The sequence below is a fragment of the Burkholderia sp. 3C genome, from assembly GCF_054589155.1.
Map to the genome: position 1 here is coordinate 6,968 of NZ_BAAILN010000030.1, position 57,671 is coordinate 64,638.

Sequence of the window (57,671 nt, forward strand, 5' to 3'; positions counted from 1 at the left end):
CCTCGCCATTTGGCCAGGCTCGAAAAACCGGACGTCACGCTCCAGTGCCGCTGGCGTTTCGGCCTTCAACAGTTCGAGCCATGCACGCGTTTTCGCGTCGATAAAGCGCCTCGACGGAATCAGCGCGAAGACTCCGATTTCAGGCGATCGCCAGCGCGGCAACACCTGCACCAATGCGCCTTTGCGCAGCGCGTCGACCACCGTGTAGCACGGCAGCATCGCGATGCCCAGAGCACTCAAGACGCCATGCACCACCACTTCCGGGTTGTTGCCGACAACCGGGCCACTCGGGTCCAGCGCGTGGACATGCTTGCCGTCGGTCAGCTCCCAATGCGGCGTGATCGACGGATTGACGAGGCGCAGGCACGCGTGATTGACCAATTCGCGTGGATGCTTGGGCGTGCCACACCGCGCGAGGTAGTCGGGCGCGGCGCACAACACCGCGAAGGTCGAGCCGAGCCGGTGCGCCACCAGGCCGGAATCGCGCAATTGCTGGGCAAGGTACACGCTGACGTCGGTGCCTTCTGCGAGCAGATCCGGCACATATTGCGACGTGCTGTATTCCACCTGGACCTGCGGATATCGCGCGCAATATTGCGAGACGAGAGGGACGACGTAACGGCTCCCGAAACTTGCCATGCACATCACGCGCAACCGGCCCGAGGGCTGCACGGCGGCGCCCGCGGCATTGCTTTCCGCTTCTGCGACGAGTTCGAGAATGCTCCTGCATTCGTTTGCGTAGCGCTCCCCCACGCCGGTCAGCGCGAGACGCCGAGTCGTGCGCTGCAGCAGTTGCGTCTGCAGGCGGCTCTCCAGATCCGAGACGAGCCGCGATACCTGGGCGGTGGTCAGCGCCATCTGCAATGCCGCCGCCGTAAAGCTCCCCGCATCGACGACGCGGATGAACGCCGTCATCGCATGGAGCAAACCGTAGTCGAGATTCTTGCGCATCATGTAACAAAGATTCTATTTGCACATCATTTTTGCATCTTACCGCGGTGGATACGATCCGGCATGCGCTCTCGCTCAAGCCCTTGGCGGGGCCAAGCGGATGGCAGCCCGAGATGGATAACTCACCTGAGGTCATGGTCGTGAATGGTGCGGAAAGTTTGTTGCGTTCGTTGATTGCGAACGATGTGAATGTTTGCTTTGCCAACCCCGGTACGTCGGAAATGCACTTCGTGGCGGCGCTGGACAACGTGGAGGGCATGCGGCCCGTTCTGGGGCTGTATGAAGGGGTGGTCACCGGCGCGGCCGATGGCTATGGCCGCATGATGGGCAGACCGGCCTGCACGTTGCTGCATCTCGGCCCGGGGTTGGCGAACGGTCTGGCGAACTTGCACAACGCGCGCAAGGCCGATTCCCCCATCGTCAACATCGTGGGAGAGCATGCAGCCTCACACATGCGTTACGACGCTCCCTTGTCATCGGATCTGGTGGGATTCGCGCGCCCTGTGTCGGCCTGGATACACACGTCGACCAGCGCGCGCACCGTGGGAGCGGATGCCGCACGGGCTGTCCAGGCGTCGCTCGAAGGGCCCGGCCGCATCGCCACGCTCGTCTTGCCCGCCGATACCGCTTGGGAGGAAGCGGATCTTGCGGCCCCGGCCGTGGTAAAACCGACGCGCGCACACGTATCGCAAGACAGTATCGATCACGTGGCGCAGCGCATCCGGAGCAGCAAGCGCGCAGCCATTCTGATTCGCGGAGAGGCGTTGCAGGAGCGCGGGCTGCGCGCTGCGGGCAAGCTCGCTGCGCAGACGGGGGTGCGACTGTTATGCGACACCTTCTTTCCGAGGATGCAACGGGGCATCGGTCGCGTTCAGATCGAGCGTTTGCCGTATTTTGCCGAGCAGGTCGCCGACTTTCTCGCCGGTACCGAGTTGTTGGTGCTGGTGGGCGCCCAGCCTCCCGTCAGCTTTTTCGCCTATCCGGACAAGCCAAGCTGGTTGACACCGAAGGATTGTCGTCTGGCGGTGTTATCCCATCCCCATGAGAATGGCGTGGTCGCGCTGGAATCGCTGGTCGACGCGTTGGGCGCGGGAGATGCGAGGGAGCAACGGGTTGCCGCCAGGCATATCGAAGTGGACACGCATGGGCCGCTCGATGCACGGCCGATCATGCAGGTGATAGCGAAGCATTTGCCGGAACAGGCGATTGTCAGCGATGAGTCGATCTCATGCGGCTTTGCGCACTTTGGCTTGACGGCACACGCGGCGCCGCACGATTTTCTCAATCTCACCGGCGGGGCCATCGGGAGCATGATGGCCGTGTCGACAGGCGCCGGCATTGCCTGCCCGGATCGAAAGGTGGTCACCCTGCAAGGCGACGGCAGCGCGATGTATATCCTGCAATCTCTGTGGACACAAGCGCGCGAAAACGTCGATGTCACTACCGTGATCTACGCGAATCGCGGCTACAAGATTCTCAGCAACGAGTTGAAGCGAGTCGGCGCGTCGAGTGACGGCGCGCTGGCCGCGTCGATGTTCGATCTCGAGAATCCAACGTTGAACTGGGTCGCGCTTGCGAACGGCATGGGTGTCCACGCGGTGAGCGTCAATACGCCATGCGAGTTCGAGGATGCATTCTCCAATGCGATGAAACAACGTGGCCCACGATTGATCGAGTGCGTCATTTGAATTTGCGCGGCCGCGACTTCGTAGGCGTCATTGCCGGCTGGTGCGAGGAACCGGTATGGCATGACGGGAAATACATATTTATCAGTTCAAAGCTGAGGCAAACTACCTGTGTCGATTCGGCATGTTCCGACGACGCTGTTTCTTCGCCATCAAACCGTTCGCGGGGTGGCGGCGGCAAACAGCATTTCAACGATTCGGGGTAGTAACGCGACACCCGGTTGTCACGCAACGGGTAACAGGAGATCCTCATGCTGGCTTCAATTCTTCTCGGTCTTTTCTCCATCACGGCCAAAGAGCTTGGAAAAACGATCGGGACAAGCAGTCTTTCTTACGGCACCGGCAAGGTATGGGCCGCGCTGGCCGGGCAGACCAATGCGGAGGAGTTCAACCAGGTCAACCGGCGGCTCGACGAGGTGCTCGGCGAGTTGAACAGAGTTCGTTCATCCATCTCGGAAGTCAAGACGCAGATCGACGATTTTCACGCGGACATCAAGATGGACGACATCGACCGCTACGTAAATCAGATCGAATCGCTGTACGACCAGTACATGGCTGCGCTCGATTCGCTTGCCGATGCCGCCAGGAGTGCCGCAGCCGGAAATGCCGGTGCCGAAGAGGAGCGCAAGGCGTCGATCCGGCGTTTGACGAAGCTGGGCAAACGCGTTGCCGACGAGATATACGGTGCCGTGAAGCAGATCGACAGCCTGTTGTCCGGTACCAGCAACAAGCCGCTGTTTCTGCTGCTCCACAACAATAATATCGGCCGCGATTTCCTTGCCTATTTCTGCGCCATGAAATCCGTCTTCATCCGGTACTACCTGATACAGATGAAGGCGGTGTTCATCATGGGGCTGGTGTACGAAGACAAGAGCGTTCCCTTTGTCGACGGCAAGAAGCTGATGCACAACGTCGAGGACATGTTGCAGGCGCAAGAGCGATACCTGCTGACCTTGATCCCGGACAGCGTGGTGCAACTGGTGGCAGCCATCGCTGCCGCGCCCGAGGCGACGCCCATCAATTTCCGGTCGGCTGTCTTTGGGCGAAGCGTGAGCTTCGGCAGCCTGCTGTATGGCAACAACTCGACGCACCTGATGCCACATGTCGAAGCCTGGCAACTGGAGCCGATGGCGCCGCTGACCATGAGCCCGAAGGCCGAGTATCGATTTTTGCTGCGCAATCTGCGAACTGGCCGTGTGCTGATCTTGAGCGGCAGCCAGTACGGTGCCGTTGCCGACAGCGATATGCGGGGGCTGATGGGCTGGAGAATACGCTGCGCGCCAGATGGGCGCTTCCTGCTCGAATTCTGCGGAAATTACTACCAGGATGCCTTTGAAGGGAATCGCCTGGTGACCCTCGGCTCCGGGTCCGGCAAGGATCGTCAGCTTCAATACAGCACGCAGAAAAATGACTCCGACAAATATCAGCAGTTCTTTATCGAGCCTTATGTATCGGCATTCCGCGGTACCGACAAACTGTTGTCCCACGAGCGCCTGCTGCCAGGTGGATTCATCGAGTCCGCCAATCGTTCACATCGGCTTCGGTACCGGGAAAACGGCAACGTGGACGTGGTCAGGGTCGCGGACGACACGGTGATCTGGACGGCGAACACCAGTTCGTCGGAGCCGGGCTGGCTGATCAAGCAGATCGACGGCAATTTCGTGGCACATACGAAGGGCGGCAAACCCTACTGGGCGTCGGGTGCATACGGAAGTGACAAAGAGCTGCACATTTATCAGCATTCCGTGCTGCAACTGCATGACGATGGAACCGTGGACATCCGCCTCCCGGATCAGCCCCCGTTCTGGAAAATCTGAACCCTGACACGATGAGGTAGCTCGGGCTGCTGCCGGCGGCTTGCGTCGCCGCCCCGGGAAGTGAACGGCGTGCACTGCGAGCTTCCTTCACCACGCTGACGAACACTTCGGATGTGTCCGTCAGCGTGGTGAAGTCAGATAGATTGGGTGCTGCAGCGCCGGTGCTGGACCGGACAGAGCTTCATGGACACTCGCGAGCCGTTTAGCAGCGATGCCGTGCCGTCTACTGCTTCATCGCGGTCGACCGAAGCGTCTCTAGGCCGTTCAAACTCGCCGCAGAAGACGCACCAAGCGCCACCAATTACCGTAGCCTGCCGGATCTGATTGCCGGCCGCACGCGCGTCACCCCATCGCATTCGGCGATCGCCCGTGTCAGCTCGTCGACAATCCGTTCGATCAGGGCATCGGTCAGCGCGGATGCCTTGCTGCCCTTCTGTCGATCGATGCTGTATTGAATCGACAGCGCCGGCTCGAACTTCCTGATGACCACGCCCTGCGTCGCGTTTGCACTGGCCGACAGGTAATCGACTACCGTCACGCCCGCTCCGGCCTGACAAAACGCAATGGCCGTGGCGGCCAGATTGGTTTCGATCGAAACGGGAATGCGCAGATTGGCGAGCGCGGCGTGGCGCTCGATTTGCGCCACCAGCGGATCGGATGCGAGCAGCGAAATCAGCGGCACGTTTTCAAGATGCTGAAGCGTGACCACCTCCACCTTCGCCAACGCGTGCCCTTCGGGCACCACGCACACCCCCGGCACCGCTGGAAGCGTTCGCCGGACGACCGCGGGATGATCGATGCTGGTGGTCACGCCGATCTTCAGCGTCACCGCCGCCGTGTCGAATTGCATGTCTTCAGGCTTGCCGGTTCTCGCAAGAACCGGCAAGTCCGCCGTCCTCGGAGAACAAGACGCTTGCGCATCCGGCGTCGGTTGATTCGCTACCCACCTCGGCCAATCAGGAAGATCACGTATCGATGGCAACGTTTGCGGCACGCAAGCTCGCCGACATCGCGGACAACACGGCACATATCCTCGGTAACGAGTTGCGCGCGGCGGCACACGGCGTGGAGCTGCGATCACCCCACGCCACCAGCCCCACGTTGCAGAACGTCATGCGGGAAATTCGAACGCATGTTCCGCACTGCGAGCTTGACCGCTATTTCGCGCCCGACATCGAAGCGATCGTGCGTTGCGTGCGGGGCGGAAGCATGGCATCGCACTGCCCCCTGGATTTCGATTCCGAGCCGGCCTGAGCATCGAAACTCCGATCAGGCCGATTGCAAGCGCGCTACACTTCCACGGCTCCCCCCACTTCCCCTTTCCGCCAGGCGACACCATGAACCGATTCGACGTACTCCAGCAACTCGCGAACGATTTCCAGTTTCCCTTGACCGAGGAGATCAAGGTCGGCGGGAATTATCGGCCTGTCGTGGTGGACGAGAATCTCGCCTACGTGTCCGGGCAGATTCCGCGTGTCGGCGACGTGGTGCGCTTCATCGGCGTGGCGGGCGACGACATCTCGCTCGACGACGCCCGCCGCGCGGCAGCCATTTCCGCGCTGCGCGCCTTGACGCTGATACGGAATCATTGCGGATCGCTCGACAGAATCGCGGCGGTGCCGCGCATCACGGTTTTCGTGCGCAGCGCGCCCGATTTTTCGAAGCAAAGTGAAGTCGCCGACGGCGCATCCGACGTGCTTTACGCCGTGTTGGGCGACGTCGGCGTGCATACGCGAACCTCGGTCGGCGTGGCGCAATTGCCAAAAGGCGCGTCGGTCGAAATCGACTTCCTGTTCCGGTTGAAACCGGATCATTGCTGAATCCGCACCCGGCAAACGCACCCGGTCGCGTTCAAGGCGAACGTGGCCCCGCAGCGATCATCCAAGCGATCGCACGATGCCGCCATCGACGCGCAGCGCAGCGCCGGTCGTCGCCGAGGCCTGCACCGAACAGACATACACCACCATGTTCGCCACTTCCTCCGTGGTCGCGAAGCGGCCGATCAGCGAGCTGGGGCGCATGGTGTCGATGAAGTCCTTCTGCACCTGCTCCAACGTCTTGCCTTGCTCGCGAGCCACCGGCTCCAGCCAGTTCGCGAAAATCTCGGAGCGGGTGGGCCCAGGCAGCACCGAATTGACCGTCACGCCGGAGCCGGCGACCGATTCGGCCAGGCCGCGCGCAATCGCAAGCTGCGCCGTCTTCGTCATGCCGTAGTCGATCATGTCCTTCGGGATATGCAGGCCGGACTCGCTGCTGATGAACACCACCCGGCCCCAGCCCCGATCCACCATGCCTGGCAGGTATCGGCGCGTCAGGCGCACGCCGCTCATGACGTTGAAATTGAAGAGACTCAGCCAGTCGTCGTCGGTCAGTTCGCCGAACGGCTTGGGGACAGCGGTGCCGAGGTTGTTGACGAGGATGTCGGCGTCCGCCACGCGTTCGGCGAGCGCCCCCGCGCCCGCTGCCGTGGCGAGATCCGCGGCCACGCCATCGAGCGCTGCCCCGGGCACGGTCGAACGAATGTCGTCGATGGCGTGTCGGACGCGCGCTTCGGTCCGCCCGGTGACGATGACACGCGCACCGACGGCCGCGAGGCCGCGAGCGATCGCGAGGCCGATGCCGGCCGTCGATCCGCTCACGATGGCGCGTTTGCCGCCGAGGTCGATTTTCATGGCGTTTTCCTTCGTTGAAAGATGAGAGGGTGTTTGGCCGGAAAGCGCTGCCCGGCCATGGCGCATACGTGCAATGCGGTGAGCGTCAGGCGCCTGATGGCTGCCAGCGGGTGCCGGTGACGGCGGCCGTGCGGATGGCCTCCATCGTCTCGCGGCGCGCGAGTGCCTCGGTGAAGGATGCCGATAGCCGCGATCCCGTCCGGATATCGCTGGCGAAGGCCTCGTAGGCCGCGGCGACGAAGCGTGCCGGGCTGTCCGATGCGAGCAGGCCGCCGCCCGCTTCGACAGGATCGGGCGGTGCGATCGTTTCCCATCGCTTTTCGCGGGTGTCCCGGCGTTCCAGCCTCAGCGGCCGCCACATCAGTTGTCCCTTCGACGTCACGCGCAGCACGGCATCCTCGCCCTGGATCTCCCAGGCAAACGACGGGTCGCCGCTGCCGGCCCGCATGTGGAAGCTGAACGCGGCGCCGTTCAGTTGTCCGCACATCGCGATCTGGTCGGGCGACGACGACGCGAGGGCCTCGCCCGTCTGCCGGACCACGACCCTAGGCCGACTGATCGCGGTCGTGACCGAGACGCTGTCCAACTCGCCGAGCACGAAACACAGCGAATCGATGTAGTGGCCGCAGTGGATGGTCAGCGGATTCGCTCCGTTCGCGGCGTCGAGCAGGTACGCGTTGCCTTGGTCGATCGACCCCGTCGACAGTTCGTCCCAGGCGAGGAGCGACGTGGAAAGGATTCGACCGAGCCGGCCGGTCGCGACGATCTCGCGCACCTGTCGCAGCCACGGCGAGAAGCGGCCCTGCAGCCCCACCGCAGTCGGAACGCCCCGGTCGCAGGCCAGTTGCGCCAGTTCTCGCGCCTCCTCGAGCGAGCGCCCGAACGGCCACTCGCAAAAGACGGGCTTGCCTGCAAGCAACGCCTGCCGAACCAGCCGGGCGTGGTCCGGCGCCTTCACCGCGACCACGACCGCATCGACCTCCGCGTGCGCGATCATCTCGTGGGCATCGTCGAACCAGAGCGGCGCGCCGAAAGCGGCGGCGGCAAGACGGGCCGATCGTTCGTGCCGGGTGGCCACGGCCTGAAGCGTCATCGAGGGCACCGTGCGAAGCGCCGGAACGTGCGCCATGGCAGCCCAGCCGCGTTCCGGCGAGGCGCCGACGATGCCGATGCGGATGTTGGCGATGGGATGCTGCCGGATCATTGAAACGTCTCGGGGCATGTCAGAACTCCCTCGATGGCGCGCCCTGGCCGGCCGCGGACGCTTCTGACCGTCCCAAGCCCATCGACGCGAGCCAGGCGGCCGCCAGCAAACCCAGCACGGCCCACGGCAGTGCAGCGGCGCCGATCGACGGAAGGAGCGCGGCGCCAAGCAGTCCGCCGCCCGCCATGCCCGCGTTCCAGACCGTGACGAGCATCGACTGCGCCAGGTCGGCCGCGTCGCCGGCGGCCCGCGACGAGGCGGTCTGGAACAGCGTCGCCGTTCCGCCGAAGGCAAGGCCCCAGAACGCGATGCACGCCAGGAGCACGAGCGCCGAATGCCCGAATTGGCTGGCCACCAGGGCCGAAGCGGCGAACGCGACGATGCTCGTGCGGATGAGCGGTGCCAACCACCGGTCGACCCGCATCCCGGTCAGCCAGATGCCGCCCAGCGCCGCCAGGCCGAACACGAGCAGCGCCACGTCGACGCGAACGCCCGATTGCAGGAACGTCAGCCACGGCGCGATGTACGTGTAGAGCATGTTGTGCGCGAGCACGTACAGCACGGTGAGCGCCAGCACGGGGCGCAATCCCGGCAGAACCAGCACGGGGCCGACGCGGTGCGCGGCGTCGCCCGTCTTGCCCGGGAAGTCCGGCACACCCAGCCTCACCCAGGCCCACAAGCCTGCAGCCAGCAGCGACATCACCCCGAAGGACCAGCGCCAGCCGACCAGGCCACCGAGCAGTGTTCCTGCCGGAATGCCGATCGACAGCGCCAAGGGCGTCCCCACCATCGCGACCGCGATGGCCCGCCCCTGCCATGCAGGCGCCACCATGCGGATCGCATGTCCCGCCAGGAGCGCCCAGAGCAGCCCCGAGAACACGCCCGCGCCGAACCGCGCGACGAGCGTCAGCGCGAATGAGGTAGACAGGGCGGTCACCACGTTGACCAGGCAGAAGCCGCCGATGGCCGTCAGCAGCAGCGGCCGGCGACGCCAGGCCTGCGTGGCCTTGACCAGCGGAATCACGGCGACCACCGAGCCCAGGGCATACAGCGTCACCAATTGCCCGGCCGCACCGACGGAAACGCCAAGATCGGTGGCGATGGCGGGCAACAGGCCGGCCGGCAACGCCTCGCTCAGAATGGCCACGAACCCTGCCGCGGCCAGGGCGAGCAGGCCGGCCCAGGGGAAGCGTTTCGCCTCACGCATGATCGCGCCCCTGGATGGGCCGCCGGCGGGCGACGGGATCGCGGTGCCGAAATTTGCAGGATGTGGCTTGCATCGCATTGCCTTCGAGAAGAGAAGGCCTTCACGATAGGGAAGACATCATTCCGGATAAAGGTGGGTACACTTCCCATCTCTCATGACTGGAGTGTCCGGAGTGAAGCCCATGATGCTCGACAGCCTCGACGATTTCGCCGTGTTCGTGCAGGTCGCGGAGACGCGCAGCTTCGCCGAGACCGCCCGATCCACCGGCGTCTCGGCCTCGGCCGTGGCCAAGCGGATGGCCCGTCTGGAGGAACGCCTGAAGGTACGGCTCCTGCACCGCAGTACGCGAAGCGTCACCCTGACGGCCGAGGGCGCGATGTTCCTCGCTCGTTGCCGGCGCGTCCTGGACGAGGTTCAGGGCGCCGAACACGAGCTGTCACGCGCCGCCGGGGCGCCGCAGGGCCGCCTCAAGGTGAGTCTGCCGATGGTCGGTACGCTGTTCCTGCCGTTGCTGGCCGAGTTCATGCGCGCGCATCCCGCCATAGCGCTTCATCTCGATCTCAGCAACCGGATGGTCAACGTCGTCGAGGAGGGATTCGACGCGGTCATCCGCACCGGAGAGCCTGAAAGCTCCGCGCTGAATGCTCGTGCCCTTGGAAGCTGGCGCATGCTGCTGGTCGCGTCGCCGGCTTACCTGTCGCTCAGAGGCCGGCCCGAGCGGCCGGCGGATCTGGCCGGGCACGATTGCCTGCACCACTGCTTCGACGGCACCGGCAAGCTCGAACGCTGGCCGTTGGCCTGGGGCGACGAGGGCGAGATCCCGCTGCCGGTGTCGATGGTCGCGAACCATCTGGAGGGGCGGTTGTGTTTCTCGGAAAACGGGCTGGGGATTGCCTGCCTGCCCGAGTTCACGGTGCGCGAGGCGCTGGCGGCAGAACGGCTCGAAGTCGTCCTTCAGGATTTCACCGAGTTGCACCGAGTCACGTTCCGCATGTTCTGGCCGTCCTCCCGCCACCCTTCGCCGAAAGTGCGGGCGCTGGTCGACTTTCTCGTCGAGAAGATGGCCGCCGAACAGCCCTAGCATTGCGACGCACTCGGTATTTGTCTGATCACTGCCGCCCGCGCTTTCTTCGTCCTGCCGTGCCGCAGACGACACAACGCCCGCAGCATCATGCGCAGATCGGGTGAGCCGCGCCAAGTCGGAGGGACACCCTGGTCAGGTCCGCGAGCTGCGCTCCATCTCGGCAAACTCCGAAACACGCGGTTCAGGTTGCCAACCGTCATTCGTCAGGTCGCCCGCTACCCGAATGCGCGCGCGCAACTGGCCGTCCATGCCAATCGCGGCCCGGTGAAAGCGGGCGGCAGTTGGCTGAGACGGCACGCCGAATTCCAGGGGCCGGCGCCGTAGCGCGATCGATACGCTCGCCTAGCGCGGCGCCTGCTCGTCGCCGCCGCCCGGCTCGGCGGCACATTCCTGCAATAGCAGCGCAGCCAGTTCGTCGGGTTGGTCCAACATCACCGCGTGCCCGCAGGGCAGCGTATGAACGGTCCACCCTGCCTCGTGCCTGAGCTTCTCGTAGGTGGAGGCAAACCAGTTGCCGCCGTTCCGGGTGGCAAACAGGAACGTGCGCCGGGCCACTCGCGTCGCATCCACGCCGGCCCGAACGCCTTGCACGAACGTCGCCAGCGGCTGCGGCACGCTCGTCGCATCGACCCATGCGGCATCGGCCTCGTTGACGTTGAACAGGCGGGCCGGAATCGGCGGCAACATGCCGCCATTCGCGCCGGCCTGCGCCAGAAACGCCTGTGCCATCTCCGGGCCGGTGATGTCGACGAGCGACTGCCCATCGGTGGGCGCATAGGCGTCGATGTAGAACAACGAGCGGATCCGTGCGCCGATCTCGTTCGCGACACCCGTCACGACCATGCCGCCATAGGAATGGCCGCACAGAATGGCGTCGTCGATCTTCTCGAACTTGAAGACGTTGACGATGTCCTGAATGTGCGTGTCGAGATTGATCGCGCGATCGGCCAGATGCGAGCGCTCGCCGAGCCCCGTCAGCGTGGGCGTATGGACCTCGTGCCCGGCCGCTCGAAGCTTGCGCGCCAAACGCGCATACACCCAGCCGCCCTGATAGGCGCCGTGGACCAGAACGAATGTTGCCATCGTGTTTTTCCTTTCCTTTGTTGATCGATGTGATGCGAGCACCGGGCTCGCGACTTAATTTTCCGATCCGGTCTTGCGGCGGGCGCGCAGCAGGATCAGCGCGATGCCCACCGTGACCAGGCACGCCGCCGCCACGTCCCACGGCCGTGGCGTGTCGCCCATGACGAACGTGTCCAGCGCCAGCGTGACGGCGGGAATCAAGGCCGGCAGGCTGGTGCCGACTTCCGCCCCCAGCAATTCCGCCGACCGGCCGAAGGCATACACCGCGACCGTGGTCACCAGTACGCCTTGAAACACGGCTTGCAGCAGCACGTCGGCCGGCTTTGCGTGGAGGATCCCGACCGGCAGCGCCAGCAGGTAGACGGGCAGATACAGCACCGCCGAGCCCACGGCGATGAGCGCGGTGGCGCGAAGCGCCGGCACGCGCCGGGCGCGGACAAAGGCGGCAAAGGCCGCCCACATCAGCCCCGTGGCGAACAGCACGAAATGGCCCGTCGCCAGGCCGCCCGCCGTCCCAACGAACGCCGCGATGCCCGCCAGCGTCAGGCCGATTCCCAGCCAGCGCGCCGGGTTGATGCGCTGCGCATGGCGCACCCGGCCCAGCAGCACGGAGGCGATCGCCATGACGCCGGGGTTCAGTGCGCCGGCCGCGGCGGCGGGCGCCGTCTTCACGGCCAGCGACAGCAACAGCACATAGGGCGCGCCGAACAGCGCAACCATCGCCAGCACGCCGCCCAGGCCCGGGCCGTCGGTCGGGAAACCACCGCGGACCAGCACCGGCAGCAGCAAGGCAGCCGCCACGCCGAAACGCAGTGCGGTCAGGTCATAGGAGGTCAACCCGGTGGTGACGCCGAGACGCAGCAGGATCAACGATCCCGACCAGATCAGGATGGCCGTGGCGGCCCACATCAGGCCGAACGTCAAATTGCGGGAAGGGGACACGAGACATTGCCGGTTTCATTGGATTGACGGCATGGTATGGTCCGAACGACGTTTACAAAAACGAAATTTACTTCTCTTATGAAACAGGAAAACTCAACACTGGCGATACTGCCGTCGATGCGCACGCTGAGTCTGGAAGCGCTGCGCAGCTTCGTGGCGATCCAGGAAACGGGCTCGTTCCGGCGCGCCGCGGCCAGGGTCAACCTCTCGCCATCCGCCGTCAGCTTGCAAATCGCCCGGCTCGAAGCGCTGCTCGGGCATCGTCTGCTCGAACGCGATGCGCGGCGGGTGTCGCTGACCGAACACGGCGAGCTGTTGTTGCGGCAGGCGCGCAACCTGTTGGCGCTCAATGACGAAACCCTTGCGCTGTTCTCCCGGTCGTCGCTCGAAGGACGCGTGGTGCTCGCCGCGCCGCACGATCTCGGCAAGACGTTCGTGCCCGAACTGCTGCTTCAGATGGCCGAGCGCCATCCGCGCATTCGCATCGATGTGCAGTTGGGCGCGTCGTCGAGCGTGATGCACGGTTTCACGAAAGGACGCAGCAATGTCGTGCTGTTCAGCGACGTCGGCCCGCCGACCATACCTTCCCGGAAGGTCTGGTCCGAACCGTTGGTATGGCTCATGGCGCGCGGCGGGCGCGCGATTTCCATCGACCCGTTGCCGCTGGCCGTGGCCGTGGCGGGCTGCGCCTGGCGCGAAGTGGCCCTGAACGCACTGGAGGCGGATGGCCGGGCCTATCGCATCGCCTATAGCAGCGACGCGCCCGCCGGCCAGGCGGCCGCGGTGCGCGCCGATCTGGCCATTGCGGCCTTGCCCGCGTCCATGTCGGACGAGGATCTGCTGCCGGCCCCGCTGGCTGCGGCATTGCCCGAATTGCCCGAGACGCACGTCCGGGTCGCGCACGACGACGGAGAGCTGGCTGCGGCGTTGGCGGCGGTGGCGCACGACGTCGCACTTCGGAGAGCGGCGAAGATCGGCTGAGTCGTGGAGACTGCCCAGCCGGCATCGCGATGGTGTTCACATGGCGATGGACGGCATGCCGGCCGATCGCGTTCCCTGAACCGGAAAGTTACCGGCACCGTGGTACGCAAAATTGAGCGAAAGCTTCACCTGCGCCGATCCGTTTTGGCCGGCGCGATGCAATGTCTTGCAATGAAAGAACACGACATCGCCCGCCCTCATCTCGACTTCCACGCGCGTGTCGATGACATCTCGTGCATCTCGCGCGTCCCGCATCGCCGCCCGCCCGATTTGCGGCCCGGCCTGCCCTTCGATTCCGCCCCAAAAGCGATTTCATTTTCCGCTTGCGCTCACCGCCCGCCCACGTAAAATACTGTATGCATATACAGTATTGGTGATGATGTGGAACTGCAGAAGAAGCTCGAGGTATTGGCCGACGCGGCAAAGTACGACGCTTCCTGCGCCAGCAGCGGCGCACCCAAGCGCGGTTCGCGCGGTGTTGCCGGGCTCGGTGCCAGCACCGGCGCAGGTATCTGTCACAGCTTTACGCCGGACGGGCGCTGTGTGTCGCTCCTCAAGATCCTGCTCACCAACTTTTGCCTGTACGACTGCCAGTACTGCTTGAACCGCCGCTCCAGCAATGTGCCGCGCGCACGATTCACGCCCGAGGAAGTCGTCGATCTCACGCTCGATTTTTACCGGCGCAACTATATCGACGGCCTGTTCCTCAGTTCGGGCATCATCCGGTCGTCCAACTACACGATGGAACAATTGGTGCGCGTGGCGCAGTCGCTGCGGGAGGACCACCAGTTCCGCGGTTATCTGCATCTCAAGACCATTCCGGACGCGGACCCTGAACTCATCGCGAAAGCCGGCCGCTATGCGGATCGTCTGAGCGTGAACATCGAATTGCCGACGGACGGCAGCCTCGCGCGCCTCGCGCCGGAAAAGAACCTGCGCACCATCAAGCTGGCGATGGGATCGATCCGGCTTGCCCAGGAAGAGGCGCAGACCGAGACGAAGGCTCCACCGTTCACACCGGCGGGGCAAAGCACGCAAATGATCGTCGGGGCCGATCAGACAAACGATCGCACCATCCTGCAGACGGCCGAATCGCTCTACGGCTCGTTCAAGCTCAAGCGCGTTTACTACTCGGCCTTCAGTCCGATCCCAGACAGCCCGTCCTCCTTGCCCGCGCAGGCGCCCCCTCTGCTGCGCGAACATCGGCTTTATCAAGCCGACTTTCTGCTGCGCGGATACGGCTTCCGTGCAGACGAACTGTTCGAGCAAAGCGCAGATCTGACGCTTGATATCGATCCGAAGCTCGCGTGGGCGCTCGCTCATCGCGAGCATTTTCCTGTCGACCTCAACCGCGCGCCGCTTCGCATGATCGCGCGCGTGCCCGGCATCGGCATGCGCAACGCAAAACGCATCGTCGAATTGCGGTGCACGCGTCGCGTCCGTTACGAGGATCTGGTGCGTCTGCGCTGTCCGATGGAGAAAATCCGGCCGTTCGTGGTGACGCAGGATTATCGCGCCGCCCTGCATGATGCGTCGTCGGAGACACTGCGCCGCGTACTCGTGCCACCGCCGGTGCAACTCGCGCTGCTGTAAGGACGGCCGATGCGTACCATCGTGATCGAAGATCGCTTTGCCGCGTGGCGCGCGGCCTCGCTTGCGGCCCTCGCCGAAGACCTTCCGCCGGCGTCGATCCACTGGCATCTCGCGGAGGCGATCGAGATGCCGCAGCAGCAAGCCTTGATCGACTACGCGCCGGAATCGCCAGGCACGCCCGCGGCCTCACCCCGCCGTGCCGAAGTTCAGGTGTCGAAGGCGTTCGCGGCGCTGCTGAAAGACGCCGCATCGTTTCGCGATCCTCAGCGCTGGGCGTTTTTATACAAGGTGCTGTGGCGCTGGCATCACGGCGACCGCTCGGCGGCATCGCCCGCCGATTCCGACGGCTCACGCCTTTACCGCATGGCCAAGAGCGTGCGCCGCGCCCAGCACGACATGATTGCCTATGTGCGATTTCGCAAGCAGCCGAACGGCCAGGCCGCTCCCGAATACCTTGCCTGGTACGAGCCCGACCACGACGTGCTCGAGTGGGCCGCGGAACATTTTGCGCAGCGCATGGGTCGATCCTCATGGCTCATCACCACCCCTCGCGGCGCCGCCTTCTGGGACGGCGGCCAGTTGCATCTGGACACGCATTGCGCGTTGCCGGGTGGTCATCGTCACGACACCGAGGATGAGGCCGAGGCATTGTGGCTCGCGTATTACCGGAGCACGTTCAACCCGGCACGATTGAACGAAAACGCGCTGGAGCAGCATATGCCGGTGCGTTTCTGGAAGGGCTTGCCCGAGGCGCGTTTGATTCCCGGCATGATCAGCGAAGCCAGGAGCGGCGCGCGGCGGCTCGCTCAAGCCAGCGGTGTCGGCACGCTGGCCGGCAAGGCGATTGCTGTCGAAGCCGACGCGGCGCAACCGGTTCGAGAGCAAGCCTCTTCGCTGGATGCTTGCCGACGTTGCGACTTGTGGCGGAACGCTACGCAGGCGGTGGGCAGCGCGGGACCGAGCAGCGCTCGAATCATGTTGATCGGCGAGCAACCGGGCGATCAGGAAGACCTGAGCGGACAACCGTTCGTCGGGCCGGCGGGACAACTGCTCGACGTTGCCATCGAGCGCGCGGGCTTGTTGCGCGATCAGGTCTATCTGACCAATGCAGTGAAGCATTTCAAATGGGAGCCGCGCGGCAAACGCCGTTTGCACAAAACGCCCGTGCAACGTGAAATCGAAGCCTGCCGTTACTGGCTCGAGCGTGAACTGGACACGGTGCGACCTGCCGTGATCGTGGCGCTCGGCGCCACGGCGCTCACCACGCTGCTGCGCAGGAAAGCCAGCCTTGGAGATTACCTGAATGCACCTTTCGAGATCGATGGTGGATGGGCCATCGCCACCTATCACCCGTCGTTCGCATTGCGCCAGCAGGATGGAAACTCGCGCGACCAAGTGCTCGACGACATGACCCGGGCGCTCGTCCTTGCGCGTGAAATGGCGGATGCCTGGCGCTGATCAGTGCTGCGCCGGGGCATCCGAAGGATGACCTGTGCATCCTTCGGATCATTTTTGTGCCAGGAGGTGAACATGGCTTCGCGATGCCCACGGCCCCCTGGGCAGGTGTGCCGGCAACCCTCAGTTGCAGGGATCAAGCCAACGCCAGCCGATGGGCTGGATAGGCTGAAAAAGAAAAAGCCCCGCAAGTCCGAGAACTTGCGGGGCTTTGTCACCGCCTAATGGCGGAGACGGAGACCGCCAGCGCCACAACCAAAGCCATCCAAGCGATTCCAAATATTTCTTTTATCATCAATGACTTGCACCATCCAACTGTCCAAATTAAGCTAACGACTTCCAAGCCCATCCAACGCTTCCTGATGGGCTGACTGATGGGCTGAGAATTGATGCTAACCGACAAACAAGCAAAAGCACTGAAGCCGGGCGACAAACCCGTGTTCGATGGAAAAGTCACCGGGCTGCTCCTCTCGCCGTCCAAATCTGGGTGCAAATGGACGTTGCGATTCACTAGCCCTGTAACGGGTAAACGGCGCGACGCTGGCCTTGGGACCTATCCAGAAACTTCGATTTCCGAAGCTCGCGAAAAAGCACACGCAATGCGTAAGCTGATCGACGGAGGCGAAGACCCCATCGATCAGCGCAACCTCGAGCATGAGGCAGCAGCCGTTGCCGCCGCCGCGCTTACTTTCGAGAGCGCGGCCCGACGAGTCCATGATGAGCTCAAGCCAGGCTGGAAAAATGAGAAGCATGCCGCTCAATGGCTCACTACGCTCGAAACTTACGTGTTCCCTAAGCTCGGTAACCGGAAGCTTGAAGCTATCAGCCCTGGCGATTGCGCTGACGTGCTTCGTCCGATATGGCTAACCAAGGCCGAAACTGCTAGCCGCACTCGACAACGGATGCACGCTGTAATGCAGTGGGCCTGGGCACACGGCTATATCGCCGCGAATCCGTTGAGCGTCGTGGATCATCTTCTACCTAAGCAATCCAGCAAGCCTGAGCATCAACCTGCCATGCCCTGGCATCAAGTCCCGAAGTTTGCGGCAACGCATCTGATTGATCACAAGGCAACAGACGGTACGCGCGCGGCCCTTCTCTTCCTAATTTTGACCGCGACGCGAAGCGGTGAGGTTCGAGGCGCCACTTGGGACGAATTCGATTTATATGGACGCGTATGGAACGTCCCTGCGCAGCGAATGAAAGCGAACGCGCCTCATCGCGTTCCGCTCCCAGATGCAGCCCTTTCTATCTTGAAAGGAATGCAAGCTACCGGCCTTCATGACTCGCTCGTTTTCCCGTCCCCTCGGGGAATGCAGTTAAGCGACATGACGCTGACTGCACTATTACGTCGCGTGAAGGCTGAGAGCGACACTCCTGGTCGTTGCGCAACCGCTCACGGCTTCCGATCTAGCTTTCGAGATTGGGCGAGTGAGCATGGCTACGCCCGCGATCTAGCAGAGCGTGCACTTGCCCACACGGTCACAAATAAAGTCGAGGCGGCGTACCATCGAACTGATTTGCTCGAGCAACGTCGACCATTGATGGATGCGTGGGCTAAGCACATCTATCAAGCACAAAAATAAGTCTAGCGGCTAGGCGGAAGCCGCTCGAATCGGATCGTTGAGCGCACATCGCACTGCACTGCGCTGGATAGTCGGGAGGCAACTAGAGTGACATTGCTTCCCGACTTGCCTTGCCCCCAAAGAAGTCCTCGCCATCAAAGACGAATCGGCAGCGAAACCTTCGGTTGGATGGGCACCAGCATCTTGGCGTAAGCACGCAAAATGTCGTTATACAGATCCGCATGCTTGGGCGCCTCTACCGTGATAATCAGTGCGTACCGAATCTTCTCGGCACTCTTCGTGGGCGCGCCGCCCTCTCGAGCATTGTAGTGAATGTCGAACACCGGGTTCTCCAAGCTACTTCCGTACATCGATTTGTTACCGTGAAGCACGGTTTCCCACTTGCCCAAATCAGAACGGCGCTCTTCCTCCGTTGCATACTTTTTCATGTCGAAGAACCCGGTCGTGTTCGCATTGGCCTTGCCTTCCTTGATTTTCTTATCACTTGGACGAAAAACAATCTCAAGGCCCGCGCGAGTGTAAGCGACAGCATCTTGCGGATCAGTCGGTGAGGAGTAGCAGAACGTCGCTTTCAGACGAATCTTCCCCTGTAGGCCTCCGACTGGCAGCGGAAGAGCGGCCCGCAGATATTTGCCCGGCTTCAACTCCCCTTGGTAAACCACGCGTGCCACACCTTTCGGGCAAGTGATGACATCCATGAGATCCTCAGGAATTTTTCCCCAACCGACCTCGATCTTGTCATGCGTCGAGGAATCGGCGGCATGCACCAGCAACGCCTTGATGGCCAAGGGCGTCAAATCGGCGCCAAGGATAGCGCGCACCCCCACCGCATTTCGCAGAAGATACGGCGAGGCGAAACTCGTGCCAAGCTGAGGCTCAAGCGACGGTTTTGCCCCCTCCGCGAGAACGTGAAAGTACTTCGAGCCTGCAGCGTCCCCGCCGAATGCCATGAGATCAGGCTTCACCACACCAGGACTGCGTCCGGGGCCGACTGCGCTGTACGCAGCACGCGCCCACGTCGCATCAACGTTATCGGCTGCACCAACGGACAGAGCATTGACGCAGTCAGATGGAACTTGAACGCGAGCGTTCCCAACCGAGCGGTCCATTTCGCCGTTATTGCCGACCGCTACCGTCATAAGCGTATCGCCGTCACTGAGGAGGTCGTCAATCACCGACGTCCAAGCATGCACATCTGTATCGTCGATCGGCAGGTCCGGTCCCAAGCTGAGATTGACAAATTGATACTGCCGCGAGAGCAGTACTTCTTCGACGAAACCCAAAGTCCGATACAGTTCCAAAGGATCTTCCGAGTCTGTCTCACGATCCAAAACTCGTAGATGATCAACGTATGAATACGGTCTTGCCGCAGTGCTATTTGGAGCAATCGGGCCAAACAAAAACGCTGAGGTGACGCCTAGACCATGCGAAAGCCCGCCGGGATCATCGCTCGCATTCTCGTCAAGCACGCGATAGGTTCGCAGCCAAGGTGCAATGCTGTGCTGATCCGGTAAGCCACCATCCAGAATTGCGACCTTGGGTTCCGACGAAAGGGGTTGCTCAGCGGGAAGACTGCAAGCCACCCGCACACCGGCACCACGCTGCACTGGTCGCATCCCACGCAATTTTGGCACCGGTCGGATCACACGCACGAACGTGAACTCGGCGAGTCGTTTGATGTTTTCGTGCTTCCCTTCAACCGGCAGAAACCAAAGGTTGCCAGCACTGAACGACAGATCAACGTGTATCGTCACACCGATATCTGCGGCATATTTGGCGAAAGCACGTTGCACAAATTGATTGTTGTCGCTCGGCAACAGATGCAGTCCGACCTCGAAGAATCGGTCCTTTTTCTGCCCAAGGGAGACGATTCGATCGCTCGTCGCGAACACGGAGATCCGTTCGATGTGTGTCAGGTCTTTCGACTCGGTTGAACCATCCTCCACATGTTCCGCCCAATCCGTCAGCTGCCGAAACGTTTGACGCTTGCCCACCACGAAGAGCTCAGTCGTTGTTGACTCGCGCGGGGGACCTTTTTTTGACCAAGCGTCCGGCGTGAGCTTGACAGCTCGACTTCCTACCGACTCCAGCCCAAGGCTACGAAGCATCGCGACCGGGAAAAAAGAACGCGCAATGTAACTAGGATTGAGCGCGAGGCGCACGACACCGAAATCGCCTGGGCACGCCTTAGCAGGAAGGCTATCAAGGCTCGAAGAGACTGTCTCGAACTGAGGAATCAAACGGCTCTGCGCCTGCGACAGCGTGTACACCTCCGCCTTGTCCATTCCGCGCTTAGGGCCTTTGATTTCGTGCGTCAGTAGCTCACCACGACCAATCAAAAAATTGGTTTGACTCATGCCTCACGACTCCGTTTTTTGGCAACTGCCGGCGCCCCGTCCGAGGCGTACTTACGAATAGTGTCTCTGCTCACACCAGTGAGGTCAGAAATGGCGTGCTGCGACAACCGCGTATGTTTTGCGAGGAGTACCGCCATTTCGATGCGTCCCGCTCGATCAAGTGACAAGGCCCGCGCCTTGATGAACTCCTCAATCAGATCGACATCGGTGCTCGTTCCAAGCGCCACGGCTCTTCGGACGCGCTGAATCTCGCGTGAAATATCACTAAAGGACTGGCCGTTGAACGCAAAAACCAAGATATCAATCCAGCGCGCGAAGAGTGGATAGTCTGGACCCAAGAACCTCTTCACGGCCTCCTTGACCACAGCCGGCTCTGGCACCTTAAACTCCACCACCAAATCGAACCTGCGCCAAAGCGCCGGATCGATTAGCTCAGGATGGTTAGTAGCAGCCAGCAACAAGCCCGTGGATGGCCATTCATCAACCTCTTGCAAAATGACGGTGACTAATCGCTTGAGTTCACCAACATCTGCGTCGTCACTTCGGCGTTTCGCAATCGCATCAATCTCGTCCAGCAAAAGTACACACGGCCCGCGTTTGGCAAAATCCAAGGCAGCTCGCAAGTTGCTGCCGCTTCGGCCCAACAAGCTGCTCATGACTGCGGTCAGATCAAGAACATATAGCGGAAGACGCAGCTGAGCCGCCAACCAACGTGCGGTAAGGGTCTTGCCTACACCCGGTTGCCCCACGAAGATCGCCGATCTTGTCGGTGCCAGACCGAGCTCCTCAAGCCGCGCAGCCTGCTTCCGTTCGAGGATGAGTTGCCCAAGTGCGTCATCCAATTCCGACGACAACATAGGCGCCTCTCCATCGTGCGGATCGCGAGAAGCTTTCAGCAACGACAACCGCGACTCGTCATCGACCGGCAGTGCTTGGTCCGCCATCGACGGTGCGGCTGCCTTGCGCATCACTGTTCCAGCACGATGTGGCTTCGCTCGCAGGAACAGGTCGACTTGCTCCGAAAGCTCAGGATCAGAGACTCGGTACTTTCTGACCAAGCGCGCGGCAAAGAGCCGCACATCTTCAGTCTGCTCAGCCAACGCCAGCCGAACCATCTGGGCTAAATCCGCCTTCAAACCACTAATTTCGCCCATAATTACTATAACCTCTTGTTTTATATAGTCTTTCAAAGAAGACAAAATGGACTAAAATTATTGTCTCACACTTCCAACAGTGCTGTGAAGCACATAGGGAACGTCGATGACGTGTATCACGTGATTGAACTGCACTACATTGGGTGGCCCACCGGGGCTGCTGGCCAACGCCTAGACGCACTGCTGAGCTTTCCGGCCTTAGCCCTGCTCACGGCATCCGCCACGGCCCACGTCGTATGTTCGAAATTTGTGGTTTGATAAGAAGAATCGGAACAAGAGACCCAACCACCTCGCCAACCAGTAAAAATGACTCGACCATTTTCGCTGTTAGACCTGATTGAACAACTCGCCACCCCCGACGCCGCTATCAGCGTCGAGCACGCCGCCGACGCATACCTGACCCAATATCGATACGGCGAAGCGCTCTCGCTCTACTATGAGTTGGATGCACTGGACCCACGGATCGCCGCCAAGATCGCGTACTGTGAGTGGAAGGAGAATCGATATGACGACGCTCGTCGTCGGCTGTCCGAAATCGGGCTCGACCTCGACACGGATGGCGTTGCGCTACTTTGCGAGTTGATTCGCACCGACTACAACTTCCAACGCCAACAACGAGACATGGAGGCCAACTGGTCGCGTCTGCGAGAGCTGACTACAGCAGACTCGGTTCCGCTCATTGCGGCAATCGCGCGCTGTGCCGTATGGTGGCCAGGCGATTTCCACAGTCCAGAACAACGACGCCAAGACATTGAACACATGCTGGCGCTTCACCCTGATAACAAAGACCTTAGACTTGCCGCATTGAGCGGGATGCGAGAAGCGAATGCTCCTCTAGCAGATCAATACGCCCTACTCAACGCCGTCTCCGGCGATGGCATGCCTCGTTATCAGTGGGAATTGGCAAATGCCGCGGCCAGTGTGGGACGTTTCGATGAAGCTATGAGCCTACTAGACGCCATAGAAAAATTGGAACGCGACAGTGCTCAGCCGTCGACTCAATTGCTCTTCTTTATCGACTTACTGCACACGGATATCGAGAGCAAGAAAACCAACACGTACCCCGCCTCAAGGTTTGAAGCCCTGTGTGATAGACAGGCACATGACGGCGAAAAAAGAGCGATGGTTCTCCGGGTTGCCTTGGCAGCTGCGTGCGATTTTGACAACGATCGCGTCGGCGAACTTACTGAGAAATTTTTGGATGCTCTGGAGAAAAGTGACTACGGGTTCACTATTAGTGAGGCTGATCTCTCGAATCCCTTCAAACCGGTAATCGGGTACCAATGGGATACCCACGGAAGGACTGGGATCAGCGGCAAGCTAATGCCGTACCGAGACATGTTGATAGCCAAATCTGCCGGCCGCTCCAATTTGTACTTCCGTGCAGCATTTGCCGCAAGCGATATCTATTCAAAAATTTCAGACACGGAAGTTCAAGATCTTCCTAAATACCCATTCTGGGACAAGCTTGCAGAACTTGTCATAAATCACCAAGACAACGAACTTGAATTTGACGGAAAGTATCTCTCACTATACACCGGTATTCGTGCAAACAGGCAACGCCCGAACTGGACTGCCATCGGCCAGGACTGGATTCGCTCTGAATCGCTAGCAGCCCAAGCAGGACAATACGATACCGAAGGGTGGATTACGCTGAAAGCCGCCCAAAAAACTGCGACCTCATTCCGCTTATTCTCTACAAGCATTATCAAATGGCTGCGCGACAACCCTATTCCTGCGCCGAGGGCCTATGACACAGTTCACGAACTAATTTCCTTGCTTGCGAAGGCCGAACTTCATCGTGAACGCTACCAACTGACGGCATCAGTCGCGACGCACGATTCTCGCCCGGAAGTGAGATTTTCACTTGGTTTATCCGCTCACCTGGCGAACGATGCAGTTACCGCAAAAAAGGTTTATGCGGAACTGCTTGCAAAAAATCCAGACGACTACTCGCCACTCTTCAATTCGATTTTGCTTTGCCAAACAACTTCCGACCTTCCCTATCTCGCAAAGTTACGCGAGATGGTGGAAAATTTTCCCGAGACATCCTTCGATGAAAAGCAAAAACTCGAAGAACAGCTTGCGAAAGCAGAGGCAAGATGTGAGGACAAGGAGATCGCGAGGCAACGCATGCTCGATCAAGAGTTGTCCAACTACCCTTCGCTTATCGAAGGCGAAGTCCTTCCGGAAGATTTGACTCTTCGCGCAGCAGTTGCGTTGCTCGCTCTCCTACGTTGCGCCAACGGAGAGCCGTCTGATACCGAACTTGTTTCAATCGAAAAGGGTGCAATTCCATTCAACCCAAAGGGTAGCTCTCGGTCAATTTTATTTGAGCTTCTTGAGACTGGCCTGGTGGCAGTACATCCCAAGACTTCAACCGACGCATTTGTGTATGAAGATGGCAAGGTGAGTGCATGGAAATTTTCCAATATCTACTGGCAACTTTCACCAGCGTGCGAAACATTGATTGAAAATCTTCGAAGTCTTAACGGAGAGATTCCACCAAGCTGGCGCAGCCAAATTCGCAACCTAGCTTTGGAAATCGCACGAGGAGAAATCGTAGAGTATTTGAATTTTCTCGCTAGTGAACGCGGATGGCCCCCGCCCAAGAACACGGAGGATCTTTCAGATCTAACTCGCTCCCTCGCAAACGAGCGGACTGTCGCAGAGTCTTATTATCTTGCGTACCTCGGAGCAATGTCGGCAAGCGATTACAAACAGAAATACCCCGTCAATGCTCAACAGGCCGCAGACATGCTTGTGAAACGCACTGGGCAGCGCTTGGAGACGCTTAGAGCCGGCAACTTGCAGCCCAAAGTTTATGGTCGTCGCTGGCAGCTACCGCGATCTGCACTCAGCTTGTCACTATGGGAAACCATATTGAATTCTGGCGATAGAGGTTTCACTCACCCGCTATCAGAACTAGATACGAATCTGTAAGCAGATAATAATCCTTATCGCACCGGATACGTATATCTACCCTGACCTGAGACGAATCGTGTAGCCAAACGGTCAGTGAGTTCTCTTATCCTATCGACCAAGGAGAACTCGATGAAGAAGCGCCACACCGACGAACAGATCATCCGCATCCTGCGGGAAGCCGAGAGCCACGAGGAGCCGGTGAAAGATCTGTGCAAGCGGCACAACATCACGGAGCAGACGTTCTACCGCTGGCGGAACAAATTCGGCGGCATGGACGTGCCCGAGGCCCGTCGACTCAAAGAGCTCGAATCCGAGAACGATCGCCTCAAGCGATTGATCGCCGAACAACTGTTGGTGATCGATGGCTTGAAGGAATTCAGCCGAAAAAATGACGACCCCGGCGGGCCGGCGCGAAGCGCTGGAAGTCCTGACCCGACGGGGGCTGTCGCAACGCAAGGCATGTCGTTACCTGGGATTGAGTCGCCGGGTGCCGGCCTACAGACCCAAACAGCCGACGAAAGATCGTCGTCTGGGCGAGCAACTCATTACGGCCTCTCAGGAGGTGCCGCGCTTTGGATATCGCCGTATTGCGGCCTGGCTATCGTTGAGCGAGTCGCGCGTACGCCGAATGTGGAAGGCCTTGAAGCTGAACATCCCGAGGCGTCGCCCGCGCAGACGGCGCTGTGGCAGCGATATTCGCTTACCCGGCGCGACCCGGCCCAATTCGGTCTGGAGCTACGACTTCGTTCACGACCAATTGGTGGACGGACGCGTCTTGAAGATGCTGTGCGTGATCGACGAATACGCACGGGAATGCTTGGCGATCGAGGTCGGCGCAAGCTTGCGTTCGCAAGACGTGATTCGGGTGCTGTCCAGGTTGATGCGACTCTATGGAAAGCCAATGTATGTTCGATCGGACAACGGCGCGGAATTCACCGCTGCTCGCGTCATGCGGTGGCTGCGTGATGCAAGCGTCGGCCCCGCATTTATCGCATCGGGCAGCCCTTGGCAGAACGGATTCGTCGAAAGTTTCAACGGCAAACTTCGCGACGAGTTGCTGAACCGGTACAGACAGCTGCCCGTGCAGCGATGAATACTGCTCGAACCTCAACGCCAGCGACCATGCAGTCACACTCGCGAACTACGCCAAATACGCTCCCTCGCGCACATTGGTCGGCATGAATAGTCCGAACTCCCCGTCGAAATCCGGCTCGGCCAACACCGCCTCCCCCGCGACGCCGAGCAGGTGATGCAGCACCGCCCGCGCCTGTCCGTCCGGGTTCTGATCGATCACGAGGTTCATCGCGCGCGCGGCCAGCAGGCGCCGGTGCACATCCTCGATCTCGTGCCCGACCCACGCTACGCGTCCGAGGAGGCCCACGCGCCGCCACCACCGATTGAATAAGAAACAGTCTGTCCGGCAATCGCCTCGAAGTTCGCAAGTTTCCGATACTCTCCTCCACCGCCGCCAGACTGAGCGTTCGCACCGCCCACTTGGGCCCCGGAGCCACCACCTCCTCCACCGATCACTTCGATTGTGTTGGCTTCATTGTTCCAGTCTGCGGGGACTGCCCAAGAAGAGCCGGAAGTTAGAACAATTGTCTTGTTACTCATTTTTCCCTCGGATTGGAATGCGAGCACAAAAAATCTATTAGCATTTCTAATTTATAGAAGCATGGTGTAACCAAGAAGATTTAGTAAATTTCCTTGCAGGCTCCGAAATTCTTTATGATGTGGCAACTTCCGTCACGTAAAAATCGGCAAAAAATACGAAAATTCGACTTCGGCAGCGAGCTTCAAGAAGCGTCAATGCGAGGCCCTTCAACTGGCTTGCGTCGCCCTGTTTGAAGTTGCGCATTCGGCATCAAATGAATCCACCGAGACGGAATCCTGGAAACCCAGTACTCGTTGAATCGAGCTCGACCGGATGTACAGCGCAATCATCGTCGGGATAGCAAGGCCAGCGAAAATCTCGACAGCCGCATGTATCAACGGCTCCACGACTCCAGCGTCAAGTAGCGCGAGCCACACGATGGTCGTGGTAGCGACATGGAGAAAATAAACCGGCTTCCACGATATGACGGATAACATCCGCCATCCTCGATCAAAGAACCTGGCCATCGCAACGACTGCGATGACGCCAAGCGTGCAGACCGGAAGCGACTGCATCGGCGTCCACGTGCCGAAATGCTGATAGATGTAGGCAACGAGAACAAAGGCAACGGAGACGCCGATCGCAGCCCATCGTCTTAGCTGATCGGGCATGGGGGGAATCGCGGCCGTTCCGACAAGGTAGCCGCCTTGAAAGAAAAATAGCCCCCAAAACAGCTGAGTTCCCAGTCCCCATGACGAATACATGGCGAATCCGGCCCAGATACACAAGCAAACGATCGGAAAAAGCGTCGCCCTCTTGATGGCACGGGATGGCGAAAGCGCTGGAACCAACGCCGCGCAAATCAGCGTGCAGTACAGAAACCAGAGTTGCGCCAAGGGACCTGCCGTCAAGCTAGCAGTCAGCGAAATGCCTGCTGGCGCACCGATATGTCTCTGATAGACCATCAGCACAATCACGCCAATCGTGCTCCACAGCACGAACGGCCACGCAATATCCAGCAGCACCCATCTGACGTAACGCGATAACCCGCTTCGACGCAATGCGACGGCAGACCATCCTAGCAAGGCGAAAAGTGTTGGATATCCAGCGCAGGAAGACGCGTAGCCGGCCAGCTTCAGAATGCGGGCACTATGCCCGTCTTGAAGAAAGCCGGCCTCAAAAAGGCGCTGCAAAACCTCGGAAGTCACGATCAAAATAGCCGCCATCCCAAAGGCGCACGCGCAGTTCACGTGGGTAGCAACAAGCGGCTGAGACGACTGGCGCATCAAAGTAGAACTCATAAGGTCTCGGAAAAAATCACGCACCAGTTGTCGAGCCGGAGGCTCTCCGTGCCGTCGTCGAACCGGATGAAGTCTCCCTGGGAATCGCGTAGATTCCCACGAGGCCCGTATTGACTGCCAGCACGTCCCGCCCCAACGAAAGCGTATTGCAGCTGCGCACCGGTGGGCACCGGTTCATCCGCCACGATCGTTACAGTGTCCGGGCCTGAAATCTCGACCGACGCGATGGGCAGGGGCCGGCCATTCTGCGCCCGAAGATCGAAGCCGTAGTTCTGATTGACTGCGACTTGCCGAGTATCCCAACGAAGCGGTGGTGCCGGAACGTTGAACCGAACTGTGACGACACGCCCGTCGCGATGCCAGGCCGTTGGCTCCAAGGGCTGCCATGGCCGATGGTCCACCACCACCCGCTTGATGACCAATCCGTAATACGCACCCATCCAGCGCGTGCTTTTGTTATCCGTGTGCCGCCCATCGACGTACCGAAAAATGTACATGGGCGCAGCCAGGTGAATATGTGGATCGTCGTGGCTTGCTCGAAGCAGAGCAAGCGCAATGTGCGGATAAGGTTGATCGAAGCTTTTGTTCGACGCCAGTTGGTACGTCACCATCTCGACGTCCTGTTGCTGCCCGCTGATCGCTTTGACGTCTCTGTCGACGTCACGCCGCAGCGCTCGCAACGCATCTTCGTACGCACCAATCGGCGTTTGCGCCGAATCATCCGCTTCACCCTGTGTCCACGTAATCGCTGCAACGCCATACGTATCGTGTGCCGCATCTGCCAATCGCTTGCCGTTCCGCACGTCTCGAAGAAGCTGGCGGTAGTACAGCCCCGGCGCTGAAAGTTCGGCAATCTCCTTCGAGCCCTCGCCCGGTGCAGAGCCAAGCAACCGGGCGCCGCTTTCACGATGCGGCTGAAGGTTTTCCTGCTCGGTCAGCTGCGAGATCATGTCCAGCGTGCCGCTGGTTGGCGTCTCGGACTTGTCGCCCGACGTCGTTTCGATGAGTGGGACAAACGCCGCATAGGCCACGTCTTCGCCATTGGCACTCACGCCGTCCTGTGCCCGGACTCCGCCTCGAAAACGTATCGCGTCATAGCGCTGGTGAGTGGAAAGCGCTGGCTTGTTGAAGAAGCCTTGGCTCAGCGACTGCCCATATGTGATGACGTGTGTGACTTGCCAAGGAAGCGTGCCCGGCGATGTCCATTGCGTATCTGCCGACTGCTGCTGTCCTGTCGAACCTGTTTCATTCGCACGCCGATACATTGTCGATGGCGCGTCGAACGCGCCGCTCGCTGTCACGTCAATGACAGTCTCGTTGCCCTGAATGCTCGCAAGCGCAAACCGAAGTGTCTGCCCTGGATGACCATCGTAGTTCTCGACAATTTCCGAAGGGCGCCCGTTCGACCAGTCGACATGGATCTTTTCCCGGCCTGCGGTCAATCGATCGCAGGCCGTCGCACGCGATCTGCCGAGCAATCCCAGCACAGCACTCGACACGGATGATTGAACACGCTCGGAAATCGTGCAATGTATGGTTCGATATCGATACAGTGGATCGAGACGTGCACGCCAAGCGTTGACGGTCGATTCGATTTGAGCGGTTTCATCGGGACCGGCAACTGCACTGCTGCCCATGACCACGAGACAAGTGGCCGCGACCGCCAACATCGAAAAATTTACACATTTCATACAGATCGAGCCGGGAGCTTGTCTCGCAACTGTGAAGGGCTGAGCGACGAAGCTATGTTCGAAATCACACACGCTCGTTTATGACCTGATGGAAATCTTCAGCCAACCGTGTGGCCGGTCACGCGTAACCCACAAGGTGCCCAACGACGATCTCCTTGATGGAGGAGAGACGGGAACACGCGCTTCATTCGCGTTCGCTTAAATGTGTGGCATTCCGAACATTGTGTTTCGACCAAACATTTCATATTGGCGATCAATGGTCGAAGTGTTTGCCAAGCCGATCGAACGAAGGAGCCGCATGACGACTGGGAAACGCCCGCAAGACAATTTCGATGCCGCAAGGCTCGTGGCGGCGCTGATGGTTCTGTATGGTCACGCCTATTACCTGACCGGGTTGGACTACATGCCGGGGCCGGTCGGCAATGAAGTCGCCGCGATCGCGGTCAAGGTTTTTTTTGTCATCAGCGGCTATCTCATCAGTGAGAGTTGGCGCCGCGATCCTTCACCAGCGCGCTATATCGTGCGGCGAGGTTTGAGGATCTTTCCAGGCCTTGCCGTCAACATTCTGGTGTGCGCATTTGTTCTGGGGCCGTGCGTCACAAGCTTGCCGATCGCAGAGTATCTGCACTCACCCATCCTTGTGCGCTTTCTGGCAAACATCGCGCTTCTGTCCGCCGCGCAGTTGCCGGGAGTGTTTGACACCGTGCCATTCCAGCATACGGTCAACGGCTCACTCTGGACGCTGCCCGTCGAGTTCGCCATGTATCTCGTCGCGCCGTTTGTCCTGCTGGGAATGGAGCGATTTCAGCGATGGCGCGTCCTGGCTGCTGCGATCGCGTTGTGCTCAATGAACCTCTATCTACGGCACATCGATCTCGGCTCGCACGGTCGAGCCATTCATGACGCGCTGAACGTGGCACCTTATTTCTTGTTAGGCGCTGCATGGAGAACGTTTCTCAGTTCTCCGAAATGGTTTAATGCACAAATCGCGTTGTTCGGAATTGCACTTCTCCTGCTTTTGCCGAAAGATGAGACGCTGGGCGAGTTCGGCATGTATGTGGTTCTTCCGTACGCGACGCTTTCGTTTGCCTTGGCTCGACCAGCGATGTTCGGTTTTGCAGGGCGGCTTGGCGATCTGTCGTATGGAATTTATATCTATGCATTTCCGGTCCAGCAGACAGTTGCGCTGCTTTTTCACACCGATCATCGGCCCATGCTGAATGCCACGATATCGATCGTGCCAACACTCTTGCTTGCGGCTTGTTCCTGGCATCTTCTCGAGAAACGCTGTCTTAAATTCAAGCCGAGGCGCGATCAGGCCGTACGTTCCCCTTCCGTGTCACTCTCATCGCACGATCCATTACATACCAGTACAATTACAAAAAATAATTTATCGCCCTGATTGCAGCGCGCACTTTATCTTCGTGTCGCCGACTCTTCCGCACAGCTTTCGCAGTAGTGGCGGCAATTTCTCACTGGGATGCAACGACTTGCTGGTGCACTCCATGTGTTTGAGCGTATGCGTTGCGTAACTAGGCAACACGCCGAGACGGCGAAGATCTCGAGTGGGAGCGACACGTCGATGCGTATTGTCGGTACCGCCCGTGCTGGCTCGATTCAGAGCCGACGATACCGGGTCATCTCACGACGATCACCGTGGCGACAGCAGCCGATCGCTTTCCTCGCGCACCACCTGATAGCACTCGCACACATGACGCTCCAGCGCGGCGCGATCGAGCACTTCGATCTTGCCGCGCGAGTAGCGGATCAGGCCCGCCTCCTGGAGTTTTCTCGCGGTTTCCGTCACGCTCGCGCGACGCACGCCGAGCATGTCGGCGATCAGCTCCTGCGTCATCTGCACATCGTTTGAATCGAGCCGGTCGAGACTCAGCAACAACCAGCGGCAGAACTGCAGGGAAATCGAATGATGCCGGTTGCAGACGGCCGTTTGCGCCATTTGCGTGATGAGCGCCTGCGTGTAGCGCAGGAACAGACGCTGCACCGCGCCACCGCGTGCGAACTCTTCCTTGACCACCTGCCCGCTGAGCTTGAATCACGCACCAAGGCGAATGGCGCTCAGCGTACCGGCACGCTGAGCGGTCTGTCCCGAGGCGGCGTCGCGCGAGGCGCCTCGATGCCTCCGCGCTCCGAACCGATCCTAGCCTTCCGACAGCAGCATCTGCCGAAACGCATCAGCCGCCGCAGACAGCGGCCGCGCCGTGGAAGTAATCAGGAATACCGTGTATTCCACGCGTGCCTCGAACTCGCAGATATGAAAGCCGAGGTGGGCGAACTCCTCAGCGGCGTCACGGATCACGATGCCATAACCGATGCCTTGCGCAACTAGGTGGCACACGCTCGACGCCCACGGACTCTCGGCGCGAATCCTCCGCTCGATGCCGGCCGAATTGAAGATGCTGTCGATACGGGCCCGACTCGTGCGGTCGGCCATCGCCACGCAATCCTCCGCCGACAGGTCCGCCGGCGACACGCGTTTCGTCCCCTTCAGGCGATGCCCCGGCGGCAGGATGCACACCATCTCGGCGCGGCGAATCGGCTCGCTTCGCACCCCGTCGCGATCCGTCGATCGCATGGCGATGCCGAGATCGATCGCCTGTCGGCCGATTGCGTCCACCACGCTGTCGGTCGACATCGGCATAACCGAGGTGAACAACTGGTCGCGTCCCTCGAGATAGCGGGCCAACCGCTTGCCGATCCATCCCCCGGCGTAAGCGGGGAACACGCCGATGCGCAGATAGCCGCGCCGCGTGCCGCCGATTTCACGGGCCACTTCGTTGAGGTAATCGAGGCCCTGATACACCTGGCGCACTTCCGCAAAGAAGATCTCTGCCTCGGGCGTCGGCACCAGCTTGCCGCGTCGCCGGATGAAGGCCACGAAGCCAGCCTCGAGCTCAAAGCGCTCAACCATCCGGCTCACCGCCGGCTGCGACACGTTCAGGTGCTGTGCGGCGGCCGTGATCGACCCGTAACTCATCACGGCAGCAAATACTTCCATCTGTTTGGCATTCAATCTGGGCACCGCATGGCTCCTTCCGTGAAAATCTTCAACATTACATCAGGTTATTTTAAAACAACAAAATTCGAATAGATGTAATGAATTTGCCTGCATATATTGCCCCAACAGAAGCCTGTCACGGAACACTTCCGGCCCGCCCGGAAAGGCTTACAGCGCTTGGTTGGGCATCGGGAGGACCGGTGCGCCGTCAGGTCGAATTGAGATCACAGACCGAGGAAGGGACGTGCAAATCGAAGCTCAGAAACCTATGGCCGATCAGCCGGGGGCGGACGTCCGCCTCGCGGGCCGGCCGTCGCCATGGCCCCGGCGGCCCAGCACGATCCACCCGCGCATGAACCGGCTCGACTGGGCGTGGTACGCGCTGGGCGCGGTCGCCGTGCTGCTGTTCGTCGAACTGATCGTGGTGAATCCGCGCTGGGAATGGGCCACCGTCGGCCATTACCTGTTCAACCGGCAGGTGATGACTGGCCTTGGCAACACACTGATCCTGACGCTGCTGGCCAGCCTGCTAGGCCTGGGCATCGGCGTGGTCATCGCGGCGTGCCGCATGTCGCGCAATCCGGTGCTGCGCGCGGGCGGCTTCCTGTACATCTGGATTGTGCGCGCCACGCCCACGCTCGCGATGCTGCTGTTCCTGTTTTTCCTGTCGGCGCTCGTGCCGCGGCTCTATCTGCCGATCCCGCTGCTGCACGTCGACCTGTTCGACGTGAACACGAACCAACTGATCTCGCGGTTCAGCGCGGCCGTGATCGGTCTGGCCATCTACCTGGGCGGACACAGCGCGGAGACCTTCCGCGCCGGGCTCGGCGCGATCGACAAGGGGCAGCGCGAGGCATGCAAGGCGCTGGGCATGAGCGACTTCCGGATGATGTGGTTCGTGATCGTGCCGCAGGTCGTGAGGATCATCATTCCGGCCCTGTCGAACGAACTGATCACGATGTTCAAGAACACCTCGCTGGTGACGGTGATCGGTTACGTCGAGTTGCTGACGACGGTACAACTCATCTACGCCACCAATTTTCAGACCATTCCGCTGCTAACGGTCGCCTGCATCTGGTATCTCGTCCTGACGAGCCTGGCCATGATCGCGCAGAGCTATCTCGAACGGCATTTCGGCAAGGGGAACGCGCGATGAATCAGGCAGCCGCCATCCACGGCGAACCGGGCGCCCCCCTGTTCGAGATGCGGAACATCAGCAAGCATTTCGGTACCTTCCACGCGCTCGACGACGTTAATTTCACGCTCGCGAAAGGCGAGGTGGTCGCGATCATCGGGCCGTCGGGCTCCGGCAAGAGCACATTGCTGCGCTGCATGAACATGCTGGAGCTGATCGATTCCGGCGCCATGACGCTGCGTGGCGAGGCTCTCGGCACGCAGATGCACGGCGAGAAATGCGTGTGGCTGCCGAAACGCAAGCTCGACGCGCAACGCCGCAACTTCGGCATGGTGTTCCAGAACTTCCACCTGTTTCCGCACTACACGGCGCTTGGCAACGTGCTCGCTGGGCCGTGCATCGTCGGGCACCAGAAGCGGCGCGATGTAGTGGAACGTGGCCGGCAATTGCTGGCGCGGGTCGGGCTGGCGGAGCGCCTCGATCATTACCCGGCGCAGCTCTCGGGCGGCCAGAAGCAGCGCGTCGCGATCGCCCGCGCGCTGGCGATGGATCCCGAGATCATGCTGTTCGACGAACCGACCAGCGCGCTTGACCCGGAGCTCGTCAAGGAAGTGCTCGACGTCATGAAGGAGCTGGCGGAAGCCGGTATGACGATGGTGATCGTGACGCACGAGATGCAGTTCGCGCGCAAGGTAGCAGACCGCGTCGTGTTGATGGACGGCGGTCGCATCGTGGATCAGGGCACACCCAACTACATCTTCGCCGGCGGCGGCACCGAACGTTGCCGGCGGTTCGTCTTCAACCAGCAGTCGGAGCAGTGACAGCATCGCCGTCGCTCCGACACGTTCCTATTCACACTCGAAAGATTCGCTTATGGCAAATATTCAACGAAAGATCCGGCTCGGGCTGTCCATGCGCTATCAGGGCTATCACATGGCTGCATGGCGCCATCCCGAGGTACCGGCCGGCGGCGCCGTCGATTTCGGCTATTTTCTAAGTACTGCGAAGAAAGCTGAGGCGGCCAAACTCGACATGATCTTCTTCGCGGACGGGATCGGCGTACGCGCCAACGACGAGCCGCGCGGCTCGCTGGCGCGCGACTCGAAGAATGCCGAGCTGGAGCCGCTGACGCTGCTTGCCGCTATCGGCGCATGCACCTCGCGCATTGGACTGGTGGCCACCGCGTCGACCACCTACAACGAGCCGTTCCACATCGCCCGCAAGTACGCGTCGATCGACCATATCAGCGGCGGCCGAGCAGGCTGGAACGTAGTGACATCGTGGTCCGAACAGGAGGCATGGAATTTCAGTCGAGACGCGCATCTCGGCTACGAGGAGCGCTACGAGCGCGCCGACGAATTCGTCGATGTGGTCCGCAAGCTGTGGGACAGCTGGGAAGACGACGCCTTCATTCGCGACAAGGCCAGCGGGATCTTCTATGACGAGGCCAAGCTTCACGTGCCGCATCACCGCGGCAAGCATTTCCAGGTGCGCGGGCCGCTGAATTCCGCGCGCACGCCGCAAGGGCGCCCGATCATCGTGCAGGCCGGCGCGGCCGAGGCCGGCCGGGAGCTGGCCGCGAAGAACGCCGACGTGGTGTATTCGAACGCGACCGATTTCGACGGCGCCAAGGCCTATTACGACGATCTGAAAAACCGTCTCGACAAATACGGCCGCTCGCCCGACGAGATGCTGATCATGCCGGGGCTGATGTTGTACGTCGGCGAATCGCGGCAGGAAGCACAGGAAAAATTCGAGCAACTCGAGGCGCTGATCGATCCGCTCAGCGGCCTGGCGCTGCTGTACAAGACGCTCGGCGATCTGTCCGGCCACGACCTCGACGGGCCGGTGCCCGACGTCGGCAACCAGAAGGTGCGCAGCATCGCAGAGAACCTGATCAATATGGCGCGGCGCGAGAATCTCACGATCCGCCAGATGTTCCGCCGTGTGGCCTCGGGCAGCAACTACCACCTGATCGGCACCGCGAGAGACATCGTCGACGTGATGGAAGACTGGTTCCGACGCGACGCGGCCGATGGCTTCAACATCTGCCCCGCCACCTTGCCACAGGGCATCGACGAGCTTACGCGCTACGTGCTGCCCGAGTTGCGCCGACGTGGACTGTTTCGTACGGAATACGAGGCGACGACCCTGCGCGGCAACCTGGGCCTCGGCAAGCTGGCTTACGGAAAGTGACGATGAGCCACAGCATGTCCGAGGGGCATGCCGTCAGGCGGAGAAAATCGGAGAAAGTCGATGAGCACTGAACACATGAAAGTCTTCCAGGATTCGATGGCGCGCTTCACCAGCAGCATCAGCGCGATCACCACGGCCGAGCACGGCGTGCCGGGCGGGGTGCTGGCTACCTCGGTCTGCAGCCTGTCGGCGGACCCGCCCACCATCCTGGTTTGCATCAACAAGAGCGCGAGCGTGCATGACGTGATCGTCCGGTCGAAGGCATTTGCCGTGAACCTGCTGTCGGATCGGCAGGTCGACGTTGCCGCGCGCTTCAACAAGGAGAAGGGCGCGGCCCGCTTCGACACGGCCCGCTGGACGACGGGCGCGACCGGCTCGCCGGTCCTGATCGACAGCTTGGTAACGCTCGACTGCCGGCTGATCGCCACGCACCACGGGTATTCGCACACCATCCTGATCGGCGAGATCGCGCAGTCGTTCCTGCATGACAATCCGGATGCCAATGCCCTGCTCTGGCACAAGCGCAACTTTTCCTCGCCCGTGCCGTGCGCGGCGTGATCGGCTCACTCCACGAGATTCGATGCCCTCCCCTATGAACACAATTCCATCGATGCGTGCCACCGGATACTGTCTGGTGGCAGCCTTAAGCCTGTTCTCCATGGGTGCGGCACGTGCCGCCGATGCACCTAAGGCGGGCTCTTCCGCTCCCACGGCCAATCAGGTCTCCAATCTCGCCGCGCTCGTGCCGGCGCGCTACCGGGCCATGGACGCACTTGTCGTGGCGGTGAATCCCGAGGTCGCGCCGATCAAGTTCGTCGACGAGAACGGCGACGTGACGGGCTTCACGCCCGAGCTGTTCTCGGCGGCGGCGAAGCTGCTGAACCTGAAGGTGAACTTGGTGCGCGCGTCCTTCGATTCGCTGATACCGGGTCTCGCGGCGAACCGGTTCAACGCGCTGCTGTCACTCGGCGACTTTCCCTCGCGTCAGGGCAAGGTGACCTTCGTCGACTATCTCAAGGTGGGGCAGTCGATCGTGACCTCGCCGGGCAGCCGCCTGTCAATCGGCTCGGTCAAGGATCTGTGCGGCGTGTCGGTGGCCATTCCGCGCGCGTCGCAGCAGATGGAGAAGGGCGCCGAGGTGAGCGAGCAATGCGCGGCTGCCGGAAAGAAGCCGCTCGGCATCTCCACCTACCCCGACACCAACATGACGCTGCTCTCGCTCACCAACGGGGCGAGCCAGGTGGCCTGGGTGGATTCGCCGTCCGCCAACTACAACGCCAGCCGGTTTCCGGACAAGTACAAGCAGGTCTATTCCTATTACAACGGCGCCTACGGCATCGGCTTCGGCGTGGACCCCGACAGCCGCAAGCTGGCGGAGGCGTTTCGCCAGGCCTTGCTGAGCGTGGAAAAGTCGGGCGGCTACGCGGCGTTGATGAAGAAGTGGGGGCTCAACCCGGCCGACGGCCTCGGCCAGTTCCCGATCAACAACCCGGCCTACTAGCGCCGGGCGTTTCCCAGCCGGTCCGTTGTCGTGGTAGCGGGATTCGTAATCCATAAACATAGGATTGCGAAGCGATATCGGGCCGATTTCCATTGTGCATTCAAAAAAAGACCAACGACATGCTCGATTACCGAACCGCAATCCTGATCCCCGTCCTCGCGACGCCGATCATGGCGCAGGCGCAGACCTCCGTAACCCTGTACGGGATTCTCGACGAAGGCGTGCAGATCAACACCAATGCCCGACGGGTCGTGGGCGGGGTCAATGTCGGTGGCCGGCAGGTGGGCCTCGATGCCACGAGCGGCCTGAACGGCAGCCGGTGGGGCCTGCACGGCACCGAAGACCTGGGCAGTGGCATGAAGGCGGTGTTCACGCTCGAATCGGGCATCAACCTCAACACCGGGCAATTCGGCCAGGGCGGCACCGCGTTCGGCCGGCAGGCGTTCGTCGGAATCGGCAGCAGCCGTTACGGCACGGTGACACTGGGGCGCCAGTACGACATGGTAGTCACGGCGGCCGCGCCCGCCGCGAGCGTGGGCTATGTCGCCGGGCCGACCTTCTTTTCGCATCCAGGCGACATGGACAATCTCACGAATTCGCTGCGCACCAACAATGCGATCAAATACTTGAGCCCGACCGTGAGCGGCTTCTCGTTCGGCGCCACGTGGAGCCTGGGCGGCGTGCCGGGCAACGTCACCGGCGGAGGCGGCTACTCGGCCGGCGTCACCTATGCACAGGGGCCGCTGAACGTCGGCGCGGGCTACGTCTATTTCAAGAATCCTACCAGTACGACAGCCGGCGCGGGCCTGTTTACCGACAACGCCAGCGGCGCGACCTCGCTGTCGGGCCTACTGAACAGCAACTATGCGACGGCGAGCGCCTATCAGGACGCGGTGGCCGCGGTGAACTACACGGTCGGCAACGCCACCCTCGGACTGAACTGGTCGAACGTGCAATACGGCAATATCGCCGCGCTGAGCGGTGCAACCGCGCACTTCAACATCGTGGATGCCGGCCTGAAATGGCGATTCTCGCCCACGCTGCTGGGTGGCGTGGCCTACAGCTACACGAAGGGCAGCGACCTCGTTTCGGGTGGCCGGCACTACAACAACCAACATTTCAACCAGCTCTCGATGCTGCTCGATTACTTACTCTCGAAGCGAACCGACGTGTATGTCGTGGCGGCCCTGCAAAAGGCATCGGGCGTCGGTTCGACGGGCGCGCGGGCGGTGGCCGATATCGGCAACATCGGCGATTCGTCGAACGATCGGCAGGCGCTGTTCCGGATCGCGATGCGCCACAAGTTCTGACGGCGGGGGCACCCCACGCCAGCCCGCATTCACTCAGGGCGCGGCGCTGGCCGAGAACGCCTCGAGCATCCAGTCGCGCAGCTTGCGCAGGGCCGCGCTGGTGTCGAAGCGCTCCGGGGTGTAGCAGAGGTAGTGGCCGTGACGGTGTGGACTGGCCAGCGGCGTCTAGCATTCCCTGGGCAGTCCATTGCGCCAGTTCCTGAACCTGAGCGCGCCCTTACTCGTAGGCTGGCGTGATGCAGGCGGTCAATAGATGTCCGTCGACAGCGATATACGTGTTGCGCCCATGCTTGCGCTTGTAGCCGTCGTATCCTGCGCGCGGACCGCTCTCTCATGTGGACTGACGCGTGTGCCTATCGAAGATGACCGTGCTGGACTGGTCCTGACGCGCTTGCGCGACTCGAATGATCAAGCGTAGATTGTCGGTTAGCCGATTTCGTCGATAACGAGCAGCTTCGGTCCAATAACAGCTCGATTGGAAAATTCGCGCAACCGATTCTGCTGCCGCACCGTCGCCAGTTGCATAATCAAGTCTACGGCAGTAAAGAACCGCGCCTTGATTCCGACCGGTGTCGCCCGATAGGCCAGCGCGCCCGCGATGCGCGTCTACCAACACCAGACGCCCCTCGCTATCCATCGTTCAGCTATTAGCGGCTCGACGCCGACGTACCTTGCATCATGGCTTCATCGTCAGTTCATCGACTTTAATCCATCGAAGCAAGTGCTTTCCCGAAGAATTGATGTAATCCACATAGGCCCAACCCGTAGGCGACTGCTTCAATACTATCACCCGGTCGTTTTGGACAAGATAAGCTCGCGTCGCGCTGGCGTCATCCGGCGCAGAATACAGGGTGGCACGCGGCGCCGAGATGCCGGCTGTGCTATGTCCTATACCATCGCCTGGAAGCAACGTGCCGGAATTCGTCTTTAAGAGCGCAATATCGATCAAATGCGCAGCGAACTTCGCTCCCGAAGCATGAAGGGCAGCTGAAATATTTTGATAGGCTTCGTTGTTATCCGGTGACGGTGGATCGCAACGCAACAAATTGTCCGCCCCGGAATTCTCGCGTATTACCAAGCTGGCCAGCTGCCCAGCAGCAATGTAGTGCTGTGTGTCTCGCGCACTGGGACGATCGTTTTTCAGCATCTGACTGGTTTGAAAATCGCTACCCCATTGCTCAGATTGCTTTGCTTGCCAACCCGCGCCGCAAATCTCGCCCGATTGATCCGCAGTGATGCAGCCGGTTTTGATTTCAATTGCAGAGCAATATTCCCGACTCAGTGAGGAGTTGGGTTGATCCTGCCCGGTCGAGACCGAGCCCGTTTCGATTCTTCCAACGATCACATATCGACCGGATGGCGCAATCAAACTCACGCTCGGAGGCTCCATGATCGAATCACTTTGCTTTGACTCCCCGGCTCGCGGTAGGAGACCAAACGGGGCGCCATTCGCGAGGTGAAATACCGCATGTTGCCATGCGTGCCCTTCCGACGATGCTTGCGGATACGAGGCCTTGCTATAGACGATCGCAGCGCCGTTGGGTAACGCGAAACGAAACTCGGACGAGGGATCAGCGGCGTGCACCGGTATCGGTGTGCCGGCGCCAAGCAGTCCGACGATAGCACCGGTAGTACAGGCCCGATGGACGCGCGCAACAAACAAATTAATTTTACGGGACATCACATTTTTTTCATGAACTTTAGAATTTTTGGTGTTCAATTCGGCATCCCCAAATTTTGGACCAGGCTGGTATATCGTGCCGGAGCGACCATCACGCCATTGACCTTTGCCGTCGTACGAGAAGGGCCGTATCGAAGCTGGCGCGAGCGCAGCCGACGTCCGCTGAAACTGTCGGCGGATAGTGCGCTGTACTAGCCCGTTTATCATTATCAGGTGTGTCGACGCTGGTCGCCTCGCCAGATTGCTGCCACACATCAGCCGGATGTACCCAAACAATGCCGAGCAGCGCGTGAGCCATGAAACGATCTACGCTGCCATTTATACGCATCTTCGTGGCGGGCTGAAGCAGGCGATGATCGAAGCGCCTCGTCAGGAAAAGCCCACGCGTGGTACGACAAGTAAGACGCTGGCGCGCAAAAGCTTCTTGCCAGAGGAACTGCGCATCATCCACCGCCCCGAGGACATCGAGACGCGCAAATTGCCCGGCCATTGAGAGGGCGATCTGACGCCGTGCGAGTTTTGGCTCGCACACATTGAAGCCGGAAATCTCCAAGCCTAGACGCTCGGCTAGTCGGGGGGAGGTCACCCGGTGGGTCCGGAGATCATTCCGACGCCGGTCCAGCCTACGCAAGCCCCGGAACCCGATGCTTACCTCGGTAACGCGATGGCCAGCGAGATGATGACGGTGCACACGCTGCATCAACGTCAAGGTCAGGCGCCGGGCATGAAGGCGGCCGACGCGGCCGGCGGCATCGACGGTGCAGCCTGGGCGCGCGTGGAAGGCAACACTGCGAGCTACGGCGGCGGCGGACGCGACCTGTCCACCAACACCTACCTCGTGCATGCGGGCAGCGACGTGTTTCGCTTCAAGCTCGGCAACGAAGGCAGCGTTCGCGTCGGTGCGATGGCGATGTACGGCAACAGCAACGTCTGGAGCAAGCGCGAGATGTGGAATCCGCTGACGAACTCGATGGCCGATTCAACGGCGAACGGGCATGTCGACGGCTACAACGTCGGCGTGTACGGCACCTGGTACGGCAACAAGGACATCCTGACCGGGCCGTATGTCGATACCTGGTTCATGTACGGCAAGTACAACAACACCGTGGGCGGCAGCCTTGCCACGGACTCCTACGGTTCGCGCACGCTGACGGGCTCGATCGAGGCAGGGTATTCAATGCCGCTGTACCTGAGCGGCACCACGCAGCTCTACATCGAACCGGAAGCGCAGGTGGTGTACTCGAACTACAGCGCCGACGCACACAGCGCGCCGGCTGGCGAGATCGGCCGACAGAACTCGAACAACGTGCTGACGCGTCTGGGTGTCCGTCTCCATGGTGTGGACACGCGAGGCAAAATCGAAATGCGTCCGTTCGTGGAAGCCAACTGGTGGCATGGCACCGGCTCGCAGTCGGTGAACATCAGTGGCAACACGTTCAGCCTCGACACACCGCGTGACAGGATGGAGTTGAAGGTGGGCCTGCAAGGCCAGTTCGGCAAGCACTGGTCCGGTTCGATCGCGGTGGGCGGGCAGACGAGCTTCGGCCACTACACCTCGATGAGTGGTCAGATCGCCACGAAGTACAGCTGGAAGTAAGATCGCGAGCAGGTTGTCGATGAGGTGAACGCCGGGCTGCCGAAAGGTAGCCCGGCGTTCACGCATCGGGCACCGACGCACGCCGCATGCCAATCACCCTCGACCGCTCAGTGGCCGGGTGCCCGACGCCAGCGGCGCCAGGCGATATGCCCACCGTTCGTGCGCGCGCGTCACACGTCTTTCGGCCGTGCGTTCGGTGCGCCGGCGAGCAGCTGCAGGCGCCTCGAGCGATCTGCCCGTCCGGCCGCACGTATCCTGCCGGCCGCGGCGCGCGGCGTGTCGCTCACGCTCGTCCAATCGTGCTGCCACCACGATACGACGTCCGCAGCTTCATGTCCAGGTTGTGTTAGCAGTTCTAAGCTTCGCGGCCGCTAGCATTAACTCGTACTCTTCAACGATTTCTGCGCGGCTTCCAGCGTGTCTTGCACTATTTTTCGGTCGCGTTGGGCGAGACCCTCAATCGAGTGAAGGCGCCCGCTTGAAAACCACGCTGCCTCTTCAGTGCCACCAACCATGCAGCCTTGGAGGTTCTCCATCACCTTTTCACTGTTGGACGAAGGATGCTCCAGCGCTATCGCGCTGCAGAATTCCGCTGCCCATTGGATGGCATATTTTTCTTTGTCTTTGTCCATTCGTTCGCCATACTCGAGTTCCACAGTGAACTTGTACGCACTCCAGACCCTTCGCGCAGAAGAATTTGGAATATTGCTGGCGATAGAAAAAAGCGAGGCTGCACGATATTCACTTTGACCGGAGCCATCTCGTGCGAACTGAATCTTTGAGAGCCATGCGCTCCAGACCGCAGCGATGAGTTCATCACTCGTGCCCGCTGTTTCGAGCATACCGATGACGACCGCGCTGATGTGATCGAGCATCTGAGCATAATCCTTATCGGGCCACCAAACTGCGCGAGAAAGAACGGTGAACAGTTCGTTTTCCTCAAGCTTTTGGGCGACCTGTCGAAGCGAGCCGCTAGAGAGAGATTCTCCGGCAAGCGGCGCGAGAAACACGTCAACTGGGACTAGAACCCCGACGTGCCACGTGCAAAGCTGCGCGATAGCCTGGCACACGGTTTCGATGGGCAACGCCTTGGATTCTGTGGCCCATCGGAGCAAATCGAGTGTGCAGAACGAATCGACGGCGCCTATCGATCTCTTGAATGTGAGTCTCAGCAGCTCGTCGTCTATACATAGGCTGTAGCCGGAGCGACATAGTGCTTCCGCTTCCTTTACGAGATGCAGAGGGTGAAGGCGACCGGACTGTATCTGGATTTCAACGCGCGGCTGTTCAATGCACGCTATATTCGCGCGAATGAAGGTCAAGATGCGCTTGGCAGACTGGGTTCCCCTGGCAGATTCCAGACCACTGCCTGCGAGCTGAGACAGATACGAAAGCGTGAATTGTCCGACGGCGACCTTGTCCCAAACGCGAAGCACAACATCTAGCAGGTTGAGGCTGTCTAGAACCATGAGCGCAGTTAAATCAAGCGCGGGGGGCATTGACGCTTGGCGAGCCGGTGGGTTTTCATCCGGCACAATTTGCATCGTGAGCAAGAATTGGCGCTGGTCGGCGGACACCTTCTTACTCACTTCCCACAATGTCAGTGGGTCACCAATGTAATGTAAGGCATATCCAGGCCGGGTGATGTAGGGAATAGGCAGTTTGCCATCCCTCAGTTCGCGCTCGCGCCGGAGAAATTCCCTGCTCCTTGCCCGCCAGTCTCCCAAGATGGGTTCAAGACTTTTGAGAAGCTCTTCCCCCTTGGCGTTCTCGGGCGTGCGGATGACAGCGAATTGCTTCGAATCTGGGAAGGAAACGGTGTAGGCATTGCTCCGAACAGTAAACTCTGCAGCCATGTCCTCAGGAAGTCTGACGCCGCGGGCAACCGCAGAGTGAGCTAGGATGCTGAGGTACAGTGCTTCTTGCTCGGCGTCGTCTTGATCAACTGTCGCAGCGAAGTCGCGCAGAAGCTCGATATATTCATCCTCCGGTACATCGGACTCACCCGCAATAATGAGATGCAAGCGTTTGAGTTCTACGATGTCGGCGGCATTCCGAGCCCGCTCGAGCAAGCTGGTGATGGCTAACTTGGCTGAGTCAAACATCGATAGCCGGAGACAGACGCCGAGATAGTGGTGCAGCAACTCGCTAGCGGCATCTGATGCCGAGATGCCCGCTTCAAATAGCTCCAGTGCGGCGGCAGTGTTTCCGGATCTGTCCAGTGCGATGGCTCGCATGGCCAGCAAACCTGACAACGAACCAAAGCGGTCAAGCGCGGACTCTGTCTCGCGTAGAGCATTTGCCCAACGTTGCAGCGTGAGAAGAGCTCGCACGGTCTTTTGAGTGTCGTCTAAGCCTAATGACTGGGACGTCCTCAACGAGGATGCGACTTGCAACAAGGTCTCAGCTTCGTCTGGCCGATACGGATTCAGATGCGAAATTAAATTCTGCGCAATGAGCTCGCAGTCAGGAAATTCGTTTCGAAGGCTCTTGAGTGACGTCTTCCACTGTTCGACGTCGTTGCCTCTTCGCTGCGCGTCAATTGCGCCCCGGAAAAAAGCTGCATACTCGGTCCACTTCGGATTCGAGGATAGCTCTGCAAGCAGGTTCTTCGACACTAAAGGTCGATTGCACCTGGCCGCTGCCGCCGCACCCATCCCTAGTGCGACTGGCACCATCCGGTTGGACTTCTTAATTTCACTCAGATGGTCTTCGGTCAGCGTCGCGCATTCGCTGAATTCCTCCGCCTGACTGAGTAGCCCCACTCGTCGGGCCAAATTAACGGGGGTTGGCGGCAGGCGCTTGTTTGCTATCAATGCCTCATCCGCACGCCCGAGGGCCATGCAGAGCGTCTCATGAGCCCGCTGCACTTCCTCGGACCATGGGAGCGCATCTGCTGCGCTCGCCATGGCAGGAAGCAGTGCTTTGCCATGTCCCAGGGTCAACGCCACACTCGCTATCAGATCGGCGAAGAGGTCACCGCTAATCGGCCAATTGAGCGACGCGAGGATGGGGAGGGCCTCAGATATGTCAGCCCATGCTTTTTTGAGCAACGAGACATCGATGCCTGGAACGCCATAAAGGGGAAGCTCGGCTTCGTCTGGAACTGGGCCAATTGCTTCGTACCAGTAGCAACGCGCTCGCAGGATTAGAAGCAGAGCCCGGTCACGTTGCTTAATGTCATCTAACTCGAGGGCGAGAGTAGCTGCATTTACCGCATCGTCATACTTGGTATTGTGGACCAATAATACGATAGTCGGAGTGGCTCGATCAGCAGGCGAGAGCAGTTGCAATTGCTCATCGGATGCAGCCGTTTCTCCGGAAAGCGCCAGGAGTTTTGCACGCAGCGTGATTGCGACGACAGAATTTCTTCCCTCCAGACGGGAAATCAAAGAAGCGACGATGGGGGGAGCCTCACTTGCTTGCGCCGCGACGTGTGCTTCGATGGCAGAAACCAGGTAGATGTCACGTTCTGCAAATAAGTTATGTGCCTGCTCGAATTTGTCTTCAGCTTCGGAAAATAGCGCTTTACGACTGAGGAGTCTGCCGTGCAGAAATAAATATTCGGCGTGCTCCTCATTGCTCAACCCCGTTGTGCTCACTTTCCCATGAAGGTCTGCGGCTCTATCCCAAGAGCCATGGCGCATGTTCTCAGCGATTTCAAGCAGAGCCTGAACAGCGGTTCCCTGGGCTGGTGCTGGCCAGATTTCCGGTTGGTCGATTAGGGCAGCAGCGAGAATTGGTCGGCTGGACAGAGAGGATTCCAGAAGCTGAAGTGGTTCTACTGAATACGGCCCGTTCACGACCGACTCAGCTAATATCTCGCTTAGGCTCGTCGCTGTTCGAATGCGCGTAGCATGCGACTGCAGATACTGCGTCAGATCCGTCTCGGGGGTAAGCTGATTTACAGCAGGCAAATGGATTGAGTAGGTGTCTTGCTGCTGTCCGCTGGCAAATTGCTTATTAAATTTTTCTGGCAAAGCTTCGTTGACCCAAACGAAATACGTTTCGCCTTCGAATGGTCGTGGCAGAGTTTCGGGGACGACGCAAACAACCAGAAGAGTTGGCTCCGGAGTGTTCGAATACATATTTAGCGTCGACGCATCGAGAGGAAACGACAGCGTGTCTCCGCCCGCTATCCACTTCGGAACAGTAGTGCCCTTCAACTGGGCTCGAAAAGTGTATTTGACAACATCGCCGTCTTTTACCTGAACCTGATAATCAAATCCAAAATCCGTGTCGCCAGCGAGGTCAGTTTCTATCCATGACGAAGGCTTTGCATTATTGAACACACTTCTCGCGTAACGTCCAATTTCCTTGGACTGCCCTTCCATTGGGAATTTTTCCGAGTCTGAAGTCAATTGCACCGCCTTGCTTTCGAAGAGATGACCATTTTACGCGCTCACCGTGCGGTCAGATACCGTGCCGAAGAATCATTTGCATGGTGCCACTTGGGAAGCTTACAGGGGGTAGGAAGGGGCGGCCTCAAGAATCAAGTGCAACGGTTCATTAATTTTTGGGCAACCAGCTCGCTCTCCATAGCTTCCGCCGGTGTTTTCCAATCCAGTGTTTGCCTCGGCCGGCCGTTCATCAATTTGGCGATGTCATTGAGTTGCGTCTGCGTCACGCCTGACAGATCAGCTCCCTTGGGCAGAAACTGTCTGAGCAAGCCGTTGGTGTTTTCATCACTGCCGCGCTGCCACGGCGCGTAAGGATCCGCGAACCAAATGTCCAGTTTCAGCCGCTCGGCCAGTTCGCGATGACAGGCCATCTCCTAGCCACGATCGTAGGTCAGGCTTTCACGCATGAACGCCGGCATCTTCTTCAACGGACGGCTGAACCTTTCCAGCGCGTCTTGGGCCGTGCAGCCGCGCAAGCGACCGACCAAACTGCACGCTGACAAAGGGTATGACTCGTTGCAGGAGCTATCTGAGACAGCGCGGCATCAAGGCCCGTATTGCTCGCCGCGGTGTCGAAAGTCGCGAGCGGCTCGAGCGGCATCGTTGGGTAGTCGAGCGCACGCATGCCTGGTTCGCCGGATTCGACAAGCTTCGAATTCGCTTCGAGCGGCGCCTCGATATTCATGCCGCCTTGCTCGTCCTGGCTGCCGCTGTCATCTGCGCGAGGTTCGTAGATGACTTGTGTTAGCGACCCTTAACCTGTGCAGGCTTGGCTGGGTCAGTACAAAACCACCACCGCCTTCTCAAAATTCCGCCCGTCCACCGTACACCACTTTCGACGATAGCTCTCAATGTAGTTCAGAAAGGCAAGAAACTCCTGATGTCGATGGCGCGGTTTGCACTGCGCGATGACTTCTCCTGTTGCGGCATTGAGCGCAGCGAACAAGGTCGTGGTGCCATGCCGTACGTAATCATGCGTCACGCCCTCGAGGTACCCCAATCCCATCGGCAACATCGGCTGGATACGCTCCATCGCCTGGCACTGGCTCCTCTCGTCGACGCACAGCACCAGGGCGTTGGTCGGCGGGCTCATGTACAGCCCGACAATATCGCGCACCTTCTCGACGAAGTACGGGTCAGTAGAAAGCTTAAAGGTCTTCGAGCAATGAGGTTGCACTCCGAACAGCGACAGATAGCGCGCCACCGAACTCTTCGAAATTCCGGTCTGTGCAGCAGCAGAACACACACTCCAGTGCGTCGCCCCATCCGTCTGTATCGATCACCTCGGAAACGGGTTGACAAGATCTCCGGATTTGACCCAACCAGTTACAACCTTGCCTTGATTCTTGGAGTTGTCGTAGGGATTCACATATCGAACGAGGGAGTAGTCCAGGCGACTATCTATCAAGACAACACTATCCCTCGTCGTCAAGTAGCCTTTCCTCGGAATAAATTCGCCATTCCTCATATCGTGAAGAATTGTTTTTCTTTCAACCAATCGAATGCCAAGCGCGGAAATCTTTTTTTCCACATGATAACTAAATCCAATAGAGTTATTCGGCGTTGCCAGGAAAGATCCTGCGGCATTCTCGCAACCAGCTTGCCCTGATTTTGTCCGAACCATCCATTCATCCTCATCTCGATAAAGACTGGCGGCAATATCAAAACCCTTGTTTCGCCCCTTGTAATAAAAAATCTTGCCTCCAGGCACGAAGGTCGATAGCCCGGTGTTGCTATATCCATCGATCTCATTCAATCCGGAACTTCCGTCTTCGTAAAAAAAGAACGAGCATGAGAATCTTGGATCTCGCGCATCATAAAATCCGTAAACCTTACCCCCATCTTGATATGCAACAAAATTTGGCTCATCAAAGAGCATTGCCTCCCCCGCAAAGGAAGCATTGCAAATGCTCGCCAAAAAAAATAAAAATGCGATTTTATTTAAATTCACGATAATATTTATCCAAATTTGTAGCATAATCAGGATTGGAGCTCTCCCAGCCTCCCCCGTTGTACGAACTCGCAACAGCTCGCCAGTCATGCGTCTTCAGCCCATCAACGGCAGCAGATTTCACATTCTTCATAAATAAAATAAATATCTCCGCCTGCGCATCTGTTCCAGAGATAAATTTATTTGCAAAATCAATCGCGGATGAACATCCGCATGAGGCGTAATAATCCCCCATTATCTGAAATCCCCCCCATGAGCACGATCTCAGCGCAACATCAAGATCCAGGCTTGCGGCGCGAATCATACGTTCGTATTGATGAAGTCCATCTGGGCCGTACCCGCCCCGCTGAGGAAAGCAGATATCAGGAAAGTTGGGATATGGATTTTCTATCTTTTTCTTCTTGTGCGTCGCGGATTTTCCTTTTTTGCTTGCATCCGGCTTCTCCTTGCCCTTTTCCTCCTTTTCTTTTTGCCTCAACTTTTCTACAGATATATTAAAAAAGTAGTGCCTCTCATAGAGAATCTGCGGCAATCCGTTTTCCATGAATGGATGCCCTCCCGACTCTTGTTGAACAATTGCCTTTACTGCCGCCACCTCGACCCCCAACTCCGTCGCGATATGCTTATATTGATCCTCGGAAAACAACGCGGGCGACGGATAGTTCAGCCGTGATCCCAGCACGCCGAAAGACACTGTTTTCGGATTGCCGGTGTCGACCACCTTGTAGTGATGGCTGATGGTTATTTTTGTTGTCTTTTTATGAGTTTTCGGGTTTTCAACAATTTCCTTGTTGCGCGCTGGAAAGTCCTTCTTGACCTGACCTTGTTCGGTAACCTTCTGGATCCACCCGATGTATTGCCCAAAATCCTTGACCAACCTCTCGATCGTCATGACCTCTCCGTCCTTCACGACGGGGAGGTCGAGATTCTGTTCGAGTTCGTCCTTCGCGGTCAGCTGAGTGGTTGCGTCCACATGGTATTCCGGGCTGACAATCGTGAATGCACTAATGTCCTTGCTGGGCTTAACCGTAGCCTTCAGCACGTATTCCCCACGCTTGTTCTTGACAAATACGTCCACCGGCTGATTGCGCGCAATATTCGTGATGGTTACCGAGAATCCATCCTTGTCGGTCGTTGCCTCAAACATGTTGTTTGCGACCAGCGAAGCATCAGGCGATGCGGCAGGTTGTCCGGTTGCAGACGGGGAGGCAGCAACCGTGCCGGGATTCGAATCTGATTTCACGGGCGCTACTGCCGGCGCCGATGCGGCGGCCGCCGTACTGGCGGAAGATCCAGGCTGGGCAGGCGCGGCTCCGGGCGAAGCAGAATTGGGTGTGGGTGCAGCAGGCTGCACATCCAACGTCGAATCGGGCCCCGTAATCCATTTTGGAGCAGGCGGGGTTCCTTGCCCTACCTTCAGTTGTATCGAAAGTCCTTCGATCGGCTTGCGCAGCACGTCACGGAAAAGAAACGTTGCTTCCACAAATGGAGCAGGAGGCGCCTTGGGGGCAGCTGCCTTTTTGCTGTTCGAGTGTGCCACTTGTATTCCCATTAAATCCGGATGCAATTGATATCGAGACGATTACGCTTCTAATTGATCGCTGCTGTCGTCGTCAACTTGCTGGTCGTCCAGGTCCTCATGATCATAAGAATCCTCGACCGCCCCCCAATCTCCGCTGCCAATCTCGCACTTCACCTTGGTGGCCTGGGCCGTCTGCACCACGGCGGTTTCGCCATTCGCCAACGTCCCCTGCTGCTGAATCGTGCCATCTGGCATGTAGATGCGGTAAGCCTGCGAACTCAGCTTCCTGCCAATGCCAAGATTTTCGATGACGGACGAGACATCGAAGGTTTGCGAGTACAGATGGTCCGGATTCTGGACGATCTTGCTGGCGGGCAATGACGGAAGCGAATACGGCATGCTCGTCGGCCCGCTGAACGTATGTCCGGCCCCCTTGATGTCGATTTTCCCTGGTGCGTGAATCTCGATATCGCCGCCCCTGATGCGAATGTAGGCGCCGCCCGACGTCAGCAGGATCTCCTGCTTCGCGGCAACCTGGATCAAATCCGTTGCCGACAGAATTTTCACCGTCTTCTGTGCGGTCAGTTCGAGATTGTCCGACTGCGCCTGAATCTCCACCTTGCCCTTGGCAGCGAACAGCTTCATGCCCGCGTTCTGCACGAACAGACTCAGCCTCTCGCCGATGCTGGCGATCAGCGACTTGCCCGCCGCCACATGCGTGCTCTGCCCGCTCACCAGATTGACGTGCTGCGACGCCGACACGTGCACCGACTGCTGCGACGACAGCCCAATCGCGGCCGGGCTGCCGAACACCATCACCGGCTGCTGGAACGCGTTCGCGCTGCCAGTGCCGCCGCCCGCCGTGTTGCCGCCCGATGCGGTCGCGCCGGTCACGGTGTGCTGCGTCGCGTCGGTCAGCGCGCGCATCGCGTCGTGCGCATCCTGCAGGCTTTCGGCCTGGTGCTGCGCACTCATGTCCGACAGCGATTCGACGAGGCTCTCGGCATTGACGAGCTGCTGCTGCGTTTCCTTGATGTCGAGCGGCTGAGTGTTCGCCGCCTTAGGATAGGTCGTAACGTACAAGCCACGGCTAGCACGTACGGCCCCATAAGCATCGCTTCGCAAGTCGAACCCGCTGCCCAGGTAGCTACCGCGCGTATTTTCGCTCTGGTCGATCAGGTAGCCCAAGTGCAGCATGCTATTCGCGCTGCTGCTCATCAACTGGACTCGGTTCTGGCCTGTCGCGTCGTCCATCACCATCTGGTTGTAACCGCTGCCACCGTATTCCTTGGAGCGATGACCCGAAAGAATCCCGTTACTATGCCATTGTGGCTTGACCTTACCGTTGTACACGCGATGCAAGACTATCGGCCTATCGCAATCTCCTCCGAGATAGCCGATCAAGACCTCTTCTCCCACGCGCGGTATATGGACGCCACCATACCCGCCCCCCGTATCGGACTGCGCGACGCGCACCCAGCATGAGGCACGCTCGTCGCCTTCGTTCAGGCGGTCCCAGACGAACTGCACCTTCACTCGATTTAGCTCGTCGGTATAGACCTCCTCGCCGCTCGGCCCGACGACAATTGCTGTCTCCAGGTGCATCTCGGGTTTCTTGTGCTGAAACGGGCTACGGTAGGGAACTATGGTGCGCTGCGCTTCGATTTCGACTAGATAGAACCCCGCTGAGCCGTCGTCATGTTTGATTGACACGCCCGAATACTCGGCCTGCGCTTGCGCCAAGCTGGCCTGTAAACTATGCGGAAAGCGGGTCTCTTGATCCGACAGCGGCAGGTTGTTCTCGATGTAGCGCCAGACCTTGATCGCCGCGAATTCGCGCTGTCCTGCTGGATCGTGGTCGTGCTCAGGATGACCGCTCAGTTCGAACCGCAAACCTGCGTCGATGCCGCGCACGCCACCCGCTCCGGTGAAACGCTTGGCACGTGATTCCCATTCTTCCAGATGTACCTTGGAAAGATGCTCGCCTCGATCATGTTTGGGATAGGTGTAAGCGCCCGTATATTCGTAGACCTCCGTCTGCTCCGGCAGATTGCCCTGTCCCGCCACGGTCGGCAGGGTAGTACCTTTAGGATTGGCAATGGACGAAGGTGCTTTGTAATCGAACGTGCGCGTCGTATGCGTCGAACTCTGCAATGTCCGCGAACCCGACCACTGCGTGAATGCGTCCGCTTCGCTACCCGTGCCGGATCTGTAAAACTCAATAGGATTGGGCGCGATCTCATCAAGCGAATGAACGTCGTCGGTGACGATCAGCGTATGCGACTTGCCGTCCTTGCTCTGCCTCCAGAAGCCGAACAGCCCTTCTTCCTCCATCAGACGATGCGCAAAGCTCCAGTCTGATTCGCTCTGACGGCAATACGAACGCGATGGAAGCGGCTTTGACAGCACAAACTGGAATTTTCCGCTTGCCTGCGGATGGGCATTGAAGACGTCGGTAAGGATCGCATCGACACTTCGATCCTGCCAATATCGCATATCGCGCCGGAATTTCAGGAAGTGCATCCACGAAGCGAAAGCCAATTGATAGCTGGCTTGACTGCCCTCTGCCCCGAGTCGGCGAGCCGTATGAATATAGCCGTTGATCGGCAAGTAGGACTTGTCCACCTGCTGAATCCACAGCGTCATCGGCTGCGCAATCAGCGATTTCAGTTCAATGTCGCTCGCCGCCGATACCATATCGAGCGTGACACCGAAGTCTCGGCCAAGCTCGGAAAAGGTCACGGCACGGCGTGGGACGAGCGCGTTGTCGGGCAACGATGGAATGTCCGTCTTCACCAGACGATCTTGTTGGATCAGGCCGCCCCGGAGCGCCTGAATCAAATCGGTCAAGTTCATGTACTACCCGGTTCTTGTTGATGTGCGCCCGAAGGGCTATCTCTCATCGGGGCGGCCGCCCCCTTACGTGTGCTGGCGAGGATAACTACTAGGGCCGATCGTGGCTACCCTCTGGGAGTCGAAAGCTGCCATGGCCCGCTGCAAGCGATTACAACAGCGAACCGGCTATCGACACTTGCCTCTATGATATTTCAATCAGCGGCGACTAGAACGTGTGCGATTAGTACGGGAGAGCATTCGGCGCGAGTTTTTAATAAAATCGCATCACAGAAAGAAAAAATCCAGCGAGAGATTGACAGAGAAGCCTGCCGGGTCTTTGAAAATTGGACCATCCGAGAAGACATCGGCAAATACTGGTCCAACACCTAAAATTATATCAGACCACGACATCTGAAAATTCTGGATCGGCGACCACTGACCATTTCGAAATGGACGACAATGCTCGCCCTGTAAAAATCAACAGGATCAGTCGTCGTTGCATTTAATCAGCGGAACAAAAATCTTTTCCTCTTCCTTTCGATCTAGTTTTTTTCACTTACATATCACTTTCCTGAGCAAAGCCAAATACGGCTGCTCCGCTGCTGCCTTCACGCGTCGGCGCACCTCGTTCAGGAGTTTTTCATGCACCTCTCTCTCGCAATTGCCATCGGTAGCTCACTGGCTGCAGTGCTCATCGCGGTCGTTCTCACGCTGCTTATGAGGCGCTGGCGCCGTCCAGGCCCGCCAAACCTGCCGCACCCCAGCGTCTCGGCTTCATCCCCAATCGCACTCCAACAAGTCGGTCCACCCGACCACGATTGGGACGTCTTCCCCCCTACTCCGGCTTACTCGATGCGCACTGCACCGCGCCAGCCATCGTCACGCGGTGGAACCGACCACCCGTTCTCGCAATCCCCTCGTTCTTTCGTCGACGATGTCGACTCGCACGAAATGCACGCTGCACGGCATCTCGATGATTTCGACGACAGCGACAACGAGCCGTTCGTCCCAGCGCGCCGCTCGGCCGTCGAGCGAAATCCTCAACATGCTGGTTCCGAGGCTGAGGCCGCCGACTACTTCTCGTATGCGCCACCTTGCGCAAGAGAGGCCTCCCCCTCGTTCCTCGATACGCATCACTGCCCGCACTGCGGCTCATCGCGTGTCGAAACGCTCAACATCGGCCGTAAAGCTGGCACCACGATCGGCAGTGTCGCGGGCGCCACCAGCGGTGTCGCCATGGCCCTGTCCGGCGCAGAAGCTGGCGCGACTGTCGGCGCAATCGGCGGCCCGATCGGCGCCGTGTTCGGTGGCCTGACTGGCGCTGTGCTCGCTGGCCTGCTCGGCAGTGCAGCAGGCTCTGTCGCCGGTTCCACGATCGGCGGCGCACTCGACGACAACTTCCTGGACAACTACCGGTGCCTGTCGTGCGGACAGTCCTTCGGCGCGCAGTACCACTAATCGCGGCGCTCGCCGCGATTGTTCTCGCAGTCCGCGTTTTCCGATTCCCCTTCATTCAATCGAACCTGCCCGGCATCAGCCGGGCGTTATGCCATCTCTATCGAACAGGAGTTTTCCATGCATCTCGTACAGACCATGGCCTACGTGGGCCAAGAACCGTGGCACGGCCTGGGCAACCGCCTCGTCGCCAATCAACCGCTCGAAGTCTGGGCCGATCGCGCCGGCATGAACTGGACGATCGAGTCGTCCGAGGTCCGCTTCGTGACGGGCGCAGCCGGTATCGGGGCGATTCACGCGTTTCCCGATCAAAAGGTGCTGTATCGCTCCGACAACAAGATGCCGCTCTCGGTCGTTTCCGCGCGATACCAGGTTGTGCAGCCCCGCGAGATCCTCGAGTTCTATCGGGATCTGACCGAGATCGGCGGCTTCGAGCTCGAGACGGCGGGCGTGCTGAAGGAAGGCCGCAAGCTCTGGGCACTCGCCAAGACCGGACACACAGGCGCGCTCAAGGGCAAGGACAAGATCGGCGGCTATCTGCTGCTCGCCACCGCCTGTGACGGCACGCTAGCCACGACTGCGCAATTCACCTCGGTGCGCGTGGTCTGCAACAACACCCTCCAGATCGCGCTCGGCGATAGCACCGGCGTCGTCAAGGTTCCCCACCGTTCGCAGTTCGATGCGCAAGCGGTCAAACGCCAGCTCGGTATCGCGGTGTCGTCGTGGGACGCATTCATGGTCCGCACCAAGGCGCTCTCCGAACGCAGGCTCACCGACTCCACAGCGGAGGCATTCCTGCGGCGCGTGTTGACCTACTCGACGGCCAACACCTCGGATCGCGAAACCGTGGCGGTCAACGAGCGAGCCATCAAGGCAGTCGGCCAGTTGTACGCAGGCCGCGGCAAGGGCGCCGAGCTGGCATCGGCATCCGGCACTGCGTGGGGCTTGCTCAATGCCGTTACCGAGTACGTCGATCACCACCGACGCGCACGTAGCGGCGATCACCGTCTCGACGCGGCCTGGTTCGGCGCCGGCGCCACGCTCAAGCAAAAGGCCTGGGATGAAGCGCTCAAGCTGGTCGTGTAGCGCATCCCGTTTCCACCATCTCAGCCCGGTCAGGTTTCGCCTGCCGGGCTTTTTTAATTCTAGGAGGCTCCATGGCTGCAATTCAACCTGACGATCCACGCAAGCGTCGCTCTGCGCTGCGGCTCGTCAAAACGCAGGACTTGAGCCGGGATGATTGGCTCGCGGTTCGTCGTACCGGTATCGGTGGTTCCGATGCCGCGGCCGCCGTCGGTCTCAACCCCTACATGAGCGCACTGGAGCTTTGGCTCGACAAGACCGGGCGAGCTGAAGGAATGGCCCGCCCCGATCCCGCCGACACGACGGCCCCGACGTACTGGGGGACGTTGCTCGAACCCATCGTCGCCGCCGTCTACACGCAGCAAACCGGTAACAAGGTCCGCAAGGTCAACGCTGTGCTTCGGCATTCCACGATCCCGTGGATGCTCGCCAACATCGACCGTGAGGTCGTCGGCGCTCCCAGTGTTCAGATTCTGGAATGCAAGACCGCTGGCGAATTCGGCGCTCGGCTCTGGCGGGAAGGCGTGCCCGAATACGTACAGGTCCAGGTTCAGCATCAGCTCGCCGTCACCGGCAAGGCAGCCGCTCATGTTGCCGTGCTGTTGTGCGGACAAGCCCTCGAAGTCCATCGCATCGAGCGTGACGACGCGTTGATCGGACGGTTGATCGAGCTCGAAGCGCGTTTCTGGCAGTTCGTGGAGTCCGATACGCCGCCGCCGGCAGATGGATCGGAATCAGCCGATCGCGCACTACGCCATCTGTACCCAGGCAACGGCGAAGCGATCGACTTCAGCAGCGATCGCGGTTTGTCGTCCGTGTTCGCCGATCTCGTCGCTGTGCGCGCCGAAATCGAGGCGCGCCAGAAGCTCGAGGCGCAGCTCAAGCAAACGCTTCAGCAAGCGATGGGCGAAGCCACGAGAGCGATGTTCGAGACCGGCTCGGTGTCGTTCAAGCGCAGCCGGGATTCGTCGTCGATCGATCTTGATCGGTTGCTGGCCGATCACCCGGCTCTTCAACAGCAGTACGTCATATCGAAGCCGGGCTCCCGACGTTTTCTCGTGTCCTCGTGAAAACAGTGCGCCATCTCAACTACCTAGCAGTTCTCCTACCCCTTCTCTACAGGTTCATCATGCTCAAAGGTCTCGCAGTGACGCCGCCCGTCATCGGGCGTATCTCCATCGGACGCATCGTTGAAAAGAACGGCAAACGTCTTCCCGAGAAAGACGACCAATTTACCCTGACCACCCAAGTGCAGCAGCGCGGCGAGTGGATGCTGCACCCGCTCAACGAAAGCCTGCGCAAGGCAACACAAGGCAAGCTCCGCGCCATACCCGTTCGGATGCTGTTCAATGACCCGGATCTGAACCTGCGCGCCGACTACTCGTTGTTTGATCGCGATACCGGCCGCCCGGTATGCGTCGGCAACGGCGAGACATGTCGGCGTGCAACGGATGCCGGCATCGAAACCCTCACTTGCCCGTCGCCTGACGGCTGCCTGTTCGGACGCCAGGGCGGTTGCAAGCCTTATGCGCGGTTGAACGTGCTCATCGGTGACGACGATGAGATGGGTTCGTTTATTTTGCGCACCACGTCCTATAACAGCATTCGGACGCTAGCGGCTCGGCTGCACTATTTCCGCGCTCTGTCTGGCGACCTGCTCGCTTGCCTGCAACTGGAACTGAAGCTACGCGGTAAGTCGACCACGCAAAGCTACCGCGCGGCGATCTACTACGTCGACCTCGGAGTTCGCTCCGGCAGCACGCTGGAAGACGCGCTCGTGCAGGCAAAAGAGTTGGACACGCGGCGCCGAGCGGCTGGATTCGACCAGGCGGCGCTCGATGCCGCGGCCAAACTCGGATTCGCCAATGGCGCATTCGAAGACAGCCCGGACGAGCGCGCCGCCGTGGCCGAGGAGTTCTTCTCGGGGAATCCCGCGATTTTCGAGACCGACGGGAATGCGCCCGCCAACGCGCCCAGCACATTGCGCGGCAAGTTGGAGCACAAAGCCGCCCTGCTGAACGGTAAAGCCGCATGAACGTTCAGCGCTGGGCGCTCATGCTGGCGATCCTGGCGACGTCCACCGCGCTCAGCCTTTCTGTTCTAGCCGGCTGGCAGCGCGGTGGCACACTCCCGGAAAGGCTCACCTGGATTGCGATCGGCGTGGTGCTCGTCATCAGCGCGCATCTGCTGCCGGCGTTGATCCGGGGCGTGTCGGTTCCTGCGCGCATAGTAGGCAGTCTGCTCTGGGCCGCCTGTCTGGCTGCTGCGTGTTACGGTCACGCGGAGTTCTTCGCGTTTGCCCAGTTGCATGCCGGGGAACAACGTGCTGCGACGGTAGCATCGGCGCCGACCGTAACGGGAGGACGTAGTCTCGTTACCGTCATGGAGGAGCGCGCCGCCGTAACGGCTCAACTCGCCGCGGCCAACGCACGTTACTGCGCGGGCAACTGCGTGACGCTGGATGGGCGTCGGGCCACGCTCGCAGCGAAGATCGAGGCGCTGGATGCCGAAGCCGACAGCATCCGTCGTCAACAGGTCGCGATGGATCAAACCGTATCGCGGCGCGACATGTTACTCGTCGATCCCATCACGTCGCGACTCGCCGCGTTACTCGGCACCACCAACGCGCGTATCGATTTGCTGACGAGCTTGGCATTTGCAGCGGTGCTTGAAGGCGTGGCTTGCGTGTTGTGGACGACGACGATAC

The 57,671-nt window shown here is 59.8% G+C and carries 42 protein-coding genes and 8 pseudogenes (1 of these 50 cut by a window edge); 26 read left to right on the plus strand and 24 right to left on the minus strand.

Features of this window, described 5'->3' with window-relative positions; all coding sequences use genetic code 11:
- Positions 1 to 954 (minus strand): LysR family transcriptional regulator (locus ACYP33_RS04145; RefSeq protein WP_459619877.1); only part of this gene is annotated, 954 nt, incomplete at its 3' end.
- A gap of 137 nt (positions 955 to 1,091) precedes the next feature.
- Between ACYP33_RS04145 and ACYP33_RS04150 the strand changes: the two genes are divergently transcribed.
- On the plus strand, positions 1,092 to 2,639 hold the full coding sequence (locus tag ACYP33_RS04150) for an acetolactate synthase large subunit (RefSeq protein ID WP_459620168.1): 1,548 nt from the start codon (positions 1,092 to 1,094) through the stop codon (positions 2,637 to 2,639).
- A gap of 248 nt (positions 2,640 to 2,887) precedes the next feature.
- Positions 2,888 to 4,453: a hypothetical protein gene (locus tag ACYP33_RS04155; RefSeq protein WP_459619879.1), complete on the plus strand. Its 1,566-nt coding sequence runs from the start codon at positions 2,888 to 2,890 to the stop codon at positions 4,451 to 4,453.
- 301 nt (positions 4,454 to 4,754) lie between these two features.
- Here ACYP33_RS04155 and ACYP33_RS04160 read toward each other — a convergent pair whose 3' ends face one another.
- Positions 4,755 to 5,303: a LysR substrate-binding domain-containing protein gene (locus tag ACYP33_RS04160; protein ID WP_459619881.1), complete on the minus strand. Its 549-nt coding sequence runs from the start codon at positions 5,301 to 5,303 to the stop codon at positions 4,755 to 4,757.
- A 32-nt stretch (positions 5,304 to 5,335) separates the two neighbouring features.
- Here ACYP33_RS04160 and ACYP33_RS04165 point away from each other — a divergent pair.
- A pseudogene (locus tag ACYP33_RS04165) lies at positions 5,336 to 5,707 on the plus strand (aromatic amino acid lyase); the annotation flags it as partial.
- 83 nt (positions 5,708 to 5,790) lie between these two features.
- Positions 5,791 to 6,273, plus strand: coding sequence for a RidA family protein (locus ACYP33_RS04170; RefSeq protein WP_414451921.1), 483 nt, complete (start codon positions 5,791 to 5,793; stop codon positions 6,271 to 6,273).
- A 57-nt stretch (positions 6,274 to 6,330) separates the two neighbouring features.
- Here the strand turns inward: ACYP33_RS04170 and ACYP33_RS04175 are convergent, their stop codons facing one another.
- From ACYP33_RS04175 to ACYP33_RS04185, 3 genes are all read right to left on the minus strand, one after another.
- Positions 6,331 to 7,125 carry an SDR family NAD(P)-dependent oxidoreductase gene (locus ACYP33_RS04175; RefSeq protein ID WP_459619883.1) on the minus strand — a complete coding sequence of 265 codons (795 nt, stop codon included), beginning with the start codon at positions 7,123 to 7,125 and terminating at the stop codon, positions 6,331 to 6,333.
- Positions 7,126 to 7,210: 85 nt separating this feature from the next.
- The gene (locus ACYP33_RS04180; protein ID WP_459619885.1) at positions 7,211 to 8,329 is read right to left on the minus strand and encodes a Gfo/Idh/MocA family protein; all 1,119 of its coding nucleotides are present in this window, start codon (positions 8,327 to 8,329) and stop codon (positions 7,211 to 7,213) included.
- Between the two features lie 19 nt (positions 8,330 to 8,348).
- Positions 8,349 to 9,536, minus strand: a complete 1,188-nt coding sequence (locus ACYP33_RS04185) for an MFS transporter (protein ID WP_459619887.1) — start codon at positions 9,534 to 9,536, stop codon at positions 8,349 to 8,351.
- A gap of 181 nt (positions 9,537 to 9,717) precedes the next feature.
- Between ACYP33_RS04185 and ACYP33_RS04190 the strand changes: the two genes are divergently transcribed.
- Positions 9,718 to 10,617, plus strand: a complete 900-nt coding sequence (locus tag ACYP33_RS04190) for a LysR family transcriptional regulator (protein WP_459619889.1) — start codon at positions 9,718 to 9,720, stop codon at positions 10,615 to 10,617.
- 345 nt (positions 10,618 to 10,962) lie between these two features.
- On the opposite strand, the gene ACYP33_RS04195 is transcribed toward ACYP33_RS04190, so the two are convergent.
- Together ACYP33_RS04195 and ACYP33_RS04200 are read right to left on the minus strand one after the other, a co-directional pair.
- Positions 10,963 to 11,703: an alpha/beta fold hydrolase gene (locus ACYP33_RS04195; RefSeq protein WP_459619891.1), complete on the minus strand. Its 741-nt coding sequence runs from the start codon at positions 11,701 to 11,703 to the stop codon at positions 10,963 to 10,965.
- A gap of 54 nt (positions 11,704 to 11,757) precedes the next feature.
- Positions 11,758 to 12,627: a DMT family transporter gene (locus ACYP33_RS04200; RefSeq protein ID WP_459619893.1), complete on the minus strand. Its 870-nt coding sequence runs from the start codon at positions 12,625 to 12,627 to the stop codon at positions 11,758 to 11,760.
- 96 nt (positions 12,628 to 12,723) lie between these two features.
- Between ACYP33_RS04200 and ACYP33_RS04205 the strand changes: the two genes are divergently transcribed.
- Positions 12,724 to 13,626, plus strand: a complete 903-nt coding sequence (locus ACYP33_RS04205) for a LysR family transcriptional regulator (protein WP_459619895.1) — start codon at positions 12,724 to 12,726, stop codon at positions 13,624 to 13,626.
- Positions 13,627 to 13,662: 36 nt separating this feature from the next.
- On the opposite strand, the gene ACYP33_RS04210 is transcribed toward ACYP33_RS04205, so the two are convergent.
- The gene (locus ACYP33_RS04210) at positions 13,663 to 13,881 is read right to left on the minus strand and encodes a phytanoyl-CoA dioxygenase family protein (RefSeq protein WP_459619897.1); all 219 of its coding nucleotides are present in this window, start codon (positions 13,879 to 13,881) and stop codon (positions 13,663 to 13,665) included.
- A 126-nt stretch (positions 13,882 to 14,007) separates the two neighbouring features.
- Between ACYP33_RS04210 and ACYP33_RS04215 the strand changes: the two genes are divergently transcribed.
- The 3 genes from ACYP33_RS04215 (at position 14,008) to ACYP33_RS04225 (ending at position 18,260) form a co-directional block, all read left to right on the plus strand.
- On the plus strand, positions 14,008 to 15,219 hold the full coding sequence (locus ACYP33_RS04215) for a putative DNA modification/repair radical SAM protein (protein WP_459619899.1): 1,212 nt from the start codon (positions 14,008 to 14,010) through the stop codon (positions 15,217 to 15,219).
- A gap of 9 nt (positions 15,220 to 15,228) precedes the next feature.
- Entirely contained in the window at positions 15,229 to 16,677 is a 1,449-nt protein-coding gene (locus ACYP33_RS04220; protein ID WP_459619901.1) for a UdgX family uracil-DNA binding protein, read from the plus strand.
- Positions 16,678 to 17,063: 386 nt separating this feature from the next.
- Positions 17,064 to 18,260 carry a tyrosine-type recombinase/integrase gene (locus ACYP33_RS04225; RefSeq protein WP_459619903.1) on the plus strand — a complete coding sequence of 399 codons (1,197 nt, stop codon included), beginning with the start codon at positions 17,064 to 17,066 and terminating at the stop codon, positions 18,258 to 18,260.
- A 134-nt stretch (positions 18,261 to 18,394) separates the two neighbouring features.
- Here ACYP33_RS04225 and ACYP33_RS04230 read toward each other — a convergent pair whose 3' ends face one another.
- On the minus strand, positions 18,395 to 20,617 hold the full coding sequence (locus tag ACYP33_RS04230) for a S8 family peptidase (RefSeq protein ID WP_459619905.1): 2,223 nt from the start codon (positions 20,615 to 20,617) through the stop codon (positions 18,395 to 18,397).
- Entirely contained in the window at positions 20,614 to 21,816 is a 1,203-nt protein-coding gene (locus tag ACYP33_RS04235; protein WP_459619907.1) for an AAA family ATPase, read from the minus strand. The genes ACYP33_RS04230 and ACYP33_RS04235 overlap by 4 nt, the downstream gene beginning before the upstream one ends.
- Positions 21,817 to 22,077: 261 nt before the next feature.
- On the opposite strand from ACYP33_RS04235, the gene ACYP33_RS04240 reads away from it, so the two are divergent.
- Both ACYP33_RS04240 and ACYP33_RS04245 read left to right on the plus strand, forming a co-directional pair.
- A complete protein-coding gene (locus ACYP33_RS04240; RefSeq protein ID WP_459619909.1) occupies positions 22,078 to 24,714 on the plus strand; it encodes a hypothetical protein in 2,637 nt (878 codons plus the stop codon).
- Between the two features lie 111 nt (positions 24,715 to 24,825).
- A pseudogene (locus ACYP33_RS04245) lies at positions 24,826 to 25,762 on the plus strand (IS3 family transposase); the annotation flags it as partial.
- 75 nt (positions 25,763 to 25,837) lie between these two features.
- On the opposite strand, the gene ACYP33_RS04250 reads toward ACYP33_RS04245, so the two are convergent.
- From ACYP33_RS04250 to ACYP33_RS04260, 3 genes are all read right to left on the minus strand, one after another.
- Positions 25,838 to 26,077 (minus strand): hypothetical protein, encoded by a 240-nt coding sequence (locus ACYP33_RS04250; RefSeq protein ID WP_459619911.1) that lies wholly within the window; start codon positions 26,075 to 26,077, stop codon positions 25,838 to 25,840.
- A 440-nt stretch (positions 26,078 to 26,517) separates the two neighbouring features.
- Positions 26,518 to 27,591 carry an acyltransferase family protein gene (locus tag ACYP33_RS04255; protein WP_459619913.1) on the minus strand — a complete coding sequence of 358 codons (1,074 nt, stop codon included), beginning with the start codon at positions 27,589 to 27,591 and terminating at the stop codon, positions 26,518 to 26,520.
- Positions 27,588 to 29,261: a sialate O-acetylesterase family protein gene (locus ACYP33_RS04260; protein WP_459619915.1), complete on the minus strand. Its 1,674-nt coding sequence runs from the start codon at positions 29,259 to 29,261 to the stop codon at positions 27,588 to 27,590. The genes ACYP33_RS04255 and ACYP33_RS04260 overlap by 4 nt, the downstream gene beginning before the upstream one ends.
- A 277-nt stretch (positions 29,262 to 29,538) precedes the next feature.
- Between ACYP33_RS04260 and ACYP33_RS04265 the strand changes: the two genes are divergently transcribed.
- On the plus strand, positions 29,539 to 30,684 hold the full coding sequence (locus ACYP33_RS04265) for an acyltransferase family protein (protein ID WP_459619917.1): 1,146 nt from the start codon (positions 29,539 to 29,541) through the stop codon (positions 30,682 to 30,684).
- Positions 30,685 to 30,933: 249 nt separating this feature from the next.
- On the opposite strand, the pseudogene ACYP33_RS04270 reads toward ACYP33_RS04265, so the two are convergent.
- Both ACYP33_RS04270 and ACYP33_RS04275 read right to left on the minus strand, forming a co-directional pair.
- Positions 30,934 to 31,311, minus strand: a pseudogene (locus ACYP33_RS04270) (Crp/Fnr family transcriptional regulator); the annotation flags it as partial.
- 129 nt (positions 31,312 to 31,440) lie between these two features.
- On the minus strand, positions 31,441 to 32,322 hold the full coding sequence (locus ACYP33_RS04275; protein ID WP_459619919.1) for a LysR substrate-binding domain-containing protein: 882 nt from the start codon (positions 32,320 to 32,322) through the stop codon (positions 31,441 to 31,443).
- A gap of 157 nt (positions 32,323 to 32,479) precedes the next feature.
- Between ACYP33_RS04275 and ACYP33_RS04280 the strand changes: the two genes are divergently transcribed.
- The 6 genes from ACYP33_RS04280 to ACYP33_RS04305 all read left to right on the plus strand — a co-directional run bounded on the left by ACYP33_RS04280 (position 32,480) and on the right by ACYP33_RS04305 (position 38,440).
- Positions 32,480 to 33,454 (plus strand): amino acid ABC transporter permease, encoded by a 975-nt coding sequence (locus tag ACYP33_RS04280; protein ID WP_459619921.1) that lies wholly within the window; start codon positions 32,480 to 32,482, stop codon positions 33,452 to 33,454.
- On the plus strand, positions 33,451 to 34,254 hold the full coding sequence (locus ACYP33_RS04285; protein WP_459619923.1) for an amino acid ABC transporter ATP-binding protein: 804 nt from the start codon (positions 33,451 to 33,453) through the stop codon (positions 34,252 to 34,254). Before ACYP33_RS04280 ends, ACYP33_RS04285 begins: the two co-directional genes overlap by 4 nt.
- A gap of 52 nt (positions 34,255 to 34,306) precedes the next feature.
- Positions 34,307 to 35,629 (plus strand): LLM class flavin-dependent oxidoreductase, encoded by a 1,323-nt coding sequence (locus ACYP33_RS04290; protein WP_459619925.1) that lies wholly within the window; start codon positions 34,307 to 34,309, stop codon positions 35,627 to 35,629.
- Between the two features lie 60 nt (positions 35,630 to 35,689).
- The gene (locus ACYP33_RS04295; RefSeq protein WP_459619927.1) at positions 35,690 to 36,187 is read left to right on the plus strand and encodes a flavin reductase family protein; all 498 of its coding nucleotides are present in this window, start codon (positions 35,690 to 35,692) and stop codon (positions 36,185 to 36,187) included.
- A gap of 76 nt (positions 36,188 to 36,263) precedes the next feature.
- Positions 36,264 to 37,130: an ABC transporter substrate-binding protein gene (locus ACYP33_RS04300; protein ID WP_459619929.1), complete on the plus strand. Its 867-nt coding sequence runs from the start codon at positions 36,264 to 36,266 to the stop codon at positions 37,128 to 37,130.
- A 92-nt stretch (positions 37,131 to 37,222) separates the two neighbouring features.
- A complete protein-coding gene (locus ACYP33_RS04305; protein WP_459619931.1) occupies positions 37,223 to 38,440 on the plus strand; it encodes a porin in 1,218 nt (405 codons plus the stop codon).
- 220 nt (positions 38,441 to 38,660) lie between these two features.
- Here the strand turns inward: ACYP33_RS04305 and ACYP33_RS04310 are convergent.
- The 3 genes and pseudogenes from ACYP33_RS04310 to ACYP33_RS04320 form a co-directional block, all read right to left on the minus strand.
- Positions 38,661 to 38,858, minus strand: a pseudogene (locus tag ACYP33_RS04310) (IS5/IS1182 family transposase); the annotation flags it as partial.
- Between the two features lie 8 nt (positions 38,859 to 38,866).
- Entirely contained in the window at positions 38,867 to 39,040 is a 174-nt protein-coding gene (locus tag ACYP33_RS04315) for an ATP-binding protein (RefSeq protein WP_459620171.1), read from the minus strand.
- A gap of 76 nt (positions 39,041 to 39,116) precedes the next feature.
- Complete coding sequence (locus tag ACYP33_RS04320; protein ID WP_459619933.1) at positions 39,117 to 40,160, minus strand: hypothetical protein; 1,044 nt, start codon at positions 40,158 to 40,160, stop codon at positions 39,117 to 39,119.
- Between the two features lie 117 nt (positions 40,161 to 40,277).
- Here ACYP33_RS04320 and ACYP33_RS04325 point away from each other — a divergent pair.
- Both ACYP33_RS04325 and ACYP33_RS04330 read left to right on the plus strand, forming a co-directional pair.
- Positions 40,278 to 40,611: pseudogene (locus tag ACYP33_RS04325) on the plus strand (IS30 family transposase); the annotation flags it as partial.
- A 99-nt stretch (positions 40,612 to 40,710) separates the two neighbouring features.
- Positions 40,711 to 41,718: an autotransporter family protein gene (locus ACYP33_RS04330; RefSeq protein WP_459619935.1), complete on the plus strand. Its 1,008-nt coding sequence runs from the start codon at positions 40,711 to 40,713 to the stop codon at positions 41,716 to 41,718.
- Positions 41,719 to 42,095: 377 nt separating this feature from the next.
- Here ACYP33_RS04330 and ACYP33_RS04335 read toward each other — a convergent pair whose 3' ends face one another.
- Both ACYP33_RS04335 and ACYP33_RS04340 read right to left on the minus strand, forming a co-directional pair.
- Positions 42,096 to 46,052, minus strand: coding sequence for a DUF4365 domain-containing protein (locus ACYP33_RS04335; RefSeq protein WP_459619937.1), 3,957 nt, complete (start codon positions 46,050 to 46,052; stop codon positions 42,096 to 42,098).
- 158 nt (positions 46,053 to 46,210) lie between these two features.
- Positions 46,211 to 46,597: pseudogene (locus ACYP33_RS04340) on the minus strand (IS30 family transposase); the annotation flags it as partial.
- Here ACYP33_RS04340 and ACYP33_RS04345 point away from each other — a divergent pair.
- Positions 46,584 to 46,866 (plus strand): annotated as a pseudogene (locus ACYP33_RS04345) (transposase); the annotation flags it as partial. The pseudogenes ACYP33_RS04340 and ACYP33_RS04345 sit on opposite strands and share 14 nt — an antisense overlap.
- Before the next feature lie 99 nt (positions 46,867 to 46,965).
- Here ACYP33_RS04345 and ACYP33_RS04350 read toward each other — a convergent pair.
- The 4 genes and pseudogenes from ACYP33_RS04350 to ACYP33_RS04365 form a co-directional block, all read right to left on the minus strand.
- Positions 46,966 to 47,385, minus strand: a pseudogene (locus ACYP33_RS04350) (transposase); the annotation flags it as partial.
- A gap of 12 nt (positions 47,386 to 47,397) precedes the next feature.
- Positions 47,398 to 48,069, minus strand: a complete 672-nt coding sequence (locus tag ACYP33_RS04355) for a hypothetical protein (protein WP_459619939.1) — start codon at positions 48,067 to 48,069, stop codon at positions 47,398 to 47,400.
- The gene (locus ACYP33_RS04360; RefSeq protein WP_459619941.1) at positions 48,056 to 49,609 is read right to left on the minus strand and encodes an N-acetylmuramidase family protein; all 1,554 of its coding nucleotides are present in this window, start codon (positions 49,607 to 49,609) and stop codon (positions 48,056 to 48,058) included. The genes ACYP33_RS04355 and ACYP33_RS04360 overlap by 14 nt, the downstream gene beginning before the upstream one ends.
- Before the next feature lie 42 nt (positions 49,610 to 49,651).
- Positions 49,652 to 52,447 carry a type VI secretion system Vgr family protein gene (locus tag ACYP33_RS04365; RefSeq protein ID WP_459619943.1) on the minus strand — a complete coding sequence of 932 codons (2,796 nt, stop codon included), beginning with the start codon at positions 52,445 to 52,447 and terminating at the stop codon, positions 49,652 to 49,654.
- A gap of 831 nt (positions 52,448 to 53,278) precedes the next feature.
- On the opposite strand from ACYP33_RS04365, the gene ACYP33_RS04370 reads away from it, so the two are divergent.
- The 5 genes from ACYP33_RS04370 to ACYP33_RS04390 all read left to right on the plus strand — a co-directional run.
- Complete coding sequence (locus ACYP33_RS04370) at positions 53,279 to 53,884, plus strand: hypothetical protein (RefSeq protein ID WP_459619944.1); 606 nt, start codon at positions 53,279 to 53,281, stop codon at positions 53,882 to 53,884.
- 117 nt (positions 53,885 to 54,001) lie between these two features.
- A complete protein-coding gene (locus ACYP33_RS04375; RefSeq protein ID WP_459619946.1) occupies positions 54,002 to 54,967 on the plus strand; it encodes a DUF932 domain-containing protein in 966 nt (321 codons plus the stop codon).
- A gap of 71 nt (positions 54,968 to 55,038) precedes the next feature.
- Positions 55,039 to 56,034, plus strand: a complete 996-nt coding sequence (locus tag ACYP33_RS04380; RefSeq protein WP_459619948.1) for a YqaJ viral recombinase family nuclease — start codon at positions 55,039 to 55,041, stop codon at positions 56,032 to 56,034.
- A 59-nt stretch (positions 56,035 to 56,093) separates the two neighbouring features.
- The gene (locus tag ACYP33_RS04385) at positions 56,094 to 56,999 is read left to right on the plus strand and encodes a recombination directionality factor (protein WP_459619950.1); all 906 of its coding nucleotides are present in this window, start codon (positions 56,094 to 56,096) and stop codon (positions 56,997 to 56,999) included.
- A protein-coding gene (locus ACYP33_RS04390) for a hypothetical protein (protein WP_459619952.1) crosses the window boundary here: on the plus strand, positions 56,996 to 57,671 show its 5' portion. 332 nt of this gene lie beyond the right edge of the window; 676 of the gene's 1,008 nt are visible here — the first part of the coding sequence; it begins with the start codon at positions 56,996 to 56,998; its stop codon lies off the right edge, out of view. The genes ACYP33_RS04385 and ACYP33_RS04390 overlap by 4 nt, the downstream gene beginning before the upstream one ends.

Coding starts and splice junctions, on each gene's coding strand:
- ACYP33_RS04155 (WP_459619879.1), top strand. CDS start 2,888: ATGCTGGCTTCAATTCTTCTCGGTCTTTTCTCCATCACGGCCAAAGAG.
- ACYP33_RS04160 (WP_459619881.1), bottom strand. CDS start 5,303: ATGCAATTCGACACGGCGGCGGTGACGCTGAAGATCGGCGTGACCACC.
- ACYP33_RS04170 (WP_414451921.1), top strand. CDS start 5,791: ATGAACCGATTCGACGTACTCCAGCAACTCGCGAACGATTTCCAGTTT.
- ACYP33_RS04175 (WP_459619883.1), bottom strand. CDS start 7,125: ATGAAAATCGACCTCGGCGGCAAACGCGCCATCGTGAGCGGATCGACG.
- ACYP33_RS04180 (WP_459619885.1), bottom strand. CDS start 8,329: ATGATCCGGCAGCATCCCATCGCCAACATCCGCATCGGCATCGTCGGC.
- ACYP33_RS04185 (WP_459619887.1), bottom strand. CDS start 9,536: ATGCGTGAGGCGAAACGCTTCCCCTGGGCCGGCCTGCTCGCCCTGGCC.
- ACYP33_RS04190 (WP_459619889.1), top strand. CDS start 9,718: ATGATGCTCGACAGCCTCGACGATTTCGCCGTGTTCGTGCAGGTCGCG.
- ACYP33_RS04195 (WP_459619891.1), bottom strand. CDS start 11,703: ATGGCAACATTCGTTCTGGTCCACGGCGCCTATCAGGGCGGCTGGGTG.
- ACYP33_RS04205 (WP_459619895.1), top strand. CDS start 12,724: ATGAAACAGGAAAACTCAACACTGGCGATACTGCCGTCGATGCGCACG.
- ACYP33_RS04210 (WP_459619897.1), bottom strand. CDS start 13,881: ATGCGGGACGCGCGAGATGCACGAGATGTCATCGACACGCGCGTGGAA.
- ACYP33_RS04220 (WP_459619901.1), top strand. CDS start 15,229: ATGCGTACCATCGTGATCGAAGATCGCTTTGCCGCGTGGCGCGCGGCC.
- ACYP33_RS04225 (WP_459619903.1), top strand. CDS start 17,064: ATGCTAACCGACAAACAAGCAAAAGCACTGAAGCCGGGCGACAAACCC.
- ACYP33_RS04230 (WP_459619905.1), bottom strand. CDS start 20,617: ATGAGTCAAACCAATTTTTTGATTGGTCGTGGTGAGCTACTGACGCAC.
- ACYP33_RS04240 (WP_459619909.1), top strand. CDS start 22,078: ATGACTCGACCATTTTCGCTGTTAGACCTGATTGAACAACTCGCCACC.
- ACYP33_RS04255 (WP_459619913.1), bottom strand. CDS start 27,591: ATGAGTTCTACTTTGATGCGCCAGTCGTCTCAGCCGCTTGTTGCTACC.
- ACYP33_RS04260 (WP_459619915.1), bottom strand. CDS start 29,261: ATGTTGGCGGTCGCGGCCACTTGTCTCGTGGTCATGGGCAGCAGTGCA.
- ACYP33_RS04265 (WP_459619917.1), top strand. CDS start 29,539: ATGGTCGAAGTGTTTGCCAAGCCGATCGAACGAAGGAGCCGCATGACG.
- ACYP33_RS04285 (WP_459619923.1), top strand. CDS start 33,451: ATGAATCAGGCAGCCGCCATCCACGGCGAACCGGGCGCCCCCCTGTTC.
- ACYP33_RS04290 (WP_459619925.1), top strand. CDS start 34,307: ATGGCAAATATTCAACGAAAGATCCGGCTCGGGCTGTCCATGCGCTAT.
- ACYP33_RS04295 (WP_459619927.1), top strand. CDS start 35,690: ATGAGCACTGAACACATGAAAGTCTTCCAGGATTCGATGGCGCGCTTC.
- ACYP33_RS04335 (WP_459619937.1), bottom strand. CDS start 46,052: ATGGAAGGGCAGTCCAAGGAAATTGGACGTTACGCGAGAAGTGTGTTC.
- ACYP33_RS04365 (WP_459619943.1), bottom strand. CDS start 52,447: ATGAACTTGACCGATTTGATTCAGGCGCTCCGGGGCGGCCTGATCCAA.
- ACYP33_RS04370 (WP_459619944.1), top strand. CDS start 53,279: ATGCGCACTGCACCGCGCCAGCCATCGTCACGCGGTGGAACCGACCAC.
- ACYP33_RS04375 (WP_459619946.1), top strand. CDS start 54,002: ATGCATCTCGTACAGACCATGGCCTACGTGGGCCAAGAACCGTGGCAC.
- ACYP33_RS04380 (WP_459619948.1), top strand. CDS start 55,039: ATGGCTGCAATTCAACCTGACGATCCACGCAAGCGTCGCTCTGCGCTG.
- ACYP33_RS04385 (WP_459619950.1), top strand. CDS start 56,094: ATGCTCAAAGGTCTCGCAGTGACGCCGCCCGTCATCGGGCGTATCTCC.